This is a genomic window from Paraburkholderia sediminicola (genome assembly GCF_046030555.1).
Classification (GTDB): Bacteria; Pseudomonadota; Gammaproteobacteria; order Burkholderiales; family Burkholderiaceae; genus Paraburkholderia; species Paraburkholderia sediminicola_E.
Map to the genome: position 1 here is coordinate 1 of NZ_JAQQCH010000038.1, position 52,233 is coordinate 52,233.

At 61.2% G+C, this 52,233-nt stretch carries 50 protein-coding genes and 1 pseudogene; 23 read left to right on the forward strand and 28 right to left on the reverse strand.

Annotated elements, in window-relative coordinates:
• Nucleotides 1-193 precede the first annotated feature (193 nt).
• Nucleotides 194-388, reverse strand: a complete 195-nt coding sequence (locus PQQ52_RS32310; protein WP_408220714.1) for a DUF2905 domain-containing protein — start codon at nt 386-388, stop codon at nt 194-196.
• Between the two features lie 22 nt (nt 389-410).
• A complete protein-coding gene (locus tag PQQ52_RS32315) occupies nt 411-1,601 on the reverse strand; it encodes a class I SAM-dependent methyltransferase (protein WP_408220716.1) in 1,191 nt (396 codons plus the stop codon).
• Nucleotides 1,602-1,614: 13 nt separating this feature from the next.
• Here PQQ52_RS32315 and PQQ52_RS32320 point away from each other — a divergent pair, with 13 nt between their 5' ends.
• The 5 genes from PQQ52_RS32320 (at nt 1,615) to glmS (ending at nt 7,303) form a co-directional block, all read left to right on the forward strand.
• The gene (locus PQQ52_RS32320) at nt 1,615-2,433 is read left to right on the forward strand and encodes an SDR family oxidoreductase (protein WP_408220718.1); all 819 of its coding nucleotides are present in this window, start codon (nt 1,615-1,617) and stop codon (nt 2,431-2,433) included.
• 97 nt (nt 2,434-2,530) lie between these two features.
• Nucleotides 2,531-2,926 (forward strand): dihydroneopterin aldolase, encoded by a 396-nt coding sequence (locus tag PQQ52_RS32325; protein WP_408220720.1) that lies wholly within the window; start codon nt 2,531-2,533, stop codon nt 2,924-2,926.
• 3 nt (nt 2,927-2,929) lie between these two features.
• Nucleotides 2,930-3,931 carry a tRNA 2-thiocytidine(32) synthetase TtcA gene (gene ttcA / locus PQQ52_RS32330; protein WP_408220721.1) on the forward strand — a complete coding sequence of 334 codons (1,002 nt, stop codon included), beginning with the start codon at nt 2,930-2,932 and terminating at the stop codon, nt 3,929-3,931.
• 132 nt (nt 3,932-4,063) lie between these two features.
• Complete coding sequence (gene glmU / locus PQQ52_RS32335; RefSeq protein WP_408220723.1) at nt 4,064-5,425, forward strand: bifunctional UDP-N-acetylglucosamine diphosphorylase/glucosamine-1-phosphate N-acetyltransferase GlmU; 1,362 nt, start codon at nt 4,064-4,066, stop codon at nt 5,423-5,425.
• Between the two features lie 60 nt (nt 5,426-5,485).
• A complete protein-coding gene (gene glmS, locus PQQ52_RS32340) occupies nt 5,486-7,303 on the forward strand; it encodes a glutamine--fructose-6-phosphate transaminase (isomerizing) (RefSeq protein WP_408220725.1) in 1,818 nt (605 codons plus the stop codon).
• 93 nt (nt 7,304-7,396) lie between these two features.
• On the opposite strand, the gene PQQ52_RS32345 is transcribed toward glmS, so the two are convergent.
• The 3 genes from PQQ52_RS32345 to PQQ52_RS32355 all read right to left on the reverse strand — a co-directional run bounded on the left by PQQ52_RS32345 (nt 7,397) and on the right by PQQ52_RS32355 (nt 9,201).
• The gene (locus PQQ52_RS32345; protein WP_408220727.1) at nt 7,397-7,987 is read right to left on the reverse strand and encodes a hypothetical protein; all 591 of its coding nucleotides are present in this window, start codon (nt 7,985-7,987) and stop codon (nt 7,397-7,399) included.
• A gap of 99 nt (nt 7,988-8,086) precedes the next feature.
• Nucleotides 8,087-8,347: a DUF6723 family protein gene (locus tag PQQ52_RS32350; RefSeq protein ID WP_408220729.1), complete on the reverse strand. Its 261-nt coding sequence runs from the start codon at nt 8,345-8,347 to the stop codon at nt 8,087-8,089.
• 203 nt (nt 8,348-8,550) lie between these two features.
• Entirely contained in the window at nt 8,551-9,201 is a 651-nt protein-coding gene (locus tag PQQ52_RS32355) for a glutathione S-transferase family protein (RefSeq protein ID WP_408220731.1), read from the reverse strand.
• A 98-nt stretch (nt 9,202-9,299) separates the two neighbouring features.
• Between PQQ52_RS32355 and PQQ52_RS32360 the strand changes: the two genes are divergently transcribed.
• The 5 genes from PQQ52_RS32360 (at nt 9,300) to PQQ52_RS32380 (ending at nt 13,090) form a co-directional block, all read left to right on the forward strand.
• Nucleotides 9,300-10,283, forward strand: coding sequence for a helix-turn-helix transcriptional regulator (locus PQQ52_RS32360; RefSeq protein ID WP_408220733.1), 984 nt, complete (start codon nt 9,300-9,302; stop codon nt 10,281-10,283).
• 10 nt (nt 10,284-10,293) lie between these two features.
• Nucleotides 10,294-10,455, forward strand: coding sequence for a hypothetical protein (locus tag PQQ52_RS32365; protein WP_408220735.1), 162 nt, complete (start codon nt 10,294-10,296; stop codon nt 10,453-10,455).
• Between the two features lie 114 nt (nt 10,456-10,569).
• A complete protein-coding gene (locus PQQ52_RS32370; protein ID WP_408220737.1) occupies nt 10,570-11,211 on the forward strand; it encodes a lytic transglycosylase domain-containing protein in 642 nt (213 codons plus the stop codon).
• A gap of 175 nt (nt 11,212-11,386) precedes the next feature.
• The gene (locus PQQ52_RS32375) at nt 11,387-12,073 is read left to right on the forward strand and encodes a DUF2242 domain-containing protein (protein WP_408220739.1); all 687 of its coding nucleotides are present in this window, start codon (nt 11,387-11,389) and stop codon (nt 12,071-12,073) included.
• 765 nt (nt 12,074-12,838) lie between these two features.
• On the forward strand, nt 12,839-13,090 hold the full coding sequence (locus tag PQQ52_RS32380) for a hypothetical protein (RefSeq protein WP_408220741.1): 252 nt from the start codon (nt 12,839-12,841) through the stop codon (nt 13,088-13,090).
• Between the two features lie 40 nt (nt 13,091-13,130).
• Here PQQ52_RS32380 and PQQ52_RS32385 read toward each other — a convergent pair whose 3' ends face one another.
• The 3 genes from PQQ52_RS32385 to PQQ52_RS32395 are packed head-to-tail and all read right to left on the reverse strand — an operon-like array spanning nt 13,131 to nt 16,240.
• A complete protein-coding gene (locus tag PQQ52_RS32385; protein ID WP_408220743.1) occupies nt 13,131-14,066 on the reverse strand; it encodes a DMT family transporter in 936 nt (311 codons plus the stop codon).
• Between the two features lie 44 nt (nt 14,067-14,110).
• Nucleotides 14,111-15,514, reverse strand: a complete 1,404-nt coding sequence (locus PQQ52_RS32390) for an ATP-binding protein (protein WP_408220745.1) — start codon at nt 15,512-15,514, stop codon at nt 14,111-14,113.
• Nucleotides 15,515-16,240, reverse strand: a complete 726-nt coding sequence (locus PQQ52_RS32395) for a response regulator (RefSeq protein WP_408220747.1) — start codon at nt 16,238-16,240, stop codon at nt 15,515-15,517.
• 230 nt (nt 16,241-16,470) lie between these two features.
• Here PQQ52_RS32395 and PQQ52_RS32400 point away from each other — a divergent pair, with 230 nt between their 5' ends.
• The 4 genes from PQQ52_RS32400 (at nt 16,471) to PQQ52_RS32415 (ending at nt 19,739) form a co-directional block, all read left to right on the forward strand.
• On the forward strand, nt 16,471-17,187 hold the full coding sequence (locus PQQ52_RS32400) for a MipA/OmpV family protein (RefSeq protein ID WP_408220799.1): 717 nt from the start codon (nt 16,471-16,473) through the stop codon (nt 17,185-17,187).
• Between the two features lie 70 nt (nt 17,188-17,257).
• Nucleotides 17,258-18,436 carry an SDR family oxidoreductase gene (locus PQQ52_RS32405; protein ID WP_408220748.1) on the forward strand — a complete coding sequence of 393 codons (1,179 nt, stop codon included), beginning with the start codon at nt 17,258-17,260 and terminating at the stop codon, nt 18,434-18,436.
• A gap of 111 nt (nt 18,437-18,547) precedes the next feature.
• Complete coding sequence (locus PQQ52_RS32410) at nt 18,548-19,300, forward strand: IclR family transcriptional regulator domain-containing protein (RefSeq protein ID WP_408220750.1); 753 nt, start codon at nt 18,548-18,550, stop codon at nt 19,298-19,300.
• 226 nt (nt 19,301-19,526) lie between these two features.
• Nucleotides 19,527-19,739, forward strand: a complete 213-nt coding sequence (locus PQQ52_RS32415; protein WP_153137724.1) for a hypothetical protein — start codon at nt 19,527-19,529, stop codon at nt 19,737-19,739.
• A gap of 154 nt (nt 19,740-19,893) precedes the next feature.
• Here PQQ52_RS32415 and PQQ52_RS32420 read toward each other — a convergent pair whose 3' ends face one another.
• Both PQQ52_RS32420 and PQQ52_RS32425 read right to left on the reverse strand, forming a co-directional pair.
• A complete protein-coding gene (locus PQQ52_RS32420) occupies nt 19,894-20,169 on the reverse strand; it encodes a hypothetical protein (protein WP_408220752.1) in 276 nt (91 codons plus the stop codon).
• A gap of 138 nt (nt 20,170-20,307) precedes the next feature.
• Nucleotides 20,308-21,063: a Mut7-C RNAse domain-containing protein gene (locus PQQ52_RS32425; RefSeq protein WP_408220754.1), complete on the reverse strand. Its 756-nt coding sequence runs from the start codon at nt 21,061-21,063 to the stop codon at nt 20,308-20,310.
• A 94-nt stretch (nt 21,064-21,157) separates the two neighbouring features.
• Here PQQ52_RS32425 and PQQ52_RS32430 point away from each other — a divergent pair, with 94 nt between their 5' ends.
• Both PQQ52_RS32430 and PQQ52_RS32435 read left to right on the forward strand, forming a co-directional pair.
• The gene (locus tag PQQ52_RS32430; protein ID WP_408220756.1) at nt 21,158-22,027 is read left to right on the forward strand and encodes an NAD(P)-dependent oxidoreductase; all 870 of its coding nucleotides are present in this window, start codon (nt 21,158-21,160) and stop codon (nt 22,025-22,027) included.
• A gap of 64 nt (nt 22,028-22,091) precedes the next feature.
• Nucleotides 22,092-22,243 (forward strand): annotated as a pseudogene (locus tag PQQ52_RS32435) (LysE family translocator); the annotation flags it as partial.
• A 294-nt stretch (nt 22,244-22,537) separates the two neighbouring features.
• On the opposite strand, the gene PQQ52_RS32440 reads toward PQQ52_RS32435, so the two are convergent.
• The 6 genes from PQQ52_RS32440 to PQQ52_RS32465 all read right to left on the reverse strand — a co-directional run bounded on the left by PQQ52_RS32440 (nt 22,538) and on the right by PQQ52_RS32465 (nt 29,398).
• Nucleotides 22,538-23,362, reverse strand: a complete 825-nt coding sequence (locus PQQ52_RS32440; RefSeq protein WP_408220758.1) for an OmpW/AlkL family protein — start codon at nt 23,360-23,362, stop codon at nt 22,538-22,540.
• A gap of 172 nt (nt 23,363-23,534) precedes the next feature.
• Complete coding sequence (locus PQQ52_RS32445) at nt 23,535-24,785, reverse strand: DUF2957 domain-containing protein (protein WP_408220760.1); 1,251 nt, start codon at nt 24,783-24,785, stop codon at nt 23,535-23,537.
• A gap of 107 nt (nt 24,786-24,892) precedes the next feature.
• Nucleotides 24,893-26,248 carry a DUF2957 domain-containing protein gene (locus tag PQQ52_RS32450; protein WP_408220762.1) on the reverse strand — a complete coding sequence of 452 codons (1,356 nt, stop codon included), beginning with the start codon at nt 26,246-26,248 and terminating at the stop codon, nt 24,893-24,895.
• Between the two features lie 491 nt (nt 26,249-26,739).
• A complete protein-coding gene (argC, locus tag PQQ52_RS32455; protein ID WP_408220764.1) occupies nt 26,740-27,687 on the reverse strand; it encodes an N-acetyl-gamma-glutamyl-phosphate reductase in 948 nt (315 codons plus the stop codon).
• Nucleotides 27,688-27,963: 276 nt separating this feature from the next.
• Complete coding sequence (locus PQQ52_RS32460) at nt 27,964-28,536, reverse strand: flavodoxin family protein (protein WP_408220766.1); 573 nt, start codon at nt 28,534-28,536, stop codon at nt 27,964-27,966.
• 259 nt (nt 28,537-28,795) lie between these two features.
• Entirely contained in the window at nt 28,796-29,398 is a 603-nt protein-coding gene (locus tag PQQ52_RS32465) for a YbhB/YbcL family Raf kinase inhibitor-like protein (RefSeq protein WP_408220768.1), read from the reverse strand.
• 266 nt (nt 29,399-29,664) lie between these two features.
• Here PQQ52_RS32465 and PQQ52_RS32470 point away from each other — a divergent pair, with 266 nt between their 5' ends.
• Nucleotides 29,665-30,354 carry a response regulator gene (locus PQQ52_RS32470; RefSeq protein ID WP_408220770.1) on the forward strand — a complete coding sequence of 230 codons (690 nt, stop codon included), beginning with the start codon at nt 29,665-29,667 and terminating at the stop codon, nt 30,352-30,354.
• A gap of 114 nt (nt 30,355-30,468) precedes the next feature.
• Here the strand turns inward: PQQ52_RS32470 and PQQ52_RS32475 are convergent, their stop codons facing one another.
• Nucleotides 30,469-31,155, reverse strand: coding sequence for an orotate phosphoribosyltransferase (locus PQQ52_RS32475; protein ID WP_074281967.1), 687 nt, complete (start codon nt 31,153-31,155; stop codon nt 30,469-30,471).
• A gap of 389 nt (nt 31,156-31,544) precedes the next feature.
• Between PQQ52_RS32475 and PQQ52_RS32480 the strand changes: the two genes are divergently transcribed.
• Both PQQ52_RS32480 and PQQ52_RS32485 read left to right on the forward strand, forming a co-directional pair.
• Nucleotides 31,545-32,792: an MFS transporter gene (locus tag PQQ52_RS32480; protein ID WP_408220772.1), complete on the forward strand. Its 1,248-nt coding sequence runs from the start codon at nt 31,545-31,547 to the stop codon at nt 32,790-32,792.
• A gap of 325 nt (nt 32,793-33,117) precedes the next feature.
• On the forward strand, nt 33,118-35,400 hold the full coding sequence (locus PQQ52_RS32485) for an NADP-dependent malic enzyme (protein WP_408220774.1): 2,283 nt from the start codon (nt 33,118-33,120) through the stop codon (nt 35,398-35,400).
• Between the two features lie 248 nt (nt 35,401-35,648).
• Here the strand turns inward: PQQ52_RS32485 and PQQ52_RS32490 are convergent, their stop codons facing one another.
• Nucleotides 35,649-36,197 (reverse strand): hypothetical protein, encoded by a 549-nt coding sequence (locus tag PQQ52_RS32490; RefSeq protein ID WP_408220776.1) that lies wholly within the window; start codon nt 36,195-36,197, stop codon nt 35,649-35,651.
• Nucleotides 36,198-36,231: 34 nt separating this feature from the next.
• Nucleotides 36,232-39,831, reverse strand: coding sequence for an indolepyruvate ferredoxin oxidoreductase family protein (locus PQQ52_RS32495; RefSeq protein ID WP_408220778.1), 3,600 nt, complete (start codon nt 39,829-39,831; stop codon nt 36,232-36,234).
• A 348-nt stretch (nt 39,832-40,179) separates the two neighbouring features.
• Here PQQ52_RS32495 and PQQ52_RS32500 point away from each other — a divergent pair, with 348 nt between their 5' ends.
• Nucleotides 40,180-40,386 carry a hypothetical protein gene (locus PQQ52_RS32500; RefSeq protein WP_408220780.1) on the forward strand — a complete coding sequence of 69 codons (207 nt, stop codon included), beginning with the start codon at nt 40,180-40,182 and terminating at the stop codon, nt 40,384-40,386.
• 136 nt (nt 40,387-40,522) lie between these two features.
• Here the strand turns inward: PQQ52_RS32500 and hppD are convergent, their stop codons facing one another.
• Complete coding sequence (gene hppD, locus PQQ52_RS32505) at nt 40,523-41,620, reverse strand: 4-hydroxyphenylpyruvate dioxygenase (protein ID WP_408220782.1); 1,098 nt, start codon at nt 41,618-41,620, stop codon at nt 40,523-40,525.
• Between the two features lie 254 nt (nt 41,621-41,874).
• Between hppD and PQQ52_RS32510 the strand changes: the two genes are divergently transcribed.
• Nucleotides 41,875-42,372 (forward strand): Lrp/AsnC family transcriptional regulator, encoded by a 498-nt coding sequence (locus tag PQQ52_RS32510; protein WP_120289137.1) that lies wholly within the window; start codon nt 41,875-41,877, stop codon nt 42,370-42,372.
• 96 nt (nt 42,373-42,468) lie between these two features.
• Here PQQ52_RS32510 and PQQ52_RS32515 read toward each other — a convergent pair whose 3' ends face one another.
• The 8 genes from PQQ52_RS32515 to paaA form a co-directional block, all read right to left on the reverse strand.
• Entirely contained in the window at nt 42,469-43,137 is a 669-nt protein-coding gene (locus PQQ52_RS32515) for a GNAT family N-acetyltransferase (RefSeq protein WP_408220801.1), read from the reverse strand.
• Between the two features lie 243 nt (nt 43,138-43,380).
• Nucleotides 43,381-43,989, reverse strand: coding sequence for a TetR/AcrR family transcriptional regulator (locus tag PQQ52_RS32520; RefSeq protein ID WP_408220784.1), 609 nt, complete (start codon nt 43,987-43,989; stop codon nt 43,381-43,383).
• A gap of 14 nt (nt 43,990-44,003) precedes the next feature.
• Nucleotides 44,004-44,816 (reverse strand): DUF1835 domain-containing protein, encoded by an 813-nt coding sequence (locus PQQ52_RS32525; RefSeq protein ID WP_408220786.1) that lies wholly within the window; start codon nt 44,814-44,816, stop codon nt 44,004-44,006.
• Nucleotides 44,817-44,969: 153 nt separating this feature from the next.
• Nucleotides 44,970-46,058 (reverse strand): 1,2-phenylacetyl-CoA epoxidase subunit PaaE, encoded by a 1,089-nt coding sequence (gene paaE / locus PQQ52_RS32530; RefSeq protein ID WP_408220787.1) that lies wholly within the window; start codon nt 46,056-46,058, stop codon nt 44,970-44,972.
• 1 nt (nt 46,059) lies between these two features.
• Nucleotides 46,060-46,602, reverse strand: a complete 543-nt coding sequence (gene paaD / locus PQQ52_RS32535; protein WP_408220789.1) for a 1,2-phenylacetyl-CoA epoxidase subunit PaaD — start codon at nt 46,600-46,602, stop codon at nt 46,060-46,062.
• A gap of 31 nt (nt 46,603-46,633) precedes the next feature.
• Nucleotides 46,634-47,437, reverse strand: coding sequence for a 1,2-phenylacetyl-CoA epoxidase subunit PaaC (gene paaC, locus PQQ52_RS32540; protein ID WP_408220791.1), 804 nt, complete (start codon nt 47,435-47,437; stop codon nt 46,634-46,636).
• Between the two features lie 8 nt (nt 47,438-47,445).
• Nucleotides 47,446-47,730, reverse strand: a complete 285-nt coding sequence (paaB, locus tag PQQ52_RS32545) for a 1,2-phenylacetyl-CoA epoxidase subunit PaaB (RefSeq protein ID WP_007179854.1) — start codon at nt 47,728-47,730, stop codon at nt 47,446-47,448.
• Nucleotides 47,731-47,769: 39 nt separating this feature from the next.
• Nucleotides 47,770-48,768, reverse strand: a complete 999-nt coding sequence (gene paaA / locus PQQ52_RS32550) for a 1,2-phenylacetyl-CoA epoxidase subunit PaaA (protein ID WP_408220793.1) — start codon at nt 48,766-48,768, stop codon at nt 47,770-47,772.
• Between the two features lie 216 nt (nt 48,769-48,984).
• Here paaA and PQQ52_RS32555 point away from each other — a divergent pair, with 216 nt between their 5' ends.
• Both PQQ52_RS32555 and PQQ52_RS32560 read left to right on the forward strand, forming a co-directional pair.
• A complete protein-coding gene (locus PQQ52_RS32555; RefSeq protein ID WP_408220795.1) occupies nt 48,985-50,604 on the forward strand; it encodes an NAD(P)/FAD-dependent oxidoreductase in 1,620 nt (539 codons plus the stop codon).
• 136 nt (nt 50,605-50,740) lie between these two features.
• Nucleotides 50,741-52,009 (forward strand): SGNH/GDSL hydrolase family protein, encoded by a 1,269-nt coding sequence (locus tag PQQ52_RS32560; protein ID WP_408220797.1) that lies wholly within the window; start codon nt 50,741-50,743, stop codon nt 52,007-52,009.
• Nucleotides 52,010-52,233: the final 224 nt, after the last annotated feature.

A 52,233-nucleotide genomic window follows, 5' to 3' on the forward strand; every position in this document is an offset into this window, starting at 1 on the left:
GACCAATAAGAAAACAAGGAAAGGCCAAAGACCAAAGAACCCAGATCAAGGAAAGCCCAACGCCACAGGCCAACAGACAAACAACCGCCGAGCAGGCAAACAAATCAATCAAGGAAAAGAAGGAAAAGAAGGAAAGAAAAAGCCACCACCCCATGCACACAAAAACATGCCGCCGCCAAAGGCAAAACCCCCACTACAAAACCTTGGCAATAATCGACAACACCATAGAAAGCACAAGCGTCGACATAAACGGAAACGGATACTCCCGCCCGAAGAGGCGCAGCGTAACGTCACCGGGCATCCGCCCAATCCCGATCTTCCTGAGCCACGGCCAGCAGGCCGACAACACCGCCACCGCAACAAACGTAGTCAACAGCCAGCGGATCATTGCAAATCCCCAAGGCAAAAAATCACAGCGTATGTGACCGGTCGCCGCTGGAAAACGCCTGCAGCGTGTCATCTAACCCGCGCGAGAACGCGATCACCTTGAAAAGCTCACCCATCTCCGCCTCGGACAACAACTTCTGCACCGCATTCGCCGCTGGCAAAAACCTCGCCGTGTCCGAAGGATCGAGCGCCGACAACGCCTCGGTAATCCCCGCATTCAGCAAGAACCGCGCTTGCGAAGTGAACCCCAATAAGTCCGCGCCAGTCTCGACTCCGGCTTCGGCAATGCCGGTAAATTCCACGTGCGCAGTAATGTCCTGCAAACCCGGATAAACAAATGGATCGCCATGCGCCCGGTGCCGGTAATGGCACATTAACGTGCCCTGCGCGCGCTGCTCATGGTAGTACTCGTGACGCGGAAAACCATAATCGATGAAGAACGCCGCGCCACGCGTGAGCATCGTGCAGATGGTCCGCGTAAACGCTTTTGCAGCGTCGTGCGTCTCGGTCACGTAGTCTTCGCCGGTCGTTTCGATCTCGGCCAGAAATGCATTGTCCGCAGTCGCTGACACCAGCCGGTCGTCGAACGCAAAAGTCTCATCGCGCCATACCACGCCGCGTTCATGCCAGGCGCCGCCAGTAAAGGCAAACAGCCGCACGGGCATCGCGTCCAACACCTCGTTGCCGATCACCACGCCCTCGAATCGCTCAGGCAATGCGTCCAGCCAGCGCACCCTCGCGGCCAGTCCCGGCGCGGCGGCTTCGATCGTCTCGCGTTGGCGCTCGCGCAATTCCCCAGACAAATCCACGATCGAGTAGCTGTCGAATTCGACGCCCAGTGCGTCGAGCGCGTTCAGCAAGCCGACGGCCAATTTGCCCGTGCCGGCGCCGAATTCCATCACGTCGCGCGTGCCGCTCGCCTGCAAGGCTTCGGCGAGCGGACGAGCCAGCGTCGTGGCGAACAACGGTGACATTTCCGGCGCCGTCACGAAATCGCTGCCGTCGTCGCTACGCAGGCCAAATTTGCGGGCGCCGCCGCTGTAGTAGCCGAGTCCCGGCGCGTAAAGCGCGCGTTCCATGTAGCGGTCGAACGGCAGCCAGCCGTCTGCCGTTTCGAGCTCCGAGCGGATCTGCGCGACCAGCGCTTCGGACTGCGCAAGCGCGCTCGGGCCGGGAGCAGGTAAACTATCGGGTTGGTGAGCTTTCGGATTCATCCCCGCATTGTAAATGACCGCCTCTCTGGACACCGCCGCCGCCCGCGCGCCTGAAACGCCGCGCATCGCGCTGATTACCGGCGCCGCCCGCCGAATTGGGCGGGCGCTCGCGCTCGGTTTCGCCGCGCGCGGCTGGGACGTAGCGGTCCATTACGGCGCGTCGCGCGAGGAGGCCGACGAAGTGGTCGCCGAAATCGTCGCTTTGGGGCGCCGGGCGGTGGCTTTGCACGCGGAATTGGGCGACGAGGCCCAGGTCGAGCGGCTAATGCAAGGCTGCATTACCGCGCTGGGCCGCCCGGCGTGTATCGTCAACAATGCGTCGCGCTTCGAAGAAGACACGGCGCTCAACGTCGGTTACGACCTTCTGCTGAAGCTGACCGCGATGAATCTCGGCGCACCGCTCGTGCTGGCGCGTATGCTGTTCGAGGCTACGCCTGAGGCGGCGCGTACCGACGAAAGCCTGCGCGGGGTCGTGATCAACGTGCTGGACCAGAAGCTGTACAACATGAATCCGGACTACCTGTCCTACACGCTGTCGAAGGCAGCGTTGCAGACAGCGACGGTCGCGCTGGCGCAGGCTCTGGCGCCGAAAGTGCGTGTGGTCGGGCTTGCGCCCGGCCTGACAATGCAATCCGCCGATCAGACGTCGGCAGGTTTTGAAGAAGCTCACCGTGCTACGCCTTTGGGCCGCGCGTCGCGGCCGGAGGATATTGTCGCCGCCGCGCTGTATCTCGCCGATGCAGCGGGCGTCACCGGAACGACGCTGGTGGTCGACGGCGGGCAGCACCTTGTGCCGCTGCCGCGCGACGTAATGTTTTTGACGGGCGCCTGAACAGCGCGCGTGCTGGTTGCCGGGTCGAACCGGCGCTCGCCCACGCGTTGAAGTGCCCCTTTGCGTGCTCCGCACGCTTTTTTCGACTGGAACGAACATGTTTGCCGCTCTTTCGCATCCCCGGCTCGCCGATTGCCGCCGGCTCTTTCTGCGCAATTACGAAGTGCACATCAACATTGGTGTGCACGACTTCGAAAAGCGCGGCGAACAGCGCGTCGTGATCAACGTCGAACTGTTCGTGCCGCTCGCGCTGTCCACGCCGGTTCAGGACAAATTGAACGAAGTCGTCGACTACGATTTCATGCGTTCGACCATCGCACGCCGTGTCGAACAAGGTCATATCCACTTGCAGGAAACGCTCTGCGACGACCTCGTCAACGCACTCCTCGATCATCCGCAGGTGCGCGCCGTGTGCGTGTCGACCGAAAAGCCGGACGTTTATCCCGACTGCGACGCGGTGGGCGTCGAAGTTTTCCGTATCAAAGAGGATTGAGCCATGAATGCTCAGGAAATCCTGAACGACGCAGCAGGCCCAGGCGCTGCTGCGCAGGCCGCGCACGCCTCGGCGGGCAAAGCGCCGCTCACGCGCCGCGAGCAGAAAGAAGCCTACGAGAACAACAAGCTGTTCAAGCGGCTCGCGCGCCAGGTCGGTGAGGCGATTGTCGACTTCAACATGATCGAGGAAGGCGACAAGGTGATGGTCTGCCTGTCGGGCGGCAAGGATAGCTACGCGATGCTCGAAATCCTGATGCGGCTGCGCGAACGCGCGCCGATCAACTTCGACATCGTCGCCGTGAATCTCGACCAGAAGCAGCCGGGTTTTCCGGAGCATGTGCTGCCCGAATACCTGAAGCAACTCGACATTCCGTTTCACATCGAGAATCAGGACACGTACAGCATCGTCAAGCGGCTGGTGCCGGAGGGCAAGACGACCTGCTCGCTGTGCTCGCGGCTGCGTCGCGGCATTCTGTATCGCGTGGCGGGCGAACTCGGCGCGACCAAGATCGCGCTCGGCCATCATCGAGACGACATCCTGCAAACGCTGTTGCTGAACATGTTCTACGGCGGCAAGCTGAAGGGCATGCCGCCCAAGCTGCAATCGGACGACGGCAAGAACATCGTGATCCGCCCGCTTGCGTACGTGAAGGAAATCGATCTGGAAAAATACGCGGCACTGCGGGAATTTCCGATCATTCCGTGCAATCTGTGCGGTAGCCAGCCGAACCTGAAACGCGCTGAAATGAAGGCGCTGATCCGCGATTGGGAGAAACGCTTTCCGGGCCGCATCGAAAATATGTTCAATGCGTTGTCGAACATCGTGCCGTCGCATCTGATGGATCACAAGCTGTTTCCGTTCGCCGGTCTGCGTGCAACGGGCGAGGCCGATCCGCAAGGCGATATCGCGTTCGACGAAGAGCCGTGTTCGACCGATATCGGTGAAGGCGGACCGCTCAACGGGGCAAAACCAATCTCGATCGTCCAGTTCGACGATATGTAAGAGGCGTGGAAACGCGCGGAAAACTTACGTTTCCACGCATTTCTGCCCGCTGAAAGGCCGCGCGAGCGGCCTTTGTCGTCATGGGCTGCATGATAGAATCGTCGGCTCCAAACTCGTCTGATTGCCGACGCCATGAACATCGTGATTTTGGCGGCAGGCACCGGCAAGCGCATGCGGTCCGCGCTTCCCAAGGTGCTCCATCCCCTGGCCGGCCGGCCACTCCTCGCTCATGTCATCGACACCGCTCGCGCGCTCAAGCCCGCGCGTCTGGTTGTGGTGGTCGGTCATGGCGCCGAAGCCGTGCGCCGGGCGGTAGCGGCACCCGACGTCCAGTTCGCCGCGCAGGAGCAGCAACTCGGCACAGGCCACGCGGTGCAACAGGCGCTGCCGCTGCTCGATCCGTCCGAACCCACGCTGGTGCTGTACGGCGACGTGCCGCTCACGCGCGCCAGCACGCTGCAGGCATTGACCGACCGCGCGGCCCAAGGCGGCTACGGCGTGCTCACCGTCACGCTCGACGACCCCAGTGGCTATGGCCGCATCGTGCGCGATCAGCACGGCAAGGTGTCGCGCATCGTCGAACAGAAAGACGCGACGCCCGAGCAACTCAAGATCGCCGAGATCAACACGGGCATCATCGTCGCGCCGACCGTGCGCCTCGCCGGCTGGCTCGCAGCATTGAAGAACGACAACGCACAAGGCGAGTTCTACCTGACCGACGCTGTGGAGATGGCGATCAAAGCAGGGCTCGAAGTCGTCACCACCCAGCCTGACGAAGAGTGGGAAACGCTCGGTGTGAACAGCAAGCAGCAGCTTGCCGAGCTCGAACGGATTCATCAGCACAATGTCGCCGAGGCGCTGTTGGTGGCCGGCGTAACGCTTGCGGATCCGGCTCGCCTCGACGTGCGCGGCACGCTCGAATGCGGCCGTGACGTCTCGATCGACGTGAACTGCGTGTTCGAAGGCCGCGTCACGTTGGCCGATAACGTCACTGTCGGGCCGAATTGCGTGATCCGCAATGCGACGATCGGCGCCGGTACGCGCATCGACGCGTTCACTCATATCGAAGGCGCCGAAGTCGGTGCGAACGTCGTGCTCGGCCCCTACGCGCGGCTGCGTCCGGGGGCTTCGTTGCAGGACGAGTCGCACGTCGGCAACTTCGTCGAGGTGAAGAACGCTGTACTTGGTCATGGCTCGAAGGCGAACCATCTTACGTACATCGGTGATGCGGATATCGGGGCGCGTGTGAATATCGGCGCGGGTACCATCACCTGTAACTACGACGGCGCGAACAAATTCCGCACGATTATCGAAGATGACGTGTTCGTCGGCTCGGACACGCAACTCGTGGCGCCCGTGCGCGTGAAGCGCGGGGTGACGATCGCGGCGGGCACAACGGTCTGGAAGGATGTCGAAGAAGACATGCTCGTCCTGAACGATAAGACTCAAACAAGCAAGTCGGGCTATGTTCGCCCGACGAAGAAGAAAAGTTGATGGGCGTGACGCGCGCGCGGAGCGCGCTCCCTGAAACCCAGCACTGAAAAGGAATAAGCCATGTGTGGCATTGTCGGCGCGGTTGCGCAACGTAATATCGTTCCGGTCCTGATCGAAGGACTGCGTCGCCTCGAGTATCGCGGCTACGATTCGTGTGGCGTCGCGGTACTCGATAGCGACGGACCGCGTCGGGCTCGCAGCGTCGCGCGGGTCGCGGATCTGGACGAGCAGGTGCGTGAGAACCATCTCGAAGGCATCACGGGTATTGCGCATACGCGCTGGGCGACGCACGGCGCGCCGGTGACCGACAACGCGCACCCGATCTTCTCGAAAGACGCACTCGCGTTGGTACACAACGGCATCATTGAAAATTACGAGTCGCTGCGTGAAATGCTGCGGGGTAAGGGCTACACGTTTGTCTCGCAGACGGATACAGAGGTTATCGCGCATCTGATTCACAGCCTGTATCGCGGCGATCTGTTTGCCGCGGTCCGTGAAGCCGTCGCGCAATTGCATGGCGCGTATGCGATCGCGGTGCTGCATAAGGACCAGCCGCATACGGTGGTCGGCGCGCGGCAAGGCTCGCCGCTGGTGGTGGGACTCGGCAACGGTGAGAACTTCCTCGCGTCAGACGCGCTGGCGCTGGCCGGCAGCACCGAGCGCTTCATCTTCCTCGAGGAGGGCGACGTCTGCGAACTCTCGCTCGAGGGCGTGCGTATCGCCGATCGCAACGGCTACGAAGCGCAGCGCGAAGTGCGCCAGGTCGCGGCGTATGGCGGCGCGGTCGAACTCGGCCCATATCGTCACTTCATGCAGAAGGAAATTTTCGAGCAGCCGCGTGCGATTACCGACACGATCCCGCAAGGCGATTCCTTTGACGCATCGCTATTTGGCGAGGGCGCGGATAAGGTGTTCGCGGATATCGACAGCGTGCTGATTCTGGCGTGCGGCACGAGCTACTACTCGGGACTGACCGCGAAGTACTGGCTCGAATCGGTCGCGAAGATCCCGACTCAGGTGGAAATTGCCAGCGAGTATCGCTACCGCGAGTCGGTACCGAATCCGAAGTCGCTGGTGGTGGTGATCTCGCAGTCGGGCGAAACGGCCGATACGCTGGCAGCGCTCAAGCATGCCCAGTCGCTGGGGCATAAACATACGCTGGCGGTGTGCAATGTCGGCACGAGCGCGATGGTGCGCCAGACGGAATTGTCGTTCCTGACACATGCGGGTCGCGAGATCGGTGTGGCCTCGACCAAGGCGTTCACGACGCAGCTGGTTGCGCTGTTCGTGCTGGCCGCGACGCTCGGAAAACTGCGTGGGCAGCTCAGCAAGGAGCAGGAAGCCGAATACCTGAAACTGCTGCGCCACTTGCCCGCAGCGTTGAATAGCGTGCTGGCGCTGGAGCCGCAGATCATCGCGTGGTCGGAAGAGTTTTCGCGCAAGGAACATGCGTTGTTCCTCGGGCGTGGCCTGCATTACCCGATCGCGCTCGAGGGCGCGCTGAAGCTCAAGGAGATTTCCTATATCCACGCGGAAGCGTATCCGGCTGGTGAGCTGAAGCACGGGCCGCTGGCGCTGGTGACTGAAGCGATGCCGGTGGTGACGGTGGCGCCGAATGACGCGCTGCTGGAGAAGCTGAAGTCGAATATTCAGGAAGTGCGCGCGCGGGGCGGTGAGCTTTATGTGTTCGCGGACGCGGATACGAAGATCGTCAATGATGAAGGTCTGCATGTGATCCGGATGCCGGAGCACTACGGCTTACTGTCGCCGATTCTGCACGTGGTGCCGCTGCAGTTGCTGGCCTATCACACGGCATGTGCGCGAGGCACGGATGTGGATAAGCCGCGGAACCTGGCCAAGTCGGTTACGGTGGAGTAACCGGGATAGGCAGCTATTGCGAGCTTCACGCTGAAAAAACGGTCGCCTGTGGGCGGCCGTTTTTTTTACCTCTTTTTACCGCGGTAGCGCATCTCACTTCCTCACCACCTCCACCGCAGCCGCCGAAACAAACTCCGCCCGCACACTGTCCCCGACTTTCAAATCATTGAGCGGAATGTTCCCCGCGGTCCTCAGCACCTGCTGATGCTTCGGCCCCCGCAGCGTCACCATCCGGCTCTTGCGGTCGATTTTCAGCACCGTTGCGACAATCTGCACCCTATGCGCCGACGACGCGTATCCCGCTGAAGCCGGTATCGCCACCGTCGTCTCGACGCGTTCGCGAACACCTTTGGTCTTCACCTTGTCGACTTGAAGCAGTAGCGCCTGCTGATACGCGACATTCAGCTTGTCGCCGACCCGCAGTTTCCGGACATCGGCCAACTGAGGATTCACATCGACATCCGCCAGATTGCCGCGCGGACCACGCAGCGTGACGCTGTTAGTGGCCGGGTAGATCGCCGCCACATGGACCTGAGCGTGAACGACCTCGGCTTTTTCGAGCGCCTGATGACCGGCATCGGCGTCAGTGTCCTGAGCGAAGCCGGATTGGGAGCAAGCCGCCATCAGGGCAACCGCAGTCCATATGACCGCGACCGGTGAACCCACTTTGCGTAGACGAGTCATCCGCTGCTCCCGAAGTGACCAGCTCAAACGACGATTCCGAGTGACTAACCTGAGCAACCAACCTAAGTGATCGAAAAAGAACCCGCCACGCTCCCGCGCTTATAGCTCCGGACGCGCAAGGTCGCTGGTGACGATGTGCTCGCCATACACCTGGGCCGCTGCGACGGCTTCCAGCTTGGTCGCGTAAGGTCCGAGTTCCGGCGCGCCGTCGAACGGGAAGAGCACACGGCCGTCGGTCGTTCGAACCACTTTCAACACGCCGAAAAAACGGCGGTACCCAGCCAGTTTCGACGTCGCCGACACGTCAAAGTCGTCCTCCGACGTCGCGGGGACGCTGGGAATAAATGCGGTCTTGCTCATACCTGAAAACATCTCTTGTTCAAGGGGGCGGCGCCTGCGTGACAGGCGAGGGCCGCGCCCGGTTGTCCCGGGAAGACATTCACCGGCGACCCTCATTGTCTCAAATCCCCGCGCATTGAGCTGGATGCGCGACCAGCCAGCAGGCCGGCGCTTGCATACCGCGTCCCGAGCCCTGTCACCCTGGCAGCGCCGACCAGCCAGCATCATCCTGCGGCTTTGACCGCAGCCTCATGCTCGGCCGCCAGCGCAACATCCCGCTCGCTCACTTGCACGAAGCTCGGCCGCGAGCAGATGCGCCGGGTGTATTCGAGCACGACCGGCGTCTCCGGCACCAGCTTGAACATCATCCCCCAATGCAAGGCGATGCCCCACAAGATATCCGCAGCCGACATCTTGTCTCCGAGCAAATAGGGTGTCGCCTGCAACTGGCTTGTCACGGTCGCGAGCATCGAATCGAAATCGCCGTACGGCGAGGTGGCGTGCGGCGCCGGTTCGCGCTTCATCGCCTTGTCGACGAGTGCCGGCTCGTAGCATGCCGCGTAGTACACAAGCCAGCGCAGATACGGCCCGCGCGACGGATCGTCGAGCGCCGGCGCAAGGCCCGCTTCAGGAAACAGGTCGGCCAGATAGATGAAGATGGCGACCTGTTCGGTGATCAGCGCGTCGCCGTGAAGGATCGCGGGCACTTTGCCGAGCGGATTGATCGCGCGATACGGCGCTTCGCGCTGCTCGCCGGCCTTCATGTTGAGCACCTTCAGCTGATACGGGGCGCCGAGCTCCTCGAGCAGCGTGAGTGCGCTAACTGAGCGGCATTGCGGCGAGTGGAACAGCGTGATCGTGCGATCGGTGGTCATGGCGGGCCTTCTGGGTGAGCGTCTCGTGGAAAAGCCAGCGTTCATCTGACGCCGGATGCCCTATCCTAAACGCCTATACCTGTCAGTTTGTGTCAGGTATGTCTACACTTGTCCGTATGAGAGCCAGCCGCCTCCTTTCCATCCTGATGACCTTGCAAGCACGCGGACGCGTGACTGCGCAGTCGCTCGCCGACGAATGCGCAGTCTCCTTGCGGACAATCTATCGCGACATCGACGCCTTGAGCGCCGCGGGCGTTCCCGTCCAGAGCGAACGTGGCGCGGAAGGCGGATATCGTCTCCTCGACGGATACCGTACGCGTCTGAACGGTCTGTCATCGCAGGAAGCGGAGGCGCTGTTCCTCGCCGGCTTGCCGGGACCGGTGCAGGCACTCGGTCTCGGCGCCGTGATGGCCGGGGCGCAAACCAAATTGCTTGCCGCGCTTCCGGTCGAATTGCGCTCGACCGCGGAGCGCATGCGCTCGCGCTTTCACCTCGATGCCCCAGCCTGGTTTTCCGACGCGGATCAGCCCGCGAATCTGCCGCTGATCGCCAGCGCGGTGTGGGAGCAGCATCCACTGCAGATTCGCTATCAGAGTTGGAAAGCCGAAAAGTTTCGCCGGATCGAACCGCTCGGCATTGTGCTGAAAGGCGGGGCCTGGTATGTGGTTGGGCGGGTCGATGTGGACATTCGCATCTACCGCATTTCGCGCATTCTCGAGTTGAGCCTGCTCGCCGAGACTTTCGAGCGGCCGCCGGCCTTCGATCTCGCTGCGTACTGGCAAGACAGCACGCAACGTCTGTCCGAAGAGATGCATGCAAGCGAGGCAACGCTGCGCCTGTCGCCGTGGGGCATGCAGATGCTCGAAGCCTTTACCTCACCGTTCGCGCGCGCGGCGGCGAAAATCGGCGAGCCGGATCCGGCCGACGGCTGGCGCACGGTTACGCTGCCGGTCGGTTCGATAAGGCAGGCATGTGCGGAATTGCTGCGCTTCGGCACCGAGGCCGACGTGCTGGCGCCGCCAGAATTGCGCGCACATTTCGCTGAGGTGGCGGCAGCCTTGCATCGTCGTTACGCACAATGAGAGCGATGGTTTGCCGGTTGCGCTGCGCGTGAACGTCGATAGGACCGACGAGCTGCCCACGCGCAAAGTGGGTGAGCGGCCCGTGTGGTCTGAGCAGGTTATCGACGACGTTGCCGCTTTCCTCACCATGCTGAACGACGATTACGTGCTGAAACTGAAGCAGTCGAAGTAACACGCGCAGACACAGTAGCCGGCTGTCTTTCCTAAGACGAATTCTGGCCGTTTGGTGCCTCTTTTTCGGGCAGGGATATAATGCGCGGATTCCTCTTCTTTCCCGTCCTCCGCTATGAGCCGGTTACTTTGCCTAATCGTGCTTTCGCTCGGCCTGATGCAAACCGCAATGGCCGACGAAAACAGTGACCGCATGTCCGCGTATCTGACGCAGAAGTTCGGTCTGGCAAAGGAGAAAGCTCAAAAGATTTCGGCCGCGGTGCAATCCGCCGCTTCGAAATATTCACTGCCGCCGGCACTGCTGCTGGCGATCATTTCGATCGAATCCCGCTTCAAGGAAAAGGCCAAGGGCGCCAACGGCGCGACCGGGCTGATGCAAGTGGTACCGACGGCCCATCGCGGGTTGCTGAGGAACGTCAAGGACCTCACTGAGCCGACCACCAACATCGAAGTGGGCTCGGCGATCCTGTACGGCTACATGCGCTCGGCAAACGGCGACATGAACGCGGCGCTCAAGAGCTACGGCGGATCGCAGGCATACGCGAAGAAGGTCAACTTGCGCGTCGAAGATTTCGCCGACGTCGCCGGGTTGCAAGATGTCGCGTCGCGTTCGGACGCGCAAGCCAGTATGTGCGAAGCTGACCGCTGTGAGGCATCGGACAACTGGGCCAATGCCTTTACGATACCGGCCGTCAATGCAGTCGGCGTTAACGGCGCCGCCGGGCTGTCGAGCGGATTGCCCGTGACGTCGCACTGAGCGCCAGCTTTCCCGTCTTTTCCTTCTGCGTTGCCGCCGCTCCAAGGCGCGCGAATCGATCGTGGGGCCGTGTAAGGCGGCGCCGGGCGTGCGCTGCGCGCTTTTTACGCAGGCACGGCAACCGCTCTACAATGCATTCCCATTCGAGCTCACGCCGCGCCTCTTCTGATCGACCATGTCCACCTCGTTTTCCAAAACCACCGCCGCCGCGCTTCTCGGCCTGCTGGCACTTGTGGCGTGCAGCAGCACGCCGCAGCCGAAATTCCAGCAAGAATTGTTCGAATCGGGCGCAAGTCCTTACGCCCGAAATTTCAACTCGAGCACCACGGATACCTGCGAGGCTGCGCGCCGCGCTTTGTTGAGTCAGGGCTATCTGACGACGATGACGCGCACCGATACCGTCGACGGAACGAAAAATTTCCAGCCGACCGGCGATACACATATCGTCGTCGAGTTTCACGTGGTGTGTACGCCGGGGGAAGAGGCGAGCGATACGAGCATTGTTTACGTCAACGCGGTGCAGAACGGCTTTGCGCTGAAGAAAAGCGATACATCGGCGAGCGTCGGGTTAAGCGTGCTGGGCTCGCTGTCGTTGCCGATCCGCTCGAACAGCGATGCGATGGTCAAAATTTCGAGTGAAACCATCCCGTCGGGCAAGTTCTACGATCGTTTCTTTGGCCTTGTCGATCACTATTTGCAAACGGTGGTGCGCACACAGCCGGTCGCGAACAATCGTATCGAAACACGCATGTTGCCGGTGCCGGTCGAAGCGGCGATTCCCGCGCCGCTTCCCGAGATGCCTGATGTGATCGACAAGGCCGCTTCGGTGCAACCCGCAAGCGCAGCCAGCGTAGCGCCCTGATGCATCTGCCAATGCGCGAGGTTTGGGCTGATCAGTCTTTGATGTCATCACGCAGCGGTACTTATCCTATGTCTTTTACTTCATACGTATATATATGTAGTAATAGTTAACAAGGGTTAACCCCTTCTGTGGATAACTTTCAAATTCCCCGTCACATCAACGTCTTGTAGAAACCATAACCCTGCGGAACACGTCTGTAGAAAAACTACAAAGCCGGGATAACTTTGATGGGGCTTGCCTTCCGCCGTGTCTTATCAAGATTCCGCACACAGGCTGTCCGATGCGCTATCCCGAAGTTATTCATAGCCAATTGTGGATAACTTGCGCATCCGGCATAGGTTGGCGGTCTGCGGCTCGGCTTTTTCGGCTGTGCCAGCGCTCGTCACCGAACAGACAGCGGCCCCACCGCGCGCGTATATTGAAGCTGGAAGGTACAAAGATTGCGTCCATGCTTTTGCAAGCGCAACTGTTGCTATTTAGTCAAAACCATTTCAGCAACACCCTATCCAGGCATAGAGTTAAAGTGTTTTCTGAAGTTATTGGTGCAGTGCGGGGGTGTGTAATGAAACGTAGAACAGCACGACAGCTAGTCCGTCTTCTTTCGGATATCAGACATGCCAGCCACTGCACCACGCTGCGGGCGGCGGCCACTAACCGGGTCATATCCCTCGCTTCCTCCGAGCATGATGGGGATGGCGCCGATAGCGAAGAAAGCAGCGAAGCCGTGCGCGAGGCGAGTCACGACAAGCCTGTCCGGAGCGGATCATGAGAGCCGCCAGCGAACAATCGTTGCGTTTTCTGGTCGAGAAATGGCTGGCGCCAGGGCCGTCGGCCCCGATTCACGTGACCGAATTCAGCCGCACCCGTCTGGGCGGCAGGCGTTATGTGCGCGTGGAGACTTCTCTGGACGCAGGATCGCGCGGCCTCTTTTTCTTTCGTCACGACGACGGCTGCTGGTGTGTGTTTCCACCCACTGCAGATACACCGAAGCTCTTTGCGTATCCGCGCGCCGCTTAAATAACGGCGGACGAAGTCACGCGGGCGACTGGCTTAGCCCTCACGCTTCGTGAGGCAGGCGATCACGTTCGCTTTCGCGTCGCCGGGAGGGCATTACCTGGCACACGATCAAACCGGTGAGCATCACCGAGCATCCGAATAACGCGCGCGCCGACAGCGTTTCGCCGAGCACGAGCCATCCGGCGAGCGCGGCGAATACGCCTTCCATGCTGAAGATCACCGCGGCATGCGACGGCGCTGCATGCCTTTGCGCAACCACCTGAATCGTATAGGCGATACCCACCGACAGCGCACCGCCGTACAGAATCGTCGGCGCGGCGCGCTTGATCACCGCGAGGCTGATCGGTTCGATCACGAGGCCGATGGCCAGACAGACGAGCCCGCAAGTCACGAACTGCACGAGCGCCAACATGAGTGTGTCGTGTCGCAGCGCGAAACGGCCCACCAGCATCATCTGCGCGGAAATCACCAATGCGCCGGCCAGCTGGTACCAGTCGCCGTACAGGATCGAGAAGTGCTCGTTGACGCTCAGAAAGTACATGCCGAGCGCGGCGAGCGTCGCGCCGAGCCACGTGCCGAATCCCGTTGGATGACGAAACAGCACACCCAGCAGCGGCACGATCACCACATACAACGAACTGATGAAGCCGGCGTTGGCGACCTTCGTGTATTGCAGGCCGATTTGCTGCAACGAGATCGACGCGGACAGCACGACGCCGAGCAGCACACCGGCACCGAGCAGCTCGCGTGCACCGCCGGGTTCGTGCTTTGACAATTCCGCCAGCGCGGAGCGCCGCACACAGACGATCATCGTCAGCACGACCAGCGCGCCGAGCAGGAAACGCAGTCCGGTAAACAGAAACGGTCCGATCGTATCGAGACTGAGGCGTTGCGCGACGAACGCGGAGCCCCAGATCATCGCGGCGATCAGCATCAGCAGGTTGGCGCGCAGGTGTTGGCGTGTGTCAGGTTTCAAAGGCAGCCTTTCGAATCCGGTTGTTCTAACAAGGCGTGCAGGGCTTAACGATGACGCGCCACATCTTGCCGCGCGGAGCCGTTCGCCGGCAAGGGCAACGGCAAGGGCAACGCGGGCAAGGTGATCACAAAGCGTGCGCCACCCGATGCCGCTTCTTCGAGCCGCACATCGCCGCCGTGAACCAGCGCGACGCGCCGCACGATCGCGAGGCCAAGACCGAAGCCGCCGGTATGCCTGTCACGACTGGAATCGAGCCGATGAAACGGTTCGAATACGCGGCTGCGGTCGGCGAGGGGAATGCCGGGACCGTCGTCTTCGACGATCAGCACCAGCGTGCCTGCCGCGCCGGCGGCCGCGCTCAACGAAATTGCCTGCCGTGCGTAGCGGGTACTGTTGCGGAGCAGATTCAGCAATGCACGCGCGACCAGTTTGGGATCGCAGACATGATACGCGGGAGTGCCGGCAACCGGCATACCGGCAGCGGGCATACCGACAACGGCATCGGCAGCAGGCATACCGCCGGTGTTGACCGAGAGCGTCAGCGAGCGGTCGGCGACATCGTTGGACATGCTCGCGGCGACACTGTCGATGAGCTCGTCTACTGAAACATGCATCAGCACCAGATGCCCTTCTCCTTGTTCCAGACGGCTCAACGTCAGCAGCTCGGTGACGAGTTCGTCGAGTTCGCGCACGTCTTTGCACAGCGCCAGTTGCCGTTCACGCTGCCGCTCGGGCGACTCCGGCGATTGCAGCAGCGCGAGTCCGAACTCGAGCCGCGCGAGCGGCGTCTTCAGTTCGTGGGAGATGCCATGCATCATCTCGCGCTGATGCAGGATTGACGCTTCGATCCGTCGGGCCATTTCGTTGAATTGTTGCGACAACTCGTAGATGTTCGATTTCTTCGACAACTGCGCGCGGGTCGACAGATTGCCGGAGCCGAACGCACGCGCCGCGGCTTCGAGCTTGCGCAACTCGCGCCAGTGATAGTGCACCCACACGATCACCGAAAGCAGCGTGGCAAGCGCGAGCAACGCATACGCGAATGCCTGAATCTCGACGGTGGTGGCCTCGCTGCGACGCGCATTGACGACGATGCCATCCGACAGCGGCAGGTAGTAACTCGTGGCGTCGTCGTCCAACACCAGCTTGCCATCGCGCAACTCGCGCCATCGGCGCTTGCCGACCAGTGGCTCGACCTCGTCGGTCGTCATCAACCTGAAGCCTCTGCTGCCGTGCTTTTTCAGTTCCGCGAGCGCCGCGGCGCGTTCCGGGCCCGCGTGTCGTTGCAGGTAATCCTCGAGTACGAATGCGTACGTACTGTCCGTGGCGCGCTCGGTTTGTGTGACGCGCTGATGGAACAGTTGCGAGAATGAGGTGTTGATGAACGCAATGGTGAGAGCGCCACCGATGACTACGATCAGATACAGCCGGACCAGCGAGCGGAGCATTTATTCCTCCCACGCGGACGGGCTGAACAGATAGCCGCGGCCCCAGATTGTCTTGATCTTGTGCGGCTCGAGCGAGGCATCTTCGAAACGCCGGCGCAGCCTTGAGATCCCGGCGTCGACGGTGCGGTCGAGACCGTCGAATTCGATGCCGCGCAACTGTTTGAGAATGTCGTCGCGGCTCAGCACGGTGCCGGCGGCGCGCGCGAGGATCAGCAGCAGGTTGTATTCGGCGGTTTTCAGCTCGACTGGCTGGCCGCGCCAACTCACCGCGCGATCGGGCGGTGCAATCACCAGTTCGCCGAAGGTCAGCGTGTCGTCCTGTGTGGACGCTTCCACACTTTCCGCCGGCTGCGCGCGCCGCAGCAAGGCACGGGCGCGCGCGACCAGCACACGCGGTTCGATCGGCTTGATGACGTAGTCGTCGGCACCCGTTTCCAGTCCGGCGATCTGGTCGAACACGTCGACGCGTGCCGTCAGGATCAGCACCGGGACGCGCGAAAAACTGCGAATGCGGCGGCAGACCTCCATGCCGTCCATGTTCGGCAGCATCAGGTCGAGAATCACCAGCGCCGGTTTGTGTTCGCGCACGGCGGCCACGGCCGTGTCGCCGCGCCGCACGATCGTCACGCTGAATTCATAGCTGTTCAGATATTCCCCGATCAACTGCGCGAGACGATCGTCGTCCTCGATCAGCAGCACGCTGGTTTTGAGGGGGGCTTCGTTCATGTCGGTCTCCACTATCAGGCGCCGATTCTATCCGCGCGCACGCGTGCCGGGTACGCCGCGAACACTCGCGAACACTTGAACACAATTGCGCACACATTCCCCCAACTTCAGGACAGACGTGGCGAGGCGGCGTCCCTAGACTGCGTCTTCCATCCCAAATAAAAGTCCTGATCGTGCGCAAACGCCTCTCTTATCTGTGTGTTCCGCTGTTTGGCCTGACCTGCTCGTCGATGGCCTACGCGGAGAACTTCTATCTGTTTTCACTGGCTGGCGGCGTGGCGCCGCGCTATCAGGGCAGCCGCGATTACCGTCCGTTCGTCGCACCGCTGATCGCTGCCGAGTTCAGCAACGGCATCTTTCTGAGCCCCACCGATGGTCTCGGCTATAAGCACAACTTCGCCAACGGCCTGTTCGCATCAGCGGCGCTGAGCTACGACTTCGGCCGTACCGACAGCAATCGCGCCGATTTGCCGGGCTCCGACTACCTGAAGGGCATGGGCCGGATTCCGGGTTCGGTGATGGTGTCCGTTCAGGTTGGCGCGCATCTGTTCGGTCCGTCGACCATCAGCATCACGCTGGATCAGCCGCTGACGCACACGAGCCGCGGCACGAGCGGGCACGTCGATCTGACCGTGCCGGTGCTGCAAACCGTCGACAACGACATCAGCGTCACGGGCAGCGTGCATGCCGGCAGCGGCCGCTATACGCAGACCTTTTTCGGTGTCACCGATGCGCAGGCGGCCGCGAGCCGCTTTCAGCCGTATGCGGTGAAAGGCGGTTTCGACAGCGCCAAGGTGTCGGCCGCCTGGACCTACAGTTTTTCGCCGCGTTGGTCAGTGCATACCGAAGGCGGCGTGACGCGACTGCTCGGTGCGTCGGCGAACAGCCCGATCGTGCAATCGAAGAACAACTATTTCGCGATCACCGCGCTGACGTATCGCTATTGATGCGTTTGTTGAACCCCCTGTTGATCGGTTATCCGAATCGACGATCTGATGTCTCTGCAAGGAGCTAGCGATGTTTGCATGGCAAACCCCTCTGTCCAATGCCTGGCAGAACAGCCTGGTATCGTCGACGCGCGCGCAGGCGATCGGCGTCGACAGCTTGTTGCTGACCGGTGCGACCGGTTTTATCGGCGGCAATCTGTTGGTGACGCTGATGAACGCGGGCCTGGTCGAACGCATGGTGTGCCTCGTGCGCGGGGCCAGCGCGGCCGATGCGCTCGCACGGCTGCGTGCGTCGGCGGTGCGCTGCGGTTTGCCGCATTCTCGCGCGCAGCAGATCACGGAAGCGAACGTCATGGTCGGCGAATTGGGCAGCGCGTTCTCGGAGATCGATTTGGCGCGGCTCGCGAAAGCGTCGCATGTGATCAACTGCGCAGCGATGGCGTCGTTTTCGACGCATCCACAAGTGCTCGACACGAACGTGCATGACACCTTGCGCTTTGCGTCGCGCTTTGTTGGCAGCAAATCACTGCGGCGCTTTCTGCATGTGAGCACGGCCATGGCGTGTGGCACGCAATGCGGCGCGAACGTGCAGGAGTCGCCGTTCGGCTATGGCGAGACACCCCACCTCGTGCCGTACACGCGGAGCAAACGCGAAGTCGAACGCTTGTTGCGTAGCACGTATCCGCGCTTGCCAGTAGTGGTGGTGCGGCCATCGATTGTGGTCGGCCATACGGTGCTTGGCACGCTGCCGTCGGCGAGTATCTTCTGGGTGTTTCGCGTGGTGCATGGCGCGCGACGCTTCACGGCGCGGGCGATGAACCGCCTCGACGTGGTGTCCGCCGACGACTGCGCGCGTGCGCTCGCGTTGCTGGCGGTGAAGCCGACGCTGGCTTTCGATACGTATCACGTGTCGGCGGGTTCGGAAGCGCCGACCATCGGTCAGATCATCAGCGCGATGGACGAAGCCACCGGCACCTCGGGCCGCCGCTATTCAATGTGTCGCGTGCGCGACTTCGGCAAGATCGCACGCGAAGTTGTGGGGCGCGACCGATGTGGCAGCGGCCGTCTGATCGAACACGCGCTGCGTTTGTATGCCGGCTTCGCGGAGCTGGACTATGCGTTCGACAACCGCCGTCTGCGCGACGAGATCGGCTTCGAGCCGCTGCCCTTCACGGACTATGTGAGCGAATGTGTGCGGACTTCGCGTGGGGTGGGCATCGTCGAGCAGATGCGCTGGGACTTCAAATAAGCCTTTGACCGATTGTATGGCGAGCGACTCGCGCGATAATCGCGCAACAGCCAGCCAGCCGGCTCACGATACGACTGACCGACAGGCCCGACCGACTTTCAGGCAGATGCAATGGACGAGAAAGACTGGATCGCCGGCGCCGCGAAGGCGCTGGCGATCATCGAAGCATTCGACGAAGAACACGCGCGCATGACGCCGACCATGGTGGCCGCGCGCGCCGGGCTCTCGCGCACGGCGGCGCGCCGCTATTTGCTGACCTTGCGCGAACTCGGCTACGTGGATACTGACGGCAAGCTGTTCTGGCTCGCGCCGCGCGTATTGCGGCTCGGCCAATCGTACCTGGATTCGGCGCGCTTGCCGCGCACCGTGCAGCCGTTTCTTCAACGCATCACCGCAACCGTGCAGGAAACCGCGCTGGTCGCGATTCTCGACGAACACGACGTGGTCTACGTCGCGCGCAACGGCGTCAACCGGGCGATGGCGGTCGGTTTCGTGCTCGGCTCGCGGGCGAGCGCGCCGTTGTCGTCCGCAGGTTTGATCCTGCTGGCCTTCCAGGCGCCGGAAAGCATCGGACAGTGGCTGGCGTCCTATCCGATCAAGGTATTTACGCCGCATACGTATTCGACCGTCGAGCGCCTGCGCGAAGTGCTGGGCGAAATCCGTCGCGATGGGTATGTCGTCACCGATCAGCAACTGGAATTGGGCATGCGCGGTGTCGCGGTGCCGTTGCGTGACCGGCATGGCTCGGTCGTGGCGGCGATCAGTGTGAGCATGCCGATCGGCCAGGAGTCGGCAAATGCCGCGCTGCATCGCGTGCTGCCGACCCTCCAGGAAACCGCCAGTTTGCTGCGAAACCTGCTCTGAAAGCAGAACTAGGTAATTTCCCTGATACGGTGTGCTTAACGAATGAAAGCATGATGAAAGCAAGCTGTCTCCCGGAAAATACATATCGAGTTTTGGGCATGACAAACCGCCTACGCTGCGTAATACTCTCCCGCGGGGAGCGGTAAGGCGCCTCAAGCCCTGTCTGCTTCACCGTGCAGCTATTTCATTCACATTGACTCAGTCGTCCAGGTTTGGGGAACAACACATGAAAAAATTTATCGTCTCGCTCGCAGCCGCTTCGATCGCGCTGGTCTCCGTTCAAGCTTTCGCACAGGCATCGGACGCAGCAGCGCCGGCCGCTGCAGCTAGCACGCCGAAGAAGCACCACATCAAGAAGCTGAAGACGCACGGCAAGCGCGCTCCGGTTTCGTCGGCTGCTTCGGCTGCTGGCACGAACGACAAGGGCACGGCAAACTAAGCTCACGCTTGGTTTTGCCGGGCGAACCCTGCCGGTTCTCTTCTGCGTGCTGCTAGTCGGCGAGTGCAGCGCAGTTCCGGTTAAACGTCGCCAGCAAAAAGGCCAGAGCTTCTGCTCTGGCCTTTTTGTATTGCGCGGCGGCTTTGAGCGGCGTTCAGCCTGCGAGGCCGCGCTTGATGACCTCGTTCAGCAATCCGCTCATGCCTTCCGGATGCGTGGCAGCCCGCTCTTTCAGTTCAGTGACCAGGTCGCCATTCAGCTTGCAGGCGAACGCGACAAGGCCTTGCGCCTGATCGAGCTTGCGCTGTTCGCGGCGATCGAGCTTCGGGTCGGCGGCGGCTTTGCCGAAACGGTCGGCGGTCGACAGTTTCATTGCGTTGTTCAGCTTGAGTGCCTTGTTCTTTTCAATGTCGGTTTTTTTCATCGCCATACGGAAGGCCTCTGCCAGATAAGTAATCCCGCATTGTACGCATCGCGCCGCGCGTCGAGTGAGTGGCGGCAATTCCGCACCCGAGCGGCGTTGGCGCGGTGCTCAGGCGGCGCGGAGTCTGGGCCACCGAGCGGTGGCTCAAACGGACCGTTCCGGCGGGCCAGCCACGCTGTCCATCAGCGCACGCATTCGTTGCCAGTGCGTGCCTTCCCAGAACACGCGCCGGCAAACGTCACAGGTGACGAACTGGTTGCGCCGTTCCAGCACGCCATCGGGCGCCCGATCGCCAACTTCGTCTTTGGCGATACGCCGCAGCGGCGCATTGCACATCAGACACAAGCGGAATGGCTGAGCGCTGCCGGCCAGATCGAGCCGTTCAAACACCTCGCGCAATTGCTCGCGTGGCCGCAGCGTGCGCACGTAGCAGCCATGTGTGATGGCGCTGCGTTTCAATAGCTCGCGGTCGCGTGTCAGTACGATGCGCTGTTGTGCGGCGGCGAGCGCTTCGATATCGGCGTCGGGATAGTGGTTGTCATAGAGCGTATCGAAGCCCGCCAGCCGCAGCAGCGGGGCGAGGCCGCCCAGGTGCGCATCGGCAATGAAACGCACCACGCGCAGCGGATGTTCGCGCACGCGCAATAGCGGCTGGATGTCGAGCGCTTCAAACTTCGGATAAACGGCGACGCGATCGCCGTCGGACAGCGGGTGATTGAAACCGACCGACTCACCGTTCACCAGAATCAGCTCGACCTCGGTATGCGGCACGCCGAGCACTTCGATCATATGTTTCGCGGTGGCGCCGCGCGCGCAGGCGTAACTGAACGCACGCCGACGCAGGGGCCGGGCGAGAAAATCGTTCAGCTCCTCATAGAAGCGGAATGTCGCGGTGACCATCACAGCAGTATCGCACCGGGTTTAATTGCGCGCTGTCCTGCACTTGTCGCATGGGTGTGCTTTACTTCCAGTTCTTTAGAAGACGGAGCGACAGATGGACATCGGTTTTATCGGTCTCGGCGAGATGGGCGCCGCGATGGTTGCAAACATTTTGAAAGCCGGGCATCAGGTGCGCGTGTGGAACCGCTCGCCGGAACGCGCGCAACCGCTCGCCGACGCAGGTGCGCGGATCGTCGCGACGCCGGCTGAAGCGTTTGTGGGCGACGCCGTGTTCTCAATGCTCGCCGACGATGCCGCGCTGCGCGAAGTCATCACCGCGTCGCTGCTGGAACACGCCCCGCGCGGCTTGATCCACGTGAACATGGCGACGATCTCGGTGACGCTGGCCGAGGAACTGGCGACAGCGCATGCCTCGCGGGGTGTCCATTACGTCGCCGCACCGGTGTTGGGGCGACCAGACGTCGCAGCGGCGGCCAAGCTGACAATCGTGGCGGGCGGCCCGGCCGAGTCGATCGACCGCGTGCAGCCGATTTTCGACGCCATCGGCCAGAAAACCTGGCGCATCGGTTCGCTGCCCCAGCAGGCGAACGTGATGAAGCTTGCGGCTAACTTCATGCTGGGCGCGGCTGTCGAGACGCTCGGCGAAGCCGCCACGCTCGTGACCGGCCACGGTCTCGCGATGCAGGATTTCCTCGACGTCATCACGAGCGGCCTGTTCCCGGGCCCGGTCTATTCCGGCTACGGCAAGATGATCGCGGAGCAGCGCTACGAGCCGGCGCTGTTCAAGGCACGTCTCGGACTGAAGGACTTGCGCCTTGCGCTGGCGGCCGCCGATGCGGTCAACACGCCACTGCCGATTGCGAGTGTGGTGCGCGACAGCCTGATCGAAGCGGTGGCGCACGGCGACGGTGAGAAAGACTTCGCGGTGCTGGGGCAGGTGGCGGCGCGGCGGGCAGGGCGTTGAGCAGGAGCGGGTACTGGTGCGGGCGGGCGCAATAGCCGCCCGATCCTTTTCTGCGTCGATCTCAATGAGTTTGTATACATGGGGGCTGTTCGCCGCCACTGTTTCTTCGTTTCCGCGATTCCTGGTCCGAACATGCTGCTGGTGATCACGCACGGCACCCAGCATGGGCTGCGCCGTTCCAGCGCGACCATGGCAGGCTGCCTTTCGGCGCGGGTGCGCCATTAGGCGAACGGCGGCCTCGCCGCACGAGACAGCCACCGCCGCCCACAAAGCGTTGCAAGGATTGTCGCGTCGATACAACGCCGAGGGTCAACCCTAATTTGAATGTTGCGACGCACCAAACCATTTGCTATAGTTCGTCTTGTCTCCTCCATGTCTCCTCTGATATGGATTCAGCCCGCCCAATTAGGCGGGCTTTTTTTTGCCCTGAATTTCCAGCCATCTCCAGATGCGACAAAGCCGGCTGGCCCCCTGTGCGGGGCCGCCGGCTTTGTCGCATCTGCGCCGAACTCAGAACTTATACGAGACGGCCAGGAACGAAATAATCGGATCGGCTTTCAGCTCGGCCTTCGAGACACCCAGTTCCGTGCCATCCGCAGCCTTGATGATGACCGAGGAGGTGGTCTTCAACGGAATGTACGTGACCGATGCGACGAGACCCCAGTGGTCGGTGAGGGCGTACGTGAGACCCGCATTGAACACCGGCTGCCAGGACGACGATGCCTTCGCCGACACCTGTGTCTGCCCGGGCTTGCCCGCGCCCGCCGCCAGCACTGCACCGAGGTTGTTCTGCGTCGACTGCACGAAGTTCTGGCTCAACTGGACGTCGGAGAACCAGTTGTACGACACACCTATGCCGACAAAAGGCCTGAACTTCGCGGTAGGCGCATTGAAGTAGTACTGGAATAGCAGTGCCGGGCTCCACTGGCGCACGCTCTTCACGATCGGGTTGGCCTGCGGATCGCCCAGATCCTGCTGACCGAGTGCCCCTGCCGGTCCTGGCGGCTTGATAGTGCCGTGCCCGTAGATCTTGAACACCGGCGGCACGCCCGCGACCGTCGTCACCGCGATGTGATCGGTGAGGTAGTGGCTGATTGTGAGACCAACGGTATTGGAGCTATTGGTCGACAACCCCGTTCCGGATGACGTGAACGAGCTCGGCAGACGCAGCGGCGTATTGATCGGAGTCGGTGCGACATTGGTCGTCAGCGGCGAGCTCGAATCCTGCGGCATGATGTGGAACCAGCCGAGCACGGCGACGTTGTCACCAGCGTGTTGTGCGTGCGCACTGGCTGACAGGCAGGCGGCCAGTATCGCGAAATAGATTTTTTTCATGTTGTTCCTCCTGAGGCGCGCGTTGCGTTGATCGCGCGCTGCGAGCGACGGCGGGTTGGCTGCCCGGCCGGTGCGCTGGATACTCGGTGGACGCCGGCTGCCGCGCTGTTACTGTGCGCAGCAGCCGGGACGCGAACGCCTCGCTGCGTGTGGGCGGCGCGTGCTGCGTCCATTACTGGACGAAGGCGCCGATCGTGAAGTACGGCGAGGCCGCGTTGGTCAGATCTAGGTAGCCGAACACGCCACCTGTGAAGATCATCTTTCCGGTCGGCGTGGTACCCGTCGATGCACCCACTTGTGTCGTCGTCACCACACCCGGCACGGTTTGCGTGAAGTCCAGATTCAGCGCCGTCGCGAGCGATGCCTGCGATGCGTTGAACGGATCCAGCAGCGTGGCCTGCGAGCCCTCGAGCGCCGTGGTGCGATAGTCGAACTGGCTATCCACACCGATGTACTCACCGTTTTGCGAGTTCACCGCGATCGAAGTTTGTGGCGACAGAATCGAGATGCCCGATTCATCGTCCGCATACGGTCCGAGTTCGCCATTCACCGGCGTCGTCACCGAGGAGTTCGCCGCGCCGGTTCGTACCAGGATCGGCACCAACTGGTTGCGCAGCTTGCCGACGATCATGTAGCCGCGAGCCTTGGGCGTCGTGGCGAGCGTCGGTTTGGCCTGGCCCAGGAACTTGTCGGTTTCGAACGCGCCGCTGCCGTCAGCCGACGATACGAAGTTCGTACCCGGCTGTTCGCACTTACCCGCGTTGACACCGGAGTTGTCGCACTCGCTCCATGTGCCGTCCGCATTGATCGTGATCTTCGAATCCACCGCGACCGGCGCGAAGCTCTGTGAAGGAACCTGGTGATAGCCGAGCTGGTTGTAGGTGCCGGCCACGTTCGCGAGATTCGTTTCAATCGACGAGAAGCCGATGAACGGGTAGTACGGGAACGTGGTATCGGGCACCGCGCCCACGCCGAGAATCCCGGCGAAGGAGATTTCCGCCCCCGGAATCGTGCCGCCCGCCACGCCTTCGCCGACAAAAATCCGCGCCGGACGGTTCGGGTCGAGGCTCGCGCCGTTCAGGCGGTAAGCACACTGATTGAGCTTGTTGGTCGGCAGCAGCGTTTCCTGGGTCAGCGTGCCGGTTGCGCTCTGACCGGCGCGCGTCGGCGCGACAGTGCCGGTGGTCGCCGGAATCGGCGATTCGATGTAGCTGATTTGCCAGGTCATCTTGGTCGTGTCCATCTGCAACTTGACCAGTTCGCCGTCACCGCCGCCGCCCGTGAACACCGTGCCGTAGTCGAGCGACGCAGGACACAGGCGAACTTCCGTCACCGGTCCATCACCGTTGCCGCCACCACCACCACCGCACGCCCCCAGCAACGGTGCTGCAAGAGCGAGCACCGAAAGGATTCTCCATTTCATACCGCCTCCAGAATTTTCTCGTTGTGTGTGGCCGGCTCCCAGTCCGGCCACCTTTTGCTATTTATGTCTCGTACTGCGAACTGCCGGTCCTTCGTTCTCTTCGTTCGTTACTTGCTGATCTGTGCGCCGATGCCGAAGTAGGGCGTGCTTGGCGTGTCTGAGTTCGCCGACGTCGACGTGATGCCGCCGTTCTCCGCGCCCTGGATGACGATGGCGTAGAGGCCGCCGGATGCAATCGCAAAGCCGGTCTTGCCGTTGGTGTCCTGCACGCCGACCAGACCCGGACTCGGCAACCCGTAGCCGAGACCGAAGCCGCTTTCCGCCGACGAGGTGCTCGGATTGATGAACGTGCCGACCGCGCCCTGGATCAACGTTGCGGTGTACTTGAAGTTCGAGTCCGCGCCGACGTAGCCGCCGTCAAAGCCGCCGGATGCAAGCGGCGTGGCCGCGGCGAGCATCGCGATACCGGATTCGTCGTCGACTGACAATGCCGACAGGTTGACGTTTCCGGTGCGGACCACGAGCGGTACCGTCGCGCCGTTGATCTGTCCGATGATCATGTGAGCCTTGCCGGATTGGTCGGTGCGAAACGGCGCGGGGTTGCCGCCATTGACGATCTGCGGTGGTTTCGCGCTGTCGAAATAGCCGTTGCTGTTCAAGGTGAGTGCACTACCGGTGCTCAGGCAGCCGCTCGAACTCGATGAAGTGCAATTGCCGCTTGCGTCGAAAGTCTCCACCGAATTGGTTGCGACGGTCTCGTAGTTGGCGGTCGGCGAAAGGTGGTAGAGCAGACCGTTGTAGGTACCCACCAGCTTGGTGAGGTCGGTCGTCGTGCTGGCGAAGCCGAGGAACGGGTAGAAGTCGAAATGCCGGTTGGGTACAGCGCCCAGGCCCAGAATCCCACCAAATTGCACCGTCGCGCCCGGAATCCCGCCACCGGCCACGCCCAAGCCAACGAGGATCATCGGCGGATTCGGATTGTTGACGAAGTCGGGTGTCGTATAAGGCTGACCGTCGCCGACGCCGGTGCCGGTACCTGCGCCGAGAATAAAGGCGCAGCGGATCTGTTCGGCGGTGGGCAGTGCGCCGGTCGGCGGGTGGATCACGGCGCCCGTGATCTGCGTTCCCGCGCGCGTCGGCGAAACTTGACCCGTGCGCAGCGGAATCGGCGACTCGAGCCACTTCAGCGAATACGTCATTGCCGTTGCGTTGATGTTCAACTGCACGATTTCGCCACTACCCGCACCACCGAGATACGTCGATTTAACGATGTCGCCGGTAGCAGGACATAGCGCGGCCGCGCCCGCGCCCGAAGCCGGCGCACCTTGCGCGCCGCAGCTCGAGCCTGAGCATTGCGGCGAATTGATCGCGCCGGGATTGTCGGCCTTGCCGCCGCCGCATGCGATGAGGAATGGGGTCGCGGCGATGGCCATCGCCAGACCTCGAATAATGGCGTGCGACATGCTGCTGTCTCCCTTCATGTAATTGTGCGAACTAATTTCGCTGCGCGCTTAATGCCTGTCAATTGAATGAGCCGTCTAAAAAGACCGATTCAAACAGGGAAATTTTTGCCGGGCGTGCTTAGAGTGGGACTAGGCAGGCCTTTTAAACAAAAAAGGATTTTTGAGTTCGAAGGCGGTACCGTTGCTTCGCCGCACACCCTTATCAGACAAGCCTTGCAGCAAAATGGCTCTATCATCTTCGAACGGTCGTTCGAAAAAAAATCCGTAATTTCCCTATGCGGAAAACTATGCTGAGCGGGTTGATTTCAGGAATGAGTTACCGGCGCTTGATGAGTAGTCCGATTTTGCTTTTTAAAGTAATACGGGCAACTACTGATTAACTGCGAAGGAAGACATTCTGAGGGCGGCCTTTTAAAACTAAAAAGCCGATCTTTGCAGACCGGCTTTGGGGCAGATTGGCGGCGAATTGCCCTCTGTAACTCGATACGTGCTCAGCGTTTCAAGCCGGATTCCTCGGCGGTGCCGATTGCGAGGTTCATGCACTGGATTGCCGCGCCGGATGCGCCCTTGCCCAGGTTATCGAGGCGCGCGACGGTCACGAAGCGCTCTTCGTTGCCAAACACGAACAGGTCGACACGGTTGGTGTCGTTGTTCGCCTGTACGTCGAAGAAGCCGCCGTCGAGGTTCGCGTCGGCATCGAACGGCGCAACGTGCACGAAGACTTCGCCTGCGTAGTATTCGGCGAACAGTGCCTGCACGTCTTGCGGCGTGGCCTTCTTGGCCAACTGGCTTGGCGAGAAGAAGGTGGTGACCGCGAGACCCTTGTAGAAGTCGCCGACGATCGGCGTGAACACCGGCGCCGACTTCAGGCCCGTATGCGCCGCCATTTCCGGCAGATGCTTGTGCGTGAGGCCGAGTGCGTACGGGCGCGGACTCTTGAGCTTGTCGTTGCCGCCGGCTTCGTAGTCGGCAATCATTTTCTTGCCGCCGCCGCTGTAACCGGTGATCGAGTATGCGTGCGCGGCGAATTCCGGCGCCACGACGCCTGCTTCGACGAGCGGACGCATGGCCAGCACGAAGGCCGACGCATGGCAGCCCGGCACGGCAATGCGTTTTGCGGTGCGCAGACGTTCGCGTTGCGAGCGGGCCAACTCGGGCAGGCCATAAGCCCAGTCAGCGGATGTGCGGAAGGCCGTGCTGGCGTCGATCAATACGGTGCGGTCGTTTTCGACCAGCGAGGCTGACTCGCGCGAGGCGACGTCCGGCAGGCAGAGGAAGGTGACGTCCGATGTGTTGATGAGACGGCGGCGCTCTTCGAGGTCCTTGCGTTTCGCTTCTTCGATACGCAGGATCTCCACGTCGGCGCGTTGCGACAGGTATTCAAAAATCTTCAGGCCGGTCGTGCCTTCCTGTCCGTCGACAAAAACTTTCGTGCTCATCTCGATCTCACTGGCTTGCTGGAAACGGGGCGCGACACCGCGCCGGAACGCTATTTTAAGACCTGATCGCGGTGGGCGTGCAAAACGGGGTGAAAAAACGACGATGCGCGCCGAAAGTGACATCGGCGTGACCGGTTACAGGATAGATGCGAGCCGATGCACGTGGGTTCCGGGCAGATCGGCGGTGCTTGTCAGGGGCCGAGCCGCGCATTTTGAAGCGTGCGGTGCCGGCCACGAGTGCGCGGCTTCCTGATGCAAGCTTCGGACCGTACGTCGTTATCGAGTGACCGCGTTCCAACGCGCGGTGGCGCCGGCGATGCGCGCGCCGAACATCCTGGCCGTTTCCAGATCCCCCGCGGGCGGCGCTTCTTCCGGGGACGCGTCGGCGGGGGACTGCGCTAGCAGACCGGTAAAGCCGCCCACGTAGTTCAGATCGTTGCGGGTCGCCGCCTTGGTGTTCGACGGCATCATGCCGGTGCCCACCCAGATCATGCTGTGTTGCATCGCCAGCGTGACGAAGTACTGGATGGTCGAGAACTTGTCGCCGTTCATGGTCGCCGAGTTGGTGAAGCCGGCTGCGATCTTGTCTTTCCACGTCTGGCCGAACCACGGCTTCGAACTCGCGTCGGCGAATTTCTTGAAGTCGGCGGACGGGCCACCCATGTAGGTGGGCGCGCCGAAGATGATGGCGTCGGCAGCCGCCAGTTCGGCCCACGCCGCGTCGTCGATTTCGCCGACCGGCATGAGCCTGGCGTCTGCGCCGGCTTCGAGCGTGCCGGCCAGCACGGCCTCGGCGACTTTCTTCGTGTGGCCGTAGCCGCTGTGATAAACGATGACGATCTTCGACATGGCACTCTCCGGCAAGATGAACAAACAGGGTGAGCAAGGCAAACATGCGCGCATGTAGCGACGCGACATCGACAAGCATCGCTTACGCCGCTCCGTTGCACATTAGCGTGCGCGGATGACAGAAATTCCGTTGAGGCGGCAATGTGAAGCACGCCGTGCGTCAATTCGCGCATCGAGCCGGCGCGTGACGCCCGGCGCAGTGTCAGTCGCGCTCCAGCTCGCAGCCGATGCAGTTCGAGTCAGTGTTGACGGGCGCCGCTTACCGTCCGTAGTTGACCACTATTCGCGCGCTGTCGAGCGTGGCAGTACCGATCTCGTGATCGAACATGAGCGCCGGGCGTCCCTGCGCGAGGCGCAGGGACGCGGTGTTCAGCGCATAAACGGTGATGACGTAGCGATGGGGTTTGCCAGGCGGTGGGCAGGGGCCGCCATAGCCGTCGGTGTCGAAGTCGTTGCGCGCTTCGACTGCGCCCAGTTTCTTCAGGAAGCCGGACGAGCTGGCGTTTTCCGGCAAACTATTGACGGTGGCCGGAATTGCCGCAACGGCCCAGTGCCACCAGCCGCGGCCGGGCGCATCCGGATCGAACACTGTGACCGCGAAACTGCGCGTGCCGGCCGGCGCATCGTGCCACGTCAACTGTGGCGAGCGATTGCCGCCTTTGCAGTCGTCCTGATTGAAAACCTGAGCCGCATCTACGGTACCGCCCGCATGGAAGCTGGCGCTGGTCAGCGTGAACGGACCTTGGGCGAGTGCGTAAGTGCCATGCACCGCCAATAGCGCGAGACCAAGCATCGCGCGGGTGAAAGACGGCATACGGCGGAACGGCGAAGCTAGCGAAACAACCAGGCAACGCGAGCGCATGTGCCGGTTCTCCTGTCAGGGCGCGAGGCGGTTGTCCTCGCGAGGATTATTGTCCCTATTTTGTGCCCCAACGTCGAATCAAGTCTAACATTAGCTCTACGACGGATCATTGTGGCCAGCCAGCAGGCTGGGCGGACGTGAAATCGGCTATAGTCAGAGGAATTGTCCGCGCGAATACAGACCGCGTACCCGATCAGTTCAAGTATCAAGAATAGAAAGGCATGTCAGAAGTTTTGGAGAGTGGTTTATCTGTCGAGGGGAGGGCAATGCAAGATCCAGTCAGGGTCGTGGTCGCCGACGACCATCCGGTGATTCTGTTCGGCGCCGAACAAGCTTTGCTCAAGTTTCCAGGTCTGCAGGTCGTCGCGCGTGCGCGACAGTCAACCGAACTGGTCAAAGTGCTGCAGACCGTTGCGTGCGATGTGCTCGTGACGGATCTGGCTATGCCAGGCGGTCAATACGGCGACGGTTTGCCGCTGATTGGCTATCTGCGCCGCAATTTTCCCGACCTTCCCATCGTCGTGCTGACGATGTTGGAGAACGCCGCGTTGCTCAAAAGGCTGAGCGAACTCGGCGTGACCTCGGTCGTCAACAAATCGGACGATCTGAGCCATATTGGGCTCGCGGTGCAGCACGTCAGTCGCAACCTGGAATACATGAGCCCGTCCGTCAAGGCGTCGCTCGATACGCTGCGCATGAATGCCGGCGGTAAGAACGAAGAAGTGATGTTGTCGCGGCGCGAACTTGAGGTTGTGCGCCTGTTCGTGTCGGGCATGACGATCAAGGAGATATCGGAGCAACTCAATCGCAGCATCAAGACGATCAGTACGCAGAAGAATACGGCGATGCGCAAGCTCGGCATCGAACGCGATTCCGAGTTGTTCCAGTACGCGCAGAGTAACGGCTTGCTGAATCTGTCGTCGCATTCGGTCGGCGATAGCGGCAGCACATCCTAGCCGGCGTTGTGCCGCGGTCGCAGTTTCGTCCGGCCGCACGAGCGCAATGAAAAAAAGCCGCCTGTCTCATCGACAGGCGGCTTTTTTCATTCCATCCGCATTGAGCGGTTGCGCTTACTGCGGCGTTGCGTTGGCGCCACCGTGTGCAGCGGACCATTCGGCCGGTGCGTGCAGGAATTTTTCCACTTCGTCGAGCGTCTTGGTGTCGAAGTAGTTGTTTGCCTTGGCGACGCGCAGCACGTCCCACCACGTGGCAAGCGCGTGCAGATCGACGTCGATGTCTTTCAGCACCGACACGCTTTCCTTGAAGATGTTGTAGTGGAACAGCACGAAGCAGTGGTTCACTGTCGCGCCGGCGGTGCGCAGCGCGTTGATGAAGTTGATCTTGCTGCGGCTGTCCGTGGTCAGATCTTCAACCAGCAGCACGCGTTGCCCTTCGGTCAGCAGACCTTCGATCTGCGCGTTACGGCCGAAGCCCTTCGGCTTCTTGCGCACGTATTGCATCGGCACCATCAGGCGGTCGGAGAGCCATGCCGCGAACGGGATGCCGGCGGTTTCGCCACCGGCCACCGCGTCGATCTGCTCATAGCCGACGTCGCGCAGGATGGTGGCTTCGGCCATTTCCATCAGGCCACGGCGCACGCGCGGATACGAGATCAGCTTGCGGCAGTCGATATAAACCGGGCTCGCCCAGCCGGACGTGAAAATGTACGGTTTCTCCGCGTTGAAGTGCACTGCTTGCACTTCCAGCAGCATCTTGGCGGTCGTGTCGGAGATCGTCTGGCGATCGAAGCCTGTCATGGGCGGATCCTTGGGTGTGAGCGAGGAGAAGCGGGCGCGGGGCCCGGTGGCGCAACAAGCGGAGTATGCCGCGCCATGATGGGCGGAATACGTAGCCGGTCAGTGGAGTGCAGGCCGGTTTTTGCTGCGCGCGTAGCCCGACATTTTACCCGAAATGGGCCCTCCCGAGGAGGCCGTCGTGCGTGCCCGGGGCGAATGACGATCATAACGGCCGCGCTGAGCGGGGCGTGCGAGGTTCGTGGGGCGCTGCATTGTTGCGGCTTCCAGGGCTGTTTATGGGCCGGCTTTTTGGCTTGCTTGTGAGTCGCCTGGAGCGCCTTTACACTCACGCGAATTTCTTGGGCGGCCCTCGCGTGGCTACCGCCTTCGTGTATTACGGAATACTTTCAATGACTCCCGCTTCTTCCGCTACCGAAACCCGTGAACCTGCCGAAGGCGGCCCCGCCAAAAGCGGCTATGCCGGCCGTGCGCTGATCGCTTCAGTGCTCGGTTACGCGATGGACGGCTTCGATCTGCTGATCCTGGGCTTCATGCTGCCGGTGATTGCCGCGGATCTGCACCTGAGCTCCGCGCAGGCAGGCTCGCTCGTTACGTGGACGCTGATTGGCGCTGTCGCCGGTGGCCTGATTTTCGGCGTATTGAGCGACTATTTCGGCCGTGTGCGAATGCTGACGTGGACGATTTTGATCTTCGCCGTCTTCACCGGACTGTGTGCGCTGGCGCAGGGTTATACGGACCTGCTGGCCTATCGGACCATTGCGGGCATCGGCCTCGGTGGCGAGTTTGGCATCGGCATGACGCTGGTCGCTGAAGCGTGGCCGGCCTCGCAGCGGGCGCGTGTGTCGTCCTATGTCGGGCTGGGATGGCAACTCGGGGTGCTGGCGGCCGCGCTGCTGACACCGCTGCTGTTGCCGGTGATCGGATGGCGTGGCATGTTTGCGCTTGGATTACTGCCTGCCGTGGTGTCGTTTTTCGTACGGCGTCGCGTTGAGGAGCCGGCGCTTTTCACCGAGCGTGTCGCACGCGGAATGCGCAAGCTCCCGCTCAAATTGCTGGTGGCCGATGGCCGCACCGCGCGCGCCAGCGTCGGTGTCGCGATTCTCTGTTCAGTCCAGAACTTCGGCTATTACGGCTTGATGATCTGGCTTCCGAGCTATTTGTCGAAGACGTTCGGCTATTCGCTGATGAAGTCCGGCGTATGGACCGCTGCGACGGTTCTCGGCATGGCGTGTGGCATCTGGCTGTTCGGTATGGCCGCCGACCGCTTCGGCCGCAAGCCGACGTTTCTGTTCTATCAGGTGGGTGCAGTGGTGATGGTATTCGTCTACGCCCATCTGACAACGCCGACGATGCTACTCATGGGTGGCGCGGCCATGGGCGTGTTCGTCAACGGGATGATCGGCGGCTATGGCGCGCTGATCTCCGAACTTTATCCGACCGACGCGCGCGCCACTGCGCAGAACGTGCTGTTCAACGTCGGCCGGGCGGTTGGCGGTTTCGGGCCGGTGGTCGTGGGCGCACTGGCAGCACGCTATTCGTTCGGCGCCGCACTCGCTTTGCTCGCATCGATCTATTTGCTCGACATCTTCGCGACGCTCTTTCTGATCCCCGAACGACGCGGCGCCGAGCTCGAATGAGATGCACATGGCTCGCGCTTGACCCAGGCATGAGGCACGCGCGGCCATCCGCCCAATGACCGCCGGATGCGGCGCTGCAGCATTGCCGGCCCGTGTTTCGCCGATGGCGAAGCACGTTCACCACTCGGTGCATCGACACGTTCGGGGTGTACACTAACCGCCCCGCGTAGCACTCCGCACCGTCTCGCCTTCCGCCGAGGTTCGACGCCGCGCCCAACCGGCGCATGCGAAAACCGCCGCAGTCGATTATCCATTCGATAGACGCGAAGCGCAGCCAACGGTGCGGTGTGCCGGGCTCAATTACTTACGTCTCGCAGGCCAAAAAATGGACGAACAACTTAAGCAAAGCGCTCTCGCATATCACCAGTTTCCGAAACCCGGCAAGATTTCGGTCACTCCCACCAAGCCGCTGTCGAACCAGCTCGACTTGTCGCTCGCCTACTCGCCGGGCGTCGCCGCGGCCTGCATGGCGATCTACGAAGACCCGCTCGACGCGCAGAAATACACCTCGCGCGGCAACCTCGTCGGCGTGATCACGAACGGCACCGCCGTGCTCGGTCTCGGCAACATCGGCCCGCTGGCCGCGAAGCCGGTGATGGAAGGCAAGGGTTGCCTGTTCAAGAAGTTCGCCGGCATCGACGTGTTCGACATCGAGTTGAGCGAATCCGACCCGGACAAGCTGGTTGAAGCGATCGCGATGCTCGAGCCGACCTTGGGCGGCATCAACCTTGAAGACATCAAAGCGCCTGAGTGCTTCTACATCGAGAAGAAGCTGCGCGAGCGCATGAAGATCCCGGTCTTCCACGACGATCAGCATGGCACGGCGATCATCGCTTCGGCGGCGATCCTGAACGGCTTGAAAGTGGTCGGTAAAAAGCTCGACGAAGTGAAGCTCGTGTGTTCGGGCGCGGGCGCTGCGGCCATCGCGTGTCTGGATCTGCTGGTGAATCTGGGCCTGTCGAAAAAGAACGTGCTGGTCACGGACTCGAAGGGCGTGATCTATGAAGGTCGCGGCAACCTGGATCCGTCGAAGGAACGTTACGCGGCGAACACCGAAGCACGCACACTGGCTGACGCAATCCGCGGCGCCGACGTGTTCCTCGGCTGTTCGAGCGCCGGCGTGCTGAAGCCGGAAATGGTCGCTGAAATGGGCACGCAGCCGCTGATTCTGGCGCTGGCGAATCCGGAACCGGAAATCCGTCCGGAAGAAGCAAAGAAGGTGCGCCCGGACTGCATTATCGCGACTGGCCGTTCGGACTACCCGAACCAGGTCAACAACGTGCTGTGCTTCCCGTTCATCTTCCGCGGCGCGCTGGATGTCGGCGCAACCACGATCACGGAAGAAATGAAGCTCGCGTGCGTGCGCGCGATTGCGGAGCTGGCAGAAGAAACTGATCAGGGTGATGAAGTCGCCAAGGCGTACGAAGGCCACTCGCTCGAATTTGGCCCGGAATACCTGATTCCGAAGCCGTTCGATCCGCGTCTGATCATCAAGATCGCGCCGGCTGTCGCGCAAGCCGCGATGGATTCGGGCGTCGCAACCCGTCCGATCAAGGACATGGACGCGTACCGCGAAGAACTCGGCACCACCGTGTATCGCACTGGCATGGTGATGCGTCCGGTGTTCGCTGCCGCGAAGTCGCAGCCGGCTCGTATCGTGTTCGCCGAAGGTGAAGACGAGCGCGTGCTGCGCGCCGCGCAATTCGTGCTGCTGGAAAAGATTGCCAAGCCGATCCTGGTCGGCCGTCCGTCGGTGATCGAGATGCGTCTGAAGAAGATGGGCTCGAAGCTGAAGTGCGGTGAGGACTTCGAGGTCGTCGATCCGGAAGACGATCCGCGCTATCAGCAATGCTGGCAGGCGTACCACGAACTCGGCGCGCGCGAAGGGGTGACGCCGGACGTCGCGAAGGCCGCGATGCGCAAGTTCAACACGCTGATCGGCGCGATTCTGGTTCGTCTCGGCGAAGCGGACGGCATGATCTGCGGGATGATCGGCCAGTACCACACGCATCTGAAGTTCATCGAACAGGTGCTGGGCAAGGCGGATAACGTGCAGAACTTCGCTGCAATGAACCTGCTGATGCTGCCGGGCCGCAATCTGTTCATCTGCGATACGTACGTGAACGAAACGCCGACCGCCGAACAGCTCGCCGATATGACGATGCTGGCATCGCGTGAAATCGAAAAGTTCGGCATCACGCCGAAGGTTGCGTTGCTGTCGAATTCGAACTTTGGCAGTGCACCGTCTTCGTCGTCGCAACGTATGGCCGCGGCTCGCAAGTTGATTGCCGAGCGTGCACCTTCGCTCGAGATCGACGGTGAGATGCACGGCGATGCGGCGTTGTCGGAAGCAGTCCGCAAGGCTGCGTTCCCGGGCACGACGCTGACCGGCGAAGCGAACCTGTTGATCATGCCGAACGTCGAAGCGGCGAACATCACTTACAACCTGCTGAAGATGATTGGCGGCGAAGGCGTGACGGTCGGCCCGTTCCTGCTGGGTGCGGAAAAACCGGTTCACATTCTGACGCCGGCTGCGACCGTACGACGGATCATCAACATGACGGCGGTGGCTTCGGCAAACGCACGCAAGCGGTTGAACGCGCAATAATGCAGATGAGTTGATGGTTGAAGCGCCGCAGCATTGCTGTGCTTGCTGGGAAGCCAGAAGAACGCCACGAAAGTTGATTTCGTGGCGTTTTTTTATGTATGCGTTCTTATTCTGTTGGCCGGAGGTCTGAGAAATTCTTATGGAGCAATGCGATCTTTAAGAATGCTCCTATTCGATTCGCTGTGACACTTTTGTAAAGTTACTTCTGAAGCGCGGCACAACGCGATGGCAACGGAACAGTCGGCTGGTCAATCCTTGCATCGCGCCAGGCGCCGCGCTTCTTCTGATGTTGAGAAGTTCGCAGTGGTAGTGGCAGTAGTTCTGATGGTGAAGACAGTAGTACCAATGGGTTGCAGTTCTGATAGTAAGTGTGTGTTGTTGCAGTTGAAGTAGTGGTTGGTAGTTGAAGTAGTGGTTGGTAGTTGAAGTAGTGGTTGGTAGTTGAAGTGGTGGTTGGTAGTTGAAGTGGTGGTTGGTAGTTGAAGTGGTGGTTGGTAGTTGAAGTGGTGGTTGGTAGTTGAAGTGGTGGTTGGTAGTTGAAGTGGTGGTTGGTAGTTGAAGTAGTGGTTGGTAGTTGAAGTAGTGGTTGGTAGTTGAAGTGGTAGTTCGTAGTTGAAGTAGAAGTTGGCAGTAGCAGTTCGTAGTCGTAGTTGCTGTTCGGTAGTTGTTTGTTTTTGGTTGGTTGGTTGTTGTTGTGTTGTTGGAAGGAGCAGTACCGCTTGTTCTTGTACACACGCATCACGTGTCGAAACAGGCAAAAAAAGGCGACTGTCCGTGAGGACAGTCGCCTTTTCCATTTCAGGCCGATGCTGACCGGTCAAGCCGGCAAGATCATGCCGCGTGCTGCGTCTTTCCCGTTTCCGGCGAGCGCCAGCGCGTCAGCAAGTCGTTCCACTTGACCCGCACACCCTTCAGATTATTTTCCTTCACGTGTCCGTAACCGCGGATGCCGTCTGGCAGGTTCGCCAGTTCAACCGCCAGTTCACGCTTCAGCACAGTCAGGCCGCCGATCAGCTCACGCACCAGCGCCTCGTATTCGACGATCAGCGCACGTTCCGTACGACGCTCCTCTGTCTTGCCAAACACGTCGAGCGCCGTCCCGCGCAAGAACTTAAGTTTTGCAAGCACGTGCATGGCGCTGAACACCCAGGGTCCGTACTTCTTCTTCACCAGATGGCCTTGTGCGTCTTTCTTCGAGAACGTCGGCGGCGCGAGGTGAATGTGCAGCTTCCAGTCGCCTTCGAAATTCGCCTTCAGTTTTTCGATGAACGCGGGGTCGCTGTAGAGCCGTGCGACTTCGTATTCGTCCTTGTAAGCCATCAACTTGTGCAGATTCTTCGCGACCGCCTCGGTCAACGGCAACTGGCCGTCGATCGAATCCAGCGCTGATTCCGCCACCCGCACTTGCGACACCAGGGCGCGATACCGGTCGGCGTACGCGTCGTTTTGCCACGCAGCAAGGTAGTCGGCGCGCTTATCGATCAGCGTGTCGAGCGCCTTCGGCGTGTGCAGCGAGATGATCTTGCTGCTCGCGGTTTCCGCCGCGGCACCGCGTCCTTGTGACTGCGCGAGCTTGCGCACCGCAGCCAGATCGTGCGCAGCGCGTCTGCCCCATTCGAATGCCGCACGGTTCTTCTCGATCTGGACGTTGTTCAGCTCGATTGCGCGCATCAGCGACTGATAGGTCAGTGGCACCCAGCCGCGTTGCCATGCGTAGCCGAGCACGAACGGATTCGTGTAGATCGCATCGCCGAGCAGCGCGACGGCGAAGTGATTTGCGTCGACCATATCGACGCCGTCATCGCCCGCACCGGCACGTACGTCCGCTTCAGTGCTGCTGCCCGGGAAGCGCCAGTTCGGGTTCTTGATGAGATCGGCGGTCGGCGTATGCGCGCTATTGAGCACGACACGGGTGCGGCCCACCTGCATCCGCGAGACGCATTCGTCGCTGGCGGTGACGATCGCATCGCAGCCGATCACGAGACTTGCCTCCCCCATTGCGATGCGGGTCGCGTGAATGTCGGCCGGGTTCTGCGCGATCTGCACGTGGCTCATCACGGCACCGCCCTTTTGCGCGAGGCCGGTGACGTCGAGTACCGTGACACCCTTGTTTTCCAGGTGCGCGGCCATCCCGAGCAACGCACCAATCGTCACGACCCCCGTGCCGCCGACGCCCGTCACCAGCACGCCATAAGGACGCGCGATCGACGGTAGTTCGGGTTCCGGCACCGGTGGCATCGCGTCACCGACGATGCCCGAAGCCGCCTTCGGCTTGCGCAACTGCCCCCCTTCGACGGATACGAAACTCGGGCAGAACCCGTTCACGCATGAGAAGTCCTTGTTGCAGGTGGACTGATTGATCTGGCGTTTGGTGCCGTACTCGGTATCGAGCGGCTCCACGGACAGGCAATTCGATTTCACCGAGCAATCGCCGCAGCCTTCGCACACCGCTTCGTTGATCACGACACGCCGCGCCGGGTCCGGATACGTGCCGCGTTTCCTGCGGCGGCGCTTCTCGGTCGCACAGGTCTGGTCGTAGATCAGAATCGTGGTGCCGGAAATCTCGCGAAGCTGACGCTGAACTTCGTCGAGCTTGTCGCGATGGTGAATGTCGATGCCGGGAGCGAGGCCGACGTTCGCGGAGTATTTCTCCGGTTCATCGGTGACGATCACGATCTTCGTCGCGCCTTCGGCTGCGAGTTGATGGGTGATCTGCGGCACGGTCAGCACGCCGTCGACCGGTTGGCCTCCGGTCATGGCAACTGCGTCGTTATAGAGAATCTTGTAGGTGATATTCGCCTTCGACGCGATCGCCGCGCGAATCGCGAGCAGGCCCGAGTGGAAGTAGGTGCCGTCGCCGAGATTGGCGAACACGTGTTTGTCGTTGGTGAACGGCGCCTGGCCGATCCACGCCACACCTTCGCCGCCCATCTGGCTGAAGGTGCTGGTGCTGCGGTCCATCCACACGGTCATGTAGTGACAGCCGATACCGGCCATCGCGCGCGAACCTTCCGGTACGTTCGTCGACGTGTTGTGCGGACAGCCCGAGCAGAACCACGGCTTGCGCTCGGCTTCGACGCGCGGACGCGCTAAGGCTTTTTCCTTCGCTTCGATTACCGCGACGCGCGACGCAATGCGCGCACGCACGTCGGACGGCAGATCGAACTTGTCGAGACGCGTGGCAATTGCCTTGGCGATGATTGCCGGGGAGAGTTCGTAGTGGGCCGGCAGAAGCCAGTTGCCCATCGGCACCGACCATTCGCCGCCCGCGCCGTCCTTCTCATCGAACTTGCCGAACACTCGCGGACGCTGTGCGTCCGGCCAGTTGTACAGTTCTTCCTTGATCGCGTATTCGAGAATCTGGCGCTTTTCTTCGACCACGAGAATTTCCTCGAGACCACGCGCGAAAGCTTGTGCACCTTGTGCTTCGAGCGGCCATACGCATCCGACCTTGTAAAGACGGATGCCGATGCGCGAACAGGTTTCGTCGTCGAGACCGAGATCGGTCAGCGCCTGACGCACGTCGAGATAGGCTTTACCGCCGGTCATGATGCCGAAACGCGCATGCGGCGAATCGATTTCGACGCGATCCAGTTTGTTGGCGCGCACGTAGGCGAGCGCCGCGTACCACTTGTAGTCGAGCAGACGCGCTTCCTGCACCAACGGCGGATCCGGCCAGCGAATATTCAAGCCGCCTTCCGGCATCGCGAAGTCGTCTGGCAGAATGATTTTGGTGCGCTGCGGATCGATATCGATTGAAGCCGACGATTCGACCACGTCAGTCACGCACTTCATCGCGACCCATAATCCGGAGTAACGGCTCATCGCCCAGCCGTGCAGGCCGAAGTCCAGATATTCCTGCACGTTCGACGGAAACAGCACCGGCAGGCCACATGCCTTGAAGATATGTTCTGACTGGTGCGCAAGGGTGGACGATTTGGCGGCATGGTCGTCGCCGGCGAGCACGAGAACACCGCCGTGTTGCGCCGAGCCGGCCGAATTACCGTGTTTGAAGACGTCACCGGAACGGTCGACACCCGGGCCCTTGCCGTACCACATCGAGAACACGCCATCGTATTTGGCGCTCGGGTACAGGTTGACCTGCTGTGAACCCCACACGGCGGTCGCCGCGAGGTCTTCGTTGACGCCGGGTTGGAACACGACCTGGTGCGATGCGAGATGCTGCTTCGCCTTCCACAAGGATTGGTCGAGTCCACCGAGTGGCGATCCACGATAACCGGAGATGAAGCCGGCGGTATTGAGTCCGGCGGCACGGTCGCGTTCCTGCTGCAGCATCGGCAGGCGTACCAGCGCCTGGATGCCGCTCATGTACGCGCGACCGCGTTCGAGGGTGTATTTGTCGTCGAGCGTGACGGAAGATAGCGCGGCTTCGAGCGAAGCTCGCTGACCTGCGTCTAGCGGGGCATTCATTATGTGTACTCCTCCACCCAGTTTGGGATCACCAAAACTTTTTTGGGGCCGTGGCATCTTGTGAATGCTTGGGGCCGGGGTCGCCATATTGACGGGTTTTAAGTGATGGTAGCACTGGTGAAAACCCGCCGCAGCGCTCCAAAAATGCCGCTTTGCAGCATGATTTCCTTGAGGTGCTCAGGGCTATTTTCAGCACCGCGACGGCACTGTAACAAGCTGTAAAAACTACCAATCTGAGGAACCGCAGTTGAAATGTCTGTCTAACACCCCACCTGCGAGCAATGTCTGCGCAACGCTCTGCATTCGGTGGAGCTTCAGGACAGCAGGGTAGTTAGAAAAGGAGTACGCATGAACACTAGAAATATCCAGACCTTCCTGATGGTTTCGGCCGCATTCTTCGCCATGAGCGCGCCGGTGCGTTCGAGTTCAAATTCGAGCAGCGCAGGAACGCTGTCGAACGCGATCATCAGCACGGCACAAGTCGCGCCCGCACGCATTGTGGTGGAGCGCGTCGCTCGATCCACGAAGGCCGACGGGGAAGACCAGAATTCGTGATGCGTCGCTAATGCGATGCGTCGGTTGAAAATCTGTCATTGTCCGGCTACGGGCAACGTCAAAAACGACAAAGGGCGAGGATCGCAAGATCCTCGCCCTTTTTTATGCCCCTCAGATTTCGCGCAGGCCTTTGTCGTCAGGCCTTGTCCTGAACCACGCCGCGGCGAATCTGGTCCAGCTCGATCGATTCGAACAGCGCCTTGAAGTTGCCTTCGCCAAAGCCCTGATTACCCTTGCGCTGGATGATCTCGAAGAAGATCGGTCCGATCTGGTTTTCGGTGAAGATTTGCAGCAGCAAGTCGTCGGGTGCGCCGTCGATCAGGATCTTGCGCTTGCGCAATTCGTCGAGCGGCTCGCCGTGGTTCGGCACACGGCGATCGACCAGTTCATAGTACGTGTCGATCGTATCGAGCAGCGAGATGTTCGCCGCGCGCAAACCGTCCACTGTGCGGTAGATGTCGTTGCTACCCAGCGCGATGTGCTGGATGCCTTCGCCGTGGTACTCGTCCAGATATTCCTGGATCTGACCGGCCACGTCCGAACCTTCCTCATTGATCGGGATGCGGATCTTGCCGCACGGCGAGGTCATCGCTTTCGATTTCACGCCGGTTACCTTGCCTTCGATGTCGAAATAACGCACTTCGCGGAAATTGAACAGGCGCTCGTAGAATTCCGCCCATTCCTGCATGCGGCCACGATGGACGTTGTGAGTCAGGTGATCGATGTAGGTCAGGCCGTGGCCGACCGGGTTCGGATTCGCACCGGGAATCGGTTCGAAGTCGACGTCGTAAATATCGATGTTGCCAATGCTGCCCGCCTCAGCGCCGTTCTTGCCGCGCCAGCGGTCGACGAAATAGATCAGCGAGTCACCGATACCCTTGATTGCAGGGATGTTCAGTTCCATCGGACCGGTCTTGTTGTCGAAGCCCCAAGCGCCCTTTTCCAGAGCCTGCTGATAAGCTTTCGCCGCGTCCTGCACACGGAACGCGATCGCACAGATCGACGGGCCGTGCAGGCGCGTGAAGCGTTGCGCGAAGGAATGCTGCTCCCCATTGACGATGAAGTTGATTTCGCCCTGGCGATACAGCGTCACGTCTTTGTGACGATGCCGAGCGACGGCGGTGAAGCCCATCTGTTCGAATAGCTTGCCGAGCGCCTTCGGGTCCGGTGCGGTGTATTCGATGAATTCGAAGCCGTCGGTGCCGACCGGATTTTCCCAAGTTGAAACCTGCATTGTCTGTCTCCTATATCGACCAGAGTTAGGGCTTCAGCTGTCGGCCGGAGTTAGTGCTTCAGCACTTACTCCGGGCCCATGCAAAGCTCTTACTGGTCCCATGCAAAGCGAAGCGCTGGCGCGGGATGTGCAAGTTAGCGCGACTGAATGACGCAAGTGTAAAGGCGCGCTGGCGACGAAAACTTGCGAATTTAATCGCGTGTCGATACGCTGGCGCTATCTTTTAGCTTGGATTTCTACGTGGACGGCAGAAAATGGCCAAAATAGAGATAGACGCCATCGACAGACGCATTCTGGCGATCCTTCAGGAGAATGGCAGGTTGTCGAATCAGGAGATCGCCGAGCGCATCAATCTGTCGCCAAGCCCATGTCTACGGCGTATTCGTCGGCTGGAAGAGAGTGGGGTGATTCGCGGCTATGTCGCGCTGCTCGATGCGCAAAAGCTTGGGCTCGATCTGCTGGCCTACGTCAACGTGCGGCTGGAAAAGCGCAGCGGTCCGGCGCTCAGTCCGCGTGGCGGCGCCACGCATGCCGATCTGTTCCGTGCGGCGGTGCAGACGTGGCCGGAAGTGGTTGCCTGTCACGCGATGACTGGCGACATGGATTACTTGCTGCGTGTGCAGGTCGAGGATATGGCGCACTTTTCACGTTTCGTTCAGGAGCAGTTGCTGCACCATCCATCTGTAATCGACGTGAAGACGAGCTTTTCGCTCGAGAAGTTCAAGGAGACGACGGCGCTACCAATTTTGTAGGTACCGGTCTTGTAGACGCCGGACCGCGGTTGCGCGACAGACAAACAAAAAGGGCAGCCACAAGGCCGCCCTTTTTTTGCCGAAGCGTAGACCCAGTTAGGCCGCCGCAGCCGTTGGCATGAACGATTCGAACAACTTCGACGTTTGACGCGCCTGGCGCTTGAGGGCGTAGTCGAACACCGCGGCTTGCTCCTGCAGCATTTCGGAAATGATGCTCGATTGATCCGCCGGGGGCAGCGTCAGATAGGCGTCTGCTTCGCCGTATGCGTATTCGATCTTCATGCCTGCCTTCTTGGCGATGTGCATCATGGTCGAATTGCGCGACAGACAGTGCATGTAAAGCGTGGTCACATGCGTATTGCGGCTGCGGATGGCGGCGCGTTCGAAGAGCTTCGAGCCAATACCTTGCCCGCGGACGCTTTCCAGCACAGACACGCCGAACTCGGCGGTGCGCTTGTCACCTTCGACCGGCAGGTACGCCAGGTGGCCGACGCCGGTGAGTTGCAACTGGCTATTGAACACGCCGAAGACCGTGTCGCGCGTGAAATCGATTGCGCGGACGTAGTTTTCAATGACGTGGTCAGGCACGATCTGGCCGAACCGCAGAAGGCGGTCGTCTTCGTCGAGCGAGAGGAAGTGGGTGAGCAGCCGTTCGCGATCAATAGTGGTGAGTTCACGGACCAGAGTAGGTGCATGACCGGCTGGCTGCAACAGACGATCGTGCGCGACGATCGGCTCAGCGGCGCGGGGTGTAAGCATGTTCATAGTCAGGTTCTCCTTTTGATCGAGCGGCGTGGTGCACCGCAAAAACGATTTTAGCGGAAACCCTGACTCATCACTAGGGAAAACCCGTATTAAAACTTGAGGGGAACGCCTAAAAGATTGGCGCCCCATTTTTATCTTATTGATTATTAATGGGTAAATAAATTGAACGAGCGTTCGTGACATGTTGTCGTGCCTAGGCAACTCACGACCATTTTGCCCTTTGAGCGATGCTGCTGTGCGCAATCAATCCTCGGCGGAACTCAATCCGTGATCCACCATGTTGACTACCTGCTCGGCAAATTCCCGGTAGCCCATCCGGCCGTCCGGCTTGAGCCAGGTGAACGTCCAGTTGATCATGCCGAACACCATCATCGTGAGGGCGGTCTGGTTTTCGCGCGTGGCCCGTTCCGGATAGGCGCGCGCCAGCTGCCGCGCGAAAGCCGCGACCACGTCGCGCTGACGGTTCAGGACGATCTCGCGCTGGGCGTCGACCAGGTACTTCACGTCGTTCAGAAGCGCAACGTGCCGGCTATGCGATGTCTCGTACTCGGACAGAAAAGCCCGGATCAGCTCTGCGAAGGTCTCCCGCTCTGTCAGTCCGCGACGTTGGCTCGCGCCTTCCACTTCGGCGATGATCAGCATTAGCCGCTTCGTGTAACGGTCCAGCAGATCGAACAGGATCGCTTCCTTGCTCGCGTAGTAGTGGTACAGGCGCGCTTTCGAGGTGCCACTCGCGGCGGCGAGGTCGGCCATCGAGGTGCTCGGGTAGCTGGTCTGGGCGAATTTCGTCGCGGCTAGTTCGAGAATCTGATCGCGCTGGGTTTCGTGGTCGGGGGCTCGGGTGCGGGCCATGGTCGTCTGTTTTATTAGTGTGGACAGGGGGCAAGCGCCGCGCACAGTTCCAATGTGCGCCATGCGTTCGCATCGCCGCGCAGCTTGATACGCCGGGTCGCGGCCAGTTCGCGGAAGCGCCACAGCACGATGCTGTCGCTCACCAGATACCAGAGTTCGGCGGTCATCAGTTCGGCGGCAATGTGCGAGGCGGGCTGCCAGTCGGCCGTGACGTGCTCGAGAATCAGCGCGTCCAGATCGCCGAAGCTGCCGCTCGTGAACGTATTGTCGCGCCAGCGTCGCGTCTCGCCGTTGGCGTGTTTGGCTTCCTGCCATTCGAGCGCGAGGCGGCTGATGCGCAAAACCGAAATCGGCGCCGCGTCCGGCAGACGCCCTTGCAGTACCGCCGGTGCGAACATGCCCACCGACGTCGCGTGGTCTTTCCGGCTGTGCGCCCATGCGCCGGGATCGGTGAGGTCGTTAATCGACAGACGCACTTCGTTTAGCCGCTGCGGACTATTGCGCAGGTGGTAGCAGACGCGGCGCAGCATCAACTGATCGGCTGCGCTTTCGCCGTGCCAGACCACCAGATTCGCGTCGCCGCGCGCGAGGTTTTCCAGTGCCGCCGCCTGTTCGCGGAATTCCCGAAGGAAATCGCGCCGGGTGTCCGCACTAACGCGATCCCAGAAGTTCGCTCGCACGTCAGGTCCGTCGTCGATGCCGCGCAGAGGACCGACCGCCAGATCGTCACGCAGCGCATGCACGCGATCATCGCGGCCCGCCTCGGCTAGCGCGGCGCGCAGTGACTCGGCGGCGACGTCGCCGTTGGTGAGGTGGATGGTGCTCATCGGCAGTGGCTTGGGCTGGCAAAAAACGCAAATGACAAAAGGGGCCGCTCATTGATCGGGATAGGTGTCCGATCAATGAGCGGCCCCTAGTGTAAGCGGATCGCGGACCTGCTGAAAGCGTGCGGGCGTCGTATGGGTGCCCGTCGCGCCAGATTAGCGTTCGTCGTAACTCACCACCACACGATCGCTGATTGGATGGCACTGGCAGGTCAGCACGAAACCGTCGCGGATCTCGTGTTCTTCCAAGGTGTAGTTTTTTTCCATTTTCACCTCGCCTTCGAGCACCTTCGCGCGGCAGGTGCAGCAGACGCCGCCCTTGCACGCATACGGCAGCGCGAGGCCGGCACGCAAGCCGACGTCGAGCACGCTCACGCCCTGATAAGGCAGACGCAGCTTGCGCCTTTTCCCGTCGAGGACGATTTCAAGGTCGGCGGCCGGCGTGTCGTCGGTGATTTCGACCTGCGGCACACCCGCTTGCGGCAGCGGCGAACCGAAGCGCTCCACGTGCACTTTTGCCGGAGGCACGCCCGCGGCTTTCAATGCGGCCTCGGCGGCATCCATCATCGGGCCGGGGCCGCAGATGAAGGCTTCGTCGATTGCATCAGCCGGCAGCAGGTTTTCGATGAAGGCCGCGCACTTCTGCTGGTCGAGCACGCCGTTGAACAGCTCGACGTCCTGCAAGTCGTCCGACAGCACGTGATAGAGCACGAAGCGGTTCATGAAGCGGTTCTTCAGGTCTTCGAGTTCTTCCGCGAACATGATCTGATCGACGCTGCGGTTGCCGTACACCAGCGTGAAGGTGCTGCGAGGCTCGATTTCCAGCGTGGTTTTGATGATCGCGAGCACCGGTGTAATGCCCGAACCGCCGGAAAACGCGATGTACTGCTGGCCCTGGTCGGCGTTCAGATGGGTGAAGAAGCGGCCGTCCGGCGTCATCACGTCAATCGTGTGGCCTGGCTGAAGCGTGTCGAACGCGAAGTTCGAGAAACGGCCGCCGCGCACACGCTTGATGCCGATGCGCAGTTCGCCGTCGCGATCGTAATCGGTGACGCCGACGCAGATCGAATACGAACGGCGAGTTTCCTCACCGTCGATGTGCGTTTTCAGCGTGACGAACTGGCCCTGCGTGAAGCGATAGTGGTCGCGCAGTTCGACAGGGACTTCGAAGGCGACCGAGACCGCGTCAGCGGTTTCGGGCCGCACTTCGCGGATACGCAGCGGATGAAATTGCGGGGTAGCCATATCAGTATGGTTTGAAGTAGTCGAAGGGTTCGCGGCAGTCGAGGCAGCGGTACAACGCCTTGCAGGCCGTCGAACCGAATTGCGCGAGACGCTCGGTATGCGCTGAGCCGCAACGGGGGCACGACGGTGCCGGCAGTGCGCGGGGCACGAAGCGCATCACTTTTTCCTGCGCCGGCACAGCGGAGCCGCAATTGCCCGTGGGCGGCGCGATGCCGTAGGCGCGGAGCTTTTCGCGGGCGTCGGCGGTCATCCAGTCAGTGGTCCAGGCTGGCGCGAGCACCGTGGCGATCCGATAGGGCTTTAGCTCGGCCGCATCGAGCGCATGGGCGACGTCTTCGGCAATCTGCGACATCGCCGGACAACCGGAATAGGTCGGCGTGATAACGACTTCGAGCGTGCCGTCAGTGGCGCGTCGCACGTCGCGCAGAATGCCGAGCTCACGAATCGACACCACCGGGATTTCCGGATCTGGCACCGTTTCGAGCACGGCCCAGGCGCGTTCGAGCGTCGCGTCGGCGGTAGGCATGGCAGTCGAGGTCGTCATCGTCGAGTTCCGTTGGATTGCGCTGCAGCGCTTACCAGGTGGCGCCGGGATGCTGGCGCGCGAGGCTTTGCATTTCAGCCAGCACGAAGCCCATGTGCTCTGAGTGCTCGCCATGCTTGCCGGCCGTGATGTGTTTGACCGCTTCGGGCAGCTTGAGCGTGGCTTCGTCGAGCGTGGCCTGTACGTCTTCGAGCCATGCTGTTTCGAGGTCCGGCGTCAGCGGGCCGATACCGGCCGCCGCGATGGTCTCCTCCACGGCGTCCGCGCTGAAGAACTCGCGCGTGTATGGCAGCAGATAGTCGAGTGCGGCTTGTGCGCGGCGATGCGATTCGTCCGTGCCGTCGCCGAAACGGACCAGCCATTCGCTCGCGTGGTGCACGTGATAGCTGGTTTCCTTGATCGACTTCGAGGCGATTGCCGCAAGCTGCTCATCCTTCGACGCCGTGAGCGCCGTCCACAGATGCGCCATCAGCGTCGAATACAGGAAATTGCGCACGATCGTGACCGCATAGTCTTTCTCGGCTTGCGCGGTGCCGGCGAGCGGGCCGTAATGCGGCAGCTCGGCCAATGTGTAGTTGGCGAACTCGCGTTCGGCACGAAAATACGCGTAGTCGTCTTCCGTGCGGCTTTTGCCGGTGAGCTGCTGTTCCAGTGAGGCGGCGTGCGTGTACAGCAGACGCGCCTGGCCGATCAGATCCAGACTCATGTTCGACAGCGCGATGTCCTCTTCGAGGATCGGGCCGTGACCGCACCACTCGGCATTGCGCTGACCGAGGATCAGCGCGGTGTCCGCGAGGCGCAGCACGTACTGCAGATGTTGGGGCGTGATGGTCATGGCCGTGCTTACATGTGGTTGACTTCGTCGGGGAGCGTGTAGAACGTTGGGTGGCGGTAAATCTTGTCGCCAGCCGGTTCGAACAGCTCCGCCTTGTCTTCCGGCGCGGACGCAGTGATTGCCGACGACGGCACCACCCAGATGCTCACGCCTTCCTGGCGGCGCGTGTAGACGTCGCGCGCCATGCGCAGCGCCATCGGCGCGTCGGCGGCGTGCAGGCTGCCGCAGTGTTTATGGTCGAGTCCCTGCTTGCTGCGCACGAAGACTTCCCAAATCGGCCATTCCTTGTTCATCGCTGATCTCCTGATACTTTGTCGGGCTTGTCGCTGTGGTTAGGCAGCTTGCTGTTGTGCGCGCTGACGCTGCTTCTTGGCGTGGGCGAGGGCGGCTTCACGCACCCAGGCGCCTTCGTTGTGCGCTTTCACGCGGGTCGCGAGACGTTCGCGGTTGCACGGGCCGTCGCCATTCACGACGCGCCAGAATTCTTCCCAGTCGATGTCGCCGTAGTCATGATGGCCGCGGGCCTCGTTCCACTTCAGGTCCGGGTCCGGCAGCGTGACGCCGAGCACCTTGGCCTGGTCGACGGTGGCGTCGACGAATTTCTGACGCAGATCGTCGTTCGAGATGCGCTTGATGCCCCATTTCGACGACTGGCTGCTGTGGATCGAGTCTTTGTCGCTCGGACCGAACATCATCAACACCGGCCACCACCAACGGTTCACGGCCTGCTGGACCAATTCACGTTGCGCTTCGGTGCCGCTCATCATCGATATCAACGCGTCGAAACCTTGACGCTGATGGAACGACTCTTCCTTGCAGATACGGATCATTGCCCGTGCGTACGGGCCATAAGTGCAGCGGCACAGCGGAATCTGATTCATGATCGCCGCGCCGTCCACCAGCCAGCCGATTACGCCGACGTCTGCCCACGTGGGCGTCGGGTAGTTGAAGATGCTCGAATATTTGGCTTTGCCCGAGTGCAACGCGGCGATCAACTGATCGCGCGACACGCCGAGCGTTTCCGCCGAGCTATATAGATAGAGGCCGTGGCCGGCTTCGTCCTGCACTTTTGCTAGCAGGATCGCCTTGCGCTTCAGGCTGGGCGCGCGCGAGATCCAGTTGCCCTCCGGCAGCATGCCGACGATTTCCGAATGCGCGTGCTGCGAAATCTGCCGCACCAGAGTCTTGCGGTAGGCATCAGGCATCCAGTCCTGCGCCTCGATCTTGCCGTCGGCGGTCATGACCGCGTCGAATTGCGCTTGCTCGGGCGAACTCGCTGCCGCATCGAGCGGCGCGACGTTGCCGGGGATATCCAGGGATTGCGTGTACATGGGGACGCTCTCAGCGGGAGTTGTCTGTGTCTGCGCAGTATAAATCAACCGACCGGTCGGTTAATAAATTTTTTGAGACGAACGGCGCTTACCGATAGGGGGACCTTGGATTCGTTGCCGGGGCGTTTCGCTAGCACCGCTGCCCCACGCCGACACTTAACCTATAAAATTGCGAATTGGCCGCGATTTGCGGCCTTCCTGCATCCCCCGGTACTCATGTTACGTCTAAGCGAAATCAAACTCCCGCTCGATCACCCCGAGAGCGTTCTCGAAACCGCCGTCCGCGCGCGTCTCGCTGAACTCGGTGTGGATGAGAGCGGGCTTATCCGGTACACCGTGTTTCGCCGCGCGCACGACGCGCGCAAGCGCGCGGACATCAAGCTCACCTACATCGTCGACGTCGAGGTGACGGATGAAGCGGCCGCGCTCAAGCGGCTCGCCGACGTGCCGCACTGCAGTGTGACGCCGGACATGGCGTACCGTTTTGTCGCTAAAGCACCGGCGCAGTCGACTTCTCCGCGTCCGGTCGTGATCGGGATGGGGCCGTGTGGCCTGTTTGCAGGGCTGATCCTTGCGCAGATGGGCTTCCGCCCGATCATTCTTGAGCGCGGCAAGGCCGTGCGCGAGCGCACCAAAGACACTTTCGGCCTGTGGCGCAAGTCGGTGCTTAATCCCGAATCGAACGTGCAGTTCGGCGAAGGCGGCGCGGGTACCTTCTCGGACGGCAAGCTCTACAGTCAGATCAAGGACCCGAAGCATTACGGCCGTAAGGTGCTCGATGAATTCGTCCGCGCGGGCGCGCCGGAGGACATTCTTTATCTGAGCCGGCCCCATATCGGCACGTTCCGCCTCGTCAGCATGGTCGAAAAGATGCGCGCGACCATTCACGAGTTGGGCGGCGAGGTGCGTTTCGAGACGCGGGTCGACGATATCGAAATCGAGCAGGGCAAAGTGCGCGGGCTCAAGCTGTCGACGGGCGAGAATTTGCGCTGCGACCATGTGGTGCTGGCGGTCGGCCATAGCGCGCGCGATACGTTCCAGATGCTGAGTGACCGCGGCGTCTATCTCGAAGCGAAGCCGTTTTCGCTCGGTTTCCGGATCGAGCACCCGCAAGGGCTGATTGATCGCAGCCGTTTCGGCAAGTTCGCGGGTCACAAGCAACTGGGTGCCGCCGACTATAAGGTGGTGCACCACTGCAGCAATGGGCGCGCGGTTTATAGCTTCTGTATGTGTCCGGGCGGCACGGTGGTCGCGGCGACTTCCGAGCCGGGTCGCGTGGTGACCAACGGCATGAGCCAGTACTCACGGGCCGAGCGCAACGCCAACGCTGGGATTGTCGTCGGCATCACGCCGGACGATTATCCGGGTGGTCCGCTCGCCGGCATCGCCTTCCAGCGCAAATGGGAAGAACGGGCGTTCGAACTGGGTGGCGGCAACTATATGGCGCCGGGGCAACTGGTCGGCGACTTTATCGCCGGGCGGCCGTCTACGTCGCTGGGTTCGGTGGTGCCGTCATATAAGCCGGGCGTGCATCCGACCGATCTCAGCACCGCGCTGCCCGACTACGTGATCGAAGCGATCCGCGAAGCGTTGCCGCAGATGGACAAGAAGATCGCCGGTTTCGCTATGCATGACGCCGTGCTGACAGGCGTCGAGACGAGAACGTCGTCGCCGATTCGCGTGCGGCGCCGGGATGACTACCAGAGCATGAATGTCGAGGGCTTGTATCCGGCCGGAGAGGGCGCTGGGTATGCCGGTGGAATCTACTCGGCAGCTATCGACGGGATCGAAGTGGCCGAAGCGCTTGCGTTGAAGATGGCCGGAGCGTCGGCCTGATTTGTAATGCGTCGGCGCTCGTATCGAATGGTTGCGGCGCAGGCGGCCTGATCTGCGCAAGGCCGTTCGCACGGTCAGCCGCGATGAGCATGGCGATCGGGCACAATGCACGTTTTGCCTCGAACTGATCACCTGAATGACCATTCGCACCCTGGCCGCCGCATGTGGCGCGGCGCTGCTTTGCCAATTTGCCGCTTCCTCGACGGTGTTTGCCGCCGCCGCCGCGACGCACTGGGTCACCGCATGGGCGACGGCGCTGCAACCCATCCCGCAGCGATCGGATTTACCGCCGTTATACCGCGCTCCTGAAGTAGCAGGCCGCACGGTTCGCCAGATCGTTTATCCGACGCTGTCCGGTAAATCTGTACGAATCCATCTCAGCAACGAGTATGGCAAGACAGCGCTCGTCATCGAAGAGCTGCGCATCGCGCGCTCGGCCGGTGGCGCGGCAGCGCTGGGCAATGGCGAGGCGCGTGTGACGTTTGGCGGCAAGAGCTCGGTGAGCATACCGGCAGGCGCAGAGTTGGACAGCGACCCGGTTGCGATCGACATCGCTGAAGGCTCACCTTATGCGATCAGTGCATTTACGGGGCCGGAACAGCGGATCGTGGCGTGGCACCGGGTCTCGAATCAGCTGAATTACGTTTCCGCACCGGGTAATCACACGGCCGACACGTCCGCTGAGTCATTTCGTGGCCGGTTCACGCAATATGTGTGGGTGACGGGTTTGTCGGTGGACGCACCGTCATCGGCCGCCGTCGCAGCGATCGGCGACTCGATCACCGACGGCATGCGTTCCAGCCTGAACCAGAATCGGCGCTGGCCGGACGCGCTGGCTCGTCGGTTCGCCGGCACCGGCGACCATTCGACGGCGATCATTAATCTCGGCATCAGCGGCAATCGCTTGCTAAGCGACTCACTCTGCTATGGGGACGCGCTCGTCCGGCGTTTTGACCGGGACGTGCTGGAGCACCCGGGCGTCAAGACGGCCATTCTGCTGATCGGAATTAACGACATTAACTTTGCGACGATGCCGGCGCGTAGCGGCCTTGACTGCGACTCCCCGCATACCTCGGTGACAGCCGCCGACCTGATTGCCGGCTACCAGTGGGTGATTGCGGATGCACGACGCCGGGGCGTGAAAGTGTTCGGCGCGACATTGACGCCCGCATCGCTGCCAGCGCCGCGAGAGGCTGTCCGGCTTGCGGTCAACCAGTGGATTCGAACCAGCCACGCTTTCGACGGCGTTGTAGATTTTGATGCCGCGCTACGCGACCCGGCGCAACCGAATCGCCTGCAGCCTGCCTTTGACAGTGGCGACCATATACATCCCAGCGACGCCGGCTACAGCGCAATGGCCGAAGCGGTTCCGGTGGCTGGTTTAGTGAATTCAACCCGGAAGTGAGTCGCCAAAAAAAGATTTTCGTCAAACCCTTGTCATATGGCCGATGTTCGCCTAAGATTCGCCTCCTCGTTTGCGAACGAGGACCGCTGCGAAACAGGCGGGCGTAGCGTCAACAAGGTTTTAAGCGAAAGCGGAAAAATGTTGTTGACGAAACGAAAAAGATTCTCCATAATCTCGTTTCTCTGCTGCAGATGCAGCGACGCAGAACGAAGCGGTACCGGGTG

Coding starts and splice junctions, on each gene's coding strand:
- PQQ52_RS32310 (WP_408220714.1), bottom strand. CDS start 388: ATGATCCGCTGGCTGTTGACTACGTTTGTTGCGGTGGCGGTGTTGTCG.
- PQQ52_RS32315 (WP_408220716.1), bottom strand. CDS start 1,601: ATGAATCCGAAAGCTCACCAACCCGATAGTTTACCTGCTCCCGGCCCG.
- PQQ52_RS32320 (WP_408220718.1), top strand. CDS start 1,615: ATGACCGCCTCTCTGGACACCGCCGCCGCCCGCGCGCCTGAAACGCCG.
- PQQ52_RS32325 (WP_408220720.1), top strand. CDS start 2,531: ATGTTTGCCGCTCTTTCGCATCCCCGGCTCGCCGATTGCCGCCGGCTC.
- ttcA (WP_408220721.1), top strand. CDS start 2,930: ATGAATGCTCAGGAAATCCTGAACGACGCAGCAGGCCCAGGCGCTGCT.
- glmU (WP_408220723.1), top strand. CDS start 4,064: ATGAACATCGTGATTTTGGCGGCAGGCACCGGCAAGCGCATGCGGTCC.
- glmS (WP_408220725.1), top strand. CDS start 5,486: ATGTGTGGCATTGTCGGCGCGGTTGCGCAACGTAATATCGTTCCGGTC.
- PQQ52_RS32345 (WP_408220727.1), bottom strand. CDS start 7,987: ATGACTCGTCTACGCAAAGTGGGTTCACCGGTCGCGGTCATATGGACT.
- PQQ52_RS32350 (WP_408220729.1), bottom strand. CDS start 8,347: ATGAGCAAGACCGCATTTATTCCCAGCGTCCCCGCGACGTCGGAGGAC.
- PQQ52_RS32355 (WP_408220731.1), bottom strand. CDS start 9,201: ATGACCACCGATCGCACGATCACGCTGTTCCACTCGCCGCAATGCCGC.
- PQQ52_RS32360 (WP_408220733.1), top strand. CDS start 9,300: ATGTCTACACTTGTCCGTATGAGAGCCAGCCGCCTCCTTTCCATCCTG.
- PQQ52_RS32370 (WP_408220737.1), top strand. CDS start 10,570: ATGAGCCGGTTACTTTGCCTAATCGTGCTTTCGCTCGGCCTGATGCAA.
- PQQ52_RS32375 (WP_408220739.1), top strand. CDS start 11,387: ATGTCCACCTCGTTTTCCAAAACCACCGCCGCCGCGCTTCTCGGCCTG.
- PQQ52_RS32380 (WP_408220741.1), top strand. CDS start 12,839: ATGAGAGCCGCCAGCGAACAATCGTTGCGTTTTCTGGTCGAGAAATGG.
- PQQ52_RS32390 (WP_408220745.1), bottom strand. CDS start 15,514: ATGCTCCGCTCGCTGGTCCGGCTGTATCTGATCGTAGTCATCGGTGGC.
- PQQ52_RS32395 (WP_408220747.1), bottom strand. CDS start 16,240: ATGAACGAAGCCCCCCTCAAAACCAGCGTGCTGCTGATCGAGGACGAC.
- PQQ52_RS32400 (WP_408220799.1), top strand. CDS start 16,471: ATGGCCTACGCGGAGAACTTCTATCTGTTTTCACTGGCTGGCGGCGTG.
- PQQ52_RS32405 (WP_408220748.1), top strand. CDS start 17,258: ATGTTTGCATGGCAAACCCCTCTGTCCAATGCCTGGCAGAACAGCCTG.
- PQQ52_RS32410 (WP_408220750.1), top strand. CDS start 18,548: ATGGACGAGAAAGACTGGATCGCCGGCGCCGCGAAGGCGCTGGCGATC.
- PQQ52_RS32415 (WP_153137724.1), top strand. CDS start 19,527: ATGAAAAAATTTATCGTCTCGCTCGCAGCCGCTTCGATCGCGCTGGTC.
- PQQ52_RS32420 (WP_408220752.1), bottom strand. CDS start 20,169: ATGGCGATGAAAAAAACCGACATTGAAAAGAACAAGGCACTCAAGCTG.
- PQQ52_RS32425 (WP_408220754.1), bottom strand. CDS start 21,063: ATGGTCACCGCGACATTCCGCTTCTATGAGGAGCTGAACGATTTTCTC.
- PQQ52_RS32430 (WP_408220756.1), top strand. CDS start 21,158: ATGGACATCGGTTTTATCGGTCTCGGCGAGATGGGCGCCGCGATGGTT.
- PQQ52_RS32440 (WP_408220758.1), bottom strand. CDS start 23,362: ATGAAAAAAATCTATTTCGCGATACTGGCCGCCTGCCTGTCAGCCAGT.
- PQQ52_RS32445 (WP_408220760.1), bottom strand. CDS start 24,785: ATGAAATGGAGAATCCTTTCGGTGCTCGCTCTTGCAGCACCGTTGCTG.
- PQQ52_RS32450 (WP_408220762.1), bottom strand. CDS start 26,248: ATGTCGCACGCCATTATTCGAGGTCTGGCGATGGCCATCGCCGCGACC.
- argC (WP_408220764.1), bottom strand. CDS start 27,687: ATGAGCACGAAAGTTTTTGTCGACGGACAGGAAGGCACGACCGGCCTG.
- PQQ52_RS32460 (WP_408220766.1), bottom strand. CDS start 28,536: ATGTCGAAGATCGTCATCGTTTATCACAGCGGCTACGGCCACACGAAG.
- PQQ52_RS32465 (WP_408220768.1), bottom strand. CDS start 29,398: ATGCGCTCGCGTTGCCTGGTTGTTTCGCTAGCTTCGCCGTTCCGCCGT.
- PQQ52_RS32470 (WP_408220770.1), top strand. CDS start 29,665: ATGCAAGATCCAGTCAGGGTCGTGGTCGCCGACGACCATCCGGTGATT.
- PQQ52_RS32475 (WP_074281967.1), bottom strand. CDS start 31,155: ATGACAGGCTTCGATCGCCAGACGATCTCCGACACGACCGCCAAGATG.
- PQQ52_RS32480 (WP_408220772.1), top strand. CDS start 31,545: ATGACTCCCGCTTCTTCCGCTACCGAAACCCGTGAACCTGCCGAAGGC.
- PQQ52_RS32485 (WP_408220774.1), top strand. CDS start 33,118: ATGGACGAACAACTTAAGCAAAGCGCTCTCGCATATCACCAGTTTCCG.
- PQQ52_RS32490 (WP_408220776.1), bottom strand. CDS start 36,197: ATGGAAAAGGCGACTGTCCTCACGGACAGTCGCCTTTTTTTGCCTGTT.
- PQQ52_RS32495 (WP_408220778.1), bottom strand. CDS start 39,831: ATGAATGCCCCGCTAGACGCAGGTCAGCGAGCTTCGCTCGAAGCCGCG.
- PQQ52_RS32500 (WP_408220780.1), top strand. CDS start 40,180: ATGAACACTAGAAATATCCAGACCTTCCTGATGGTTTCGGCCGCATTC.
- hppD (WP_408220782.1), bottom strand. CDS start 41,620: ATGCAGGTTTCAACTTGGGAAAATCCGGTCGGCACCGACGGCTTCGAA.
- PQQ52_RS32510 (WP_120289137.1), top strand. CDS start 41,875: ATGGCCAAAATAGAGATAGACGCCATCGACAGACGCATTCTGGCGATC.
- PQQ52_RS32515 (WP_408220801.1), bottom strand. CDS start 43,137: ATGAACATGCTTACACCCCGCGCCGCTGAGCCGATCGTCGCGCACGAT.
- PQQ52_RS32520 (WP_408220784.1), bottom strand. CDS start 43,989: ATGGCCCGCACCCGAGCCCCCGACCACGAAACCCAGCGCGATCAGATT.
- PQQ52_RS32525 (WP_408220786.1), bottom strand. CDS start 44,816: ATGAGCACCATCCACCTCACCAACGGCGACGTCGCCGCCGAGTCACTG.
- paaE (WP_408220787.1), bottom strand. CDS start 46,058: ATGGCTACCCCGCAATTTCATCCGCTGCGTATCCGCGAAGTGCGGCCC.
- paaD (WP_408220789.1), bottom strand. CDS start 46,602: ATGACGACCTCGACTGCCATGCCTACCGCCGACGCGACGCTCGAACGC.
- paaC (WP_408220791.1), bottom strand. CDS start 47,437: ATGACCATCACGCCCCAACATCTGCAGTACGTGCTGCGCCTCGCGGAC.
- paaB (WP_007179854.1), bottom strand. CDS start 47,730: ATGAACAAGGAATGGCCGATTTGGGAAGTCTTCGTGCGCAGCAAGCAG.
- paaA (WP_408220793.1), bottom strand. CDS start 48,768: ATGTACACGCAATCCCTGGATATCCCCGGCAACGTCGCGCCGCTCGAT.
- PQQ52_RS32555 (WP_408220795.1), top strand. CDS start 48,985: ATGTTACGTCTAAGCGAAATCAAACTCCCGCTCGATCACCCCGAGAGC.
- PQQ52_RS32560 (WP_408220797.1), top strand. CDS start 50,741: ATGACCATTCGCACCCTGGCCGCCGCATGTGGCGCGGCGCTGCTTTGC.